This is a genomic window from Pseudoalteromonas sp. NJ631 (assembly GCF_000276645.1).
GTDB lineage: Bacteria > Pseudomonadota > Gammaproteobacteria > Enterobacterales > Alteromonadaceae > Pseudoalteromonas > Pseudoalteromonas piscicida.
Genome location: NZ_AKXJ01000015.1, coordinates 56882 through 114552, shown reverse-complemented (window position 1 = coordinate 114552; position 57671 = coordinate 56882). Strand labels below are relative to the sequence as shown.

At 44.6% G+C, this 57671-nt stretch carries 48 protein-coding genes (2 of these 48 running past the window's edge); 23 read left to right on the top strand and 25 right to left on the bottom strand.

Going from position 1 to position 57671, the window contains the following annotated elements; all coding sequences use genetic code 11:
- The 7 genes from ygjK to A587_RS0119760 form a co-directional block, all read left to right on the top strand.
- On the top strand, window positions 1–392 hold the final stretch of the coding sequence (gene ygjK, locus A587_RS0119790) for an alpha-glucosidase (RefSeq protein WP_017219006.1). 1936 nt of this gene lie to the left of the window's left edge; 392 of the gene's 2328 nt are visible here — the last part of the coding sequence; its start codon lies beyond the left edge, outside the window; the stop codon is at window positions 390–392.
- A gap of 78 nt (window positions 393–470) precedes the next feature.
- On the top strand, window positions 471–1673 hold the full coding sequence (locus A587_RS0119785) for an iron-containing alcohol dehydrogenase (protein ID WP_017219005.1): 1203 nt from the start codon (window positions 471–473) through the stop codon (window positions 1671–1673).
- 208 nt (window positions 1674–1881) lie between these two features.
- Window positions 1882–2352, top strand: coding sequence for a sigma-70 family RNA polymerase sigma factor (locus A587_RS0119780; protein ID WP_010369459.1), 471 nt, complete (start codon window positions 1882–1884; stop codon window positions 2350–2352).
- Window positions 2353–2362: 10 nt separating this feature from the next.
- Complete coding sequence (locus A587_RS0119775) at window positions 2363–3328, top strand: FecR family protein (protein WP_017219004.1); 966 nt, start codon at window positions 2363–2365, stop codon at window positions 3326–3328.
- An 84-nt stretch (window positions 3329–3412) separates the two neighbouring features.
- Window positions 3413–6136 (top strand): TonB-dependent receptor, encoded by a 2724-nt coding sequence (locus A587_RS0119770; protein WP_017219003.1) that lies wholly within the window; start codon window positions 3413–3415, stop codon window positions 6134–6136.
- 67 nt (window positions 6137–6203) lie between these two features.
- Entirely contained in the window at window positions 6204–6794 is a 591-nt protein-coding gene (locus A587_RS0119765) for a biliverdin-producing heme oxygenase (protein ID WP_010369468.1), read from the top strand.
- Window positions 6791–7180: a YbaN family protein gene (locus tag A587_RS0119760; RefSeq protein ID WP_017219002.1), complete on the top strand. Its 390-nt coding sequence runs from the start codon at window positions 6791–6793 to the stop codon at window positions 7178–7180. The genes A587_RS0119765 and A587_RS0119760 overlap by 4 nt, the downstream gene beginning before the upstream one ends.
- A 15-nt stretch (window positions 7181–7195) precedes the next feature.
- Here A587_RS0119760 and A587_RS0119755 read toward each other — a convergent pair whose 3' ends face one another.
- The gene (locus tag A587_RS0119755; RefSeq protein WP_017219001.1) at window positions 7196–9220 is read right to left on the bottom strand and encodes a methyl-accepting chemotaxis protein; all 2025 of its coding nucleotides are present in this window, start codon (window positions 9218–9220) and stop codon (window positions 7196–7198) included.
- 198 nt (window positions 9221–9418) lie between these two features.
- Here A587_RS0119755 and A587_RS0119750 point away from each other — a divergent pair, with 198 nt between their 5' ends.
- Window positions 9419–9871 carry a HugZ family pyridoxamine 5'-phosphate oxidase gene (locus tag A587_RS0119750; protein ID WP_017219000.1) on the top strand — a complete coding sequence of 151 codons (453 nt, stop codon included), beginning with the start codon at window positions 9419–9421 and terminating at the stop codon, window positions 9869–9871.
- Here A587_RS0119750 and A587_RS0119745 read toward each other — a convergent pair.
- The 3 genes from A587_RS0119745 to A587_RS0119735 form a co-directional block, all read right to left on the bottom strand.
- Complete coding sequence (locus A587_RS0119745) at window positions 9868–10284, bottom strand: GNAT family N-acetyltransferase (protein ID WP_223229711.1); 417 nt, start codon at window positions 10282–10284, stop codon at window positions 9868–9870. The genes A587_RS0119750 and A587_RS0119745 overlap by 4 nt on opposite strands.
- Window positions 10285–10387: 103 nt before the next feature.
- Window positions 10388–11353 (bottom strand): AraC family transcriptional regulator, encoded by a 966-nt coding sequence (locus tag A587_RS0119740; RefSeq protein WP_017218998.1) that lies wholly within the window; start codon window positions 11351–11353, stop codon window positions 10388–10390.
- Window positions 11337–12710, bottom strand: a complete 1374-nt coding sequence (locus tag A587_RS0119735) for an MATE family efflux transporter (RefSeq protein ID WP_017218997.1) — start codon at window positions 12708–12710, stop codon at window positions 11337–11339. Before A587_RS0119735 ends, A587_RS0119740 begins: the two co-directional genes overlap by 17 nt.
- 237 nt (window positions 12711–12947) lie before the next feature.
- Here A587_RS0119735 and A587_RS0119730 point away from each other — a divergent pair, with 237 nt between their 5' ends.
- Window positions 12948–14402 carry a hypothetical protein gene (locus A587_RS0119730; RefSeq protein ID WP_017218996.1) on the top strand — a complete coding sequence of 485 codons (1455 nt, stop codon included), beginning with the start codon at window positions 12948–12950 and terminating at the stop codon, window positions 14400–14402.
- Window positions 14403–14445: 43 nt separating this feature from the next.
- Here the strand turns inward: A587_RS0119730 and A587_RS0119725 are convergent, their stop codons facing one another.
- From A587_RS0119725 to A587_RS0119665, 13 genes are all read right to left on the bottom strand, one after another.
- On the bottom strand, window positions 14446–15717 hold the full coding sequence (locus A587_RS0119725) for a sensor histidine kinase (protein WP_017218995.1): 1272 nt from the start codon (window positions 15715–15717) through the stop codon (window positions 14446–14448).
- Window positions 15710–17044: a sigma-54-dependent transcriptional regulator gene (locus A587_RS0119720; protein ID WP_017218994.1), complete on the bottom strand. Its 1335-nt coding sequence runs from the start codon at window positions 17042–17044 to the stop codon at window positions 15710–15712. Before A587_RS0119720 ends, A587_RS0119725 begins: the two co-directional genes overlap by 8 nt.
- A 40-nt stretch (window positions 17045–17084) precedes the next feature.
- On the bottom strand, window positions 17085–19511 hold the full coding sequence (locus A587_RS0119715) for an ABC transporter permease (protein WP_017218993.1): 2427 nt from the start codon (window positions 19509–19511) through the stop codon (window positions 17085–17087).
- Window positions 19511–20233, bottom strand: a complete 723-nt coding sequence (locus A587_RS0119710; protein ID WP_017218992.1) for an ABC transporter ATP-binding protein — start codon at window positions 20231–20233, stop codon at window positions 19511–19513. Before A587_RS0119710 ends, A587_RS0119715 begins: the two co-directional genes overlap by 1 nt.
- An 11-nt stretch (window positions 20234–20244) precedes the next feature.
- On the bottom strand, window positions 20245–21501 hold the full coding sequence (locus A587_RS0119705; protein WP_017218991.1) for an efflux RND transporter periplasmic adaptor subunit: 1257 nt from the start codon (window positions 21499–21501) through the stop codon (window positions 20245–20247).
- A 174-nt stretch (window positions 21502–21675) separates the two neighbouring features.
- Window positions 21676–22785 (bottom strand): hypothetical protein, encoded by a 1110-nt coding sequence (locus A587_RS0119700; RefSeq protein ID WP_017218990.1) that lies wholly within the window; start codon window positions 22783–22785, stop codon window positions 21676–21678.
- Window positions 22786–22809: 24 nt separating this feature from the next.
- Window positions 22810–23610, bottom strand: a complete 801-nt coding sequence (locus A587_RS0119695; protein WP_017218989.1) for an MBL fold metallo-hydrolase — start codon at window positions 23608–23610, stop codon at window positions 22810–22812.
- 77 nt (window positions 23611–23687) lie between these two features.
- On the bottom strand, window positions 23688–26198 hold the full coding sequence (gene hrpB, locus A587_RS0119690; protein ID WP_017218988.1) for an ATP-dependent helicase HrpB: 2511 nt from the start codon (window positions 26196–26198) through the stop codon (window positions 23688–23690).
- Window positions 26199–26274: 76 nt separating this feature from the next.
- A complete protein-coding gene (locus A587_RS0119685; RefSeq protein WP_017218987.1) occupies window positions 26275–28143 on the bottom strand; it encodes a GGDEF domain-containing protein in 1869 nt (622 codons plus the stop codon).
- Window positions 28143–29027 (bottom strand): hypothetical protein, encoded by an 885-nt coding sequence (locus A587_RS0119680; RefSeq protein WP_017218986.1) that lies wholly within the window; start codon window positions 29025–29027, stop codon window positions 28143–28145. The genes A587_RS0119685 and A587_RS0119680 overlap by 1 nt, the downstream gene beginning before the upstream one ends.
- A gap of 210 nt (window positions 29028–29237) precedes the next feature.
- Window positions 29238–31865: a methionine synthase gene (gene metH / locus A587_RS0119675; protein WP_017218985.1), complete on the bottom strand. Its 2628-nt coding sequence runs from the start codon at window positions 31863–31865 to the stop codon at window positions 29238–29240.
- 9 nt (window positions 31866–31874) lie between these two features.
- Window positions 31875–32954, bottom strand: a complete 1080-nt coding sequence (locus tag A587_RS0119670; RefSeq protein WP_017218984.1) for a homocysteine S-methyltransferase family protein — start codon at window positions 32952–32954, stop codon at window positions 31875–31877.
- Window positions 32944–33891 carry a homoserine O-succinyltransferase gene (locus A587_RS0119665; protein ID WP_017218983.1) on the bottom strand — a complete coding sequence of 316 codons (948 nt, stop codon included), beginning with the start codon at window positions 33889–33891 and terminating at the stop codon, window positions 32944–32946. The genes A587_RS0119670 and A587_RS0119665 overlap by 11 nt, the downstream gene beginning before the upstream one ends.
- 177 nt (window positions 33892–34068) lie before the next feature.
- Here A587_RS0119665 and A587_RS0119660 point away from each other — a divergent pair, with 177 nt between their 5' ends.
- On the top strand, window positions 34069–34959 hold the full coding sequence (locus A587_RS0119660) for a DMT family transporter (RefSeq protein ID WP_017218982.1): 891 nt from the start codon (window positions 34069–34071) through the stop codon (window positions 34957–34959).
- 45 nt (window positions 34960–35004) lie between these two features.
- Here the strand turns inward: A587_RS0119660 and A587_RS0119655 are convergent, their stop codons facing one another.
- Entirely contained in the window at window positions 35005–35736 is a 732-nt protein-coding gene (locus A587_RS0119655; protein ID WP_017218981.1) for an Ig-like domain-containing protein, read from the bottom strand.
- A 250-nt stretch (window positions 35737–35986) separates the two neighbouring features.
- On the opposite strand from A587_RS0119655, the gene A587_RS0119650 reads away from it, so the two are divergent.
- On the top strand, window positions 35987–37597 hold the full coding sequence (locus tag A587_RS0119650; RefSeq protein ID WP_017218980.1) for a tetratricopeptide repeat protein: 1611 nt from the start codon (window positions 35987–35989) through the stop codon (window positions 37595–37597).
- A gap of 45 nt (window positions 37598–37642) precedes the next feature.
- Here A587_RS0119650 and A587_RS0119645 read toward each other — a convergent pair whose 3' ends face one another.
- The gene (locus A587_RS0119645; protein WP_017218979.1) at window positions 37643–38113 is read right to left on the bottom strand and encodes a hypothetical protein; all 471 of its coding nucleotides are present in this window, start codon (window positions 38111–38113) and stop codon (window positions 37643–37645) included.
- A gap of 368 nt (window positions 38114–38481) precedes the next feature.
- On the opposite strand from A587_RS0119645, the gene A587_RS0119640 reads away from it, so the two are divergent.
- The 3 genes from A587_RS0119640 (at window position 38482) to A587_RS24240 (ending at window position 43670) form a co-directional block, all read left to right on the top strand.
- Window positions 38482–40083, top strand: coding sequence for a hypothetical protein (locus A587_RS0119640; RefSeq protein WP_017218978.1), 1602 nt, complete (start codon window positions 38482–38484; stop codon window positions 40081–40083).
- A gap of 50 nt (window positions 40084–40133) precedes the next feature.
- Window positions 40134–42122 (top strand): hypothetical protein, encoded by a 1989-nt coding sequence (locus A587_RS0119635; protein ID WP_017218977.1) that lies wholly within the window; start codon window positions 40134–40136, stop codon window positions 42120–42122.
- Between the two features lie 576 nt (window positions 42123–42698).
- On the top strand, window positions 42699–43670 hold the full coding sequence (locus A587_RS24240) for a metallophosphoesterase family protein (RefSeq protein WP_017218975.1): 972 nt from the start codon (window positions 42699–42701) through the stop codon (window positions 43668–43670).
- 252 nt (window positions 43671–43922) lie between these two features.
- Here A587_RS24240 and A587_RS0119625 read toward each other — a convergent pair whose 3' ends face one another.
- The 3 genes from A587_RS0119625 to A587_RS0119615 all read right to left on the bottom strand — a co-directional run bounded on the left by A587_RS0119625 (window position 43923) and on the right by A587_RS0119615 (window position 47300).
- A complete protein-coding gene (locus A587_RS0119625) occupies window positions 43923–44459 on the bottom strand; it encodes a hypothetical protein (protein ID WP_017218974.1) in 537 nt (178 codons plus the stop codon).
- Between the two features lie 14 nt (window positions 44460–44473).
- On the bottom strand, window positions 44474–45055 hold the full coding sequence (locus tag A587_RS0119620; RefSeq protein ID WP_017218973.1) for a hypothetical protein: 582 nt from the start codon (window positions 45053–45055) through the stop codon (window positions 44474–44476).
- 109 nt (window positions 45056–45164) lie between these two features.
- Window positions 45165–47300 (bottom strand): TonB-dependent siderophore receptor, encoded by a 2136-nt coding sequence (locus A587_RS0119615; protein WP_442852600.1) that lies wholly within the window; start codon window positions 47298–47300, stop codon window positions 45165–45167.
- Between the two features lie 318 nt (window positions 47301–47618).
- On the opposite strand from A587_RS0119615, the gene A587_RS0119610 reads away from it, so the two are divergent.
- Window positions 47619–48773 carry a PepSY-associated TM helix domain-containing protein gene (locus A587_RS0119610; protein ID WP_017218971.1) on the top strand — a complete coding sequence of 385 codons (1155 nt, stop codon included), beginning with the start codon at window positions 47619–47621 and terminating at the stop codon, window positions 48771–48773.
- A gap of 6 nt (window positions 48774–48779) precedes the next feature.
- Window positions 48780–49253: a hypothetical protein gene (locus A587_RS0119605; protein ID WP_017218970.1), complete on the top strand. Its 474-nt coding sequence runs from the start codon at window positions 48780–48782 to the stop codon at window positions 49251–49253.
- A 181-nt stretch (window positions 49254–49434) separates the two neighbouring features.
- Here the strand turns inward: A587_RS0119605 and ggt are convergent, their stop codons facing one another.
- A complete protein-coding gene (gene ggt / locus A587_RS0119600) occupies window positions 49435–51177 on the bottom strand; it encodes a gamma-glutamyltransferase (protein ID WP_017218969.1) in 1743 nt (580 codons plus the stop codon).
- A 303-nt stretch (window positions 51178–51480) separates the two neighbouring features.
- On the opposite strand from ggt, the gene A587_RS0119595 reads away from it, so the two are divergent.
- Window positions 51481–51663: a hypothetical protein gene (locus A587_RS0119595; RefSeq protein ID WP_010604114.1), complete on the top strand. Its 183-nt coding sequence runs from the start codon at window positions 51481–51483 to the stop codon at window positions 51661–51663.
- A gap of 32 nt (window positions 51664–51695) precedes the next feature.
- Window positions 51696–51908, top strand: coding sequence for a hypothetical protein (locus tag A587_RS0119590; protein ID WP_017218968.1), 213 nt, complete (start codon window positions 51696–51698; stop codon window positions 51906–51908).
- A 46-nt stretch (window positions 51909–51954) separates the two neighbouring features.
- Here A587_RS0119590 and A587_RS0119585 read toward each other — a convergent pair whose 3' ends face one another.
- Both A587_RS0119585 and A587_RS0119580 read right to left on the bottom strand, forming a co-directional pair.
- Window positions 51955–52572, bottom strand: coding sequence for an HAD family hydrolase (locus A587_RS0119585; RefSeq protein WP_017218967.1), 618 nt, complete (start codon window positions 52570–52572; stop codon window positions 51955–51957).
- Window positions 52573–52668: 96 nt separating this feature from the next.
- Window positions 52669–53595, bottom strand: coding sequence for a LysR family transcriptional regulator (locus tag A587_RS0119580; RefSeq protein ID WP_017218966.1), 927 nt, complete (start codon window positions 53593–53595; stop codon window positions 52669–52671).
- 110 nt (window positions 53596–53705) lie between these two features.
- Here A587_RS0119580 and A587_RS0119575 point away from each other — a divergent pair, with 110 nt between their 5' ends.
- The 5 genes from A587_RS0119575 to A587_RS0119555 all read left to right on the top strand — a co-directional run.
- A complete protein-coding gene (locus tag A587_RS0119575) occupies window positions 53706–54125 on the top strand; it encodes a VOC family protein (protein WP_017218965.1) in 420 nt (139 codons plus the stop codon).
- Between the two features lie 13 nt (window positions 54126–54138).
- A complete protein-coding gene (locus tag A587_RS0119570) occupies window positions 54139–55260 on the top strand; it encodes an alkene reductase (protein ID WP_017218964.1) in 1122 nt (373 codons plus the stop codon).
- A complete protein-coding gene (locus tag A587_RS0119565; RefSeq protein WP_017218963.1) occupies window positions 55257–55808 on the top strand; it encodes a YbhB/YbcL family Raf kinase inhibitor-like protein in 552 nt (183 codons plus the stop codon). The genes A587_RS0119570 and A587_RS0119565 overlap by 4 nt, the downstream gene beginning before the upstream one ends.
- 2 nt (window positions 55809–55810) lie before the next feature.
- The gene (locus A587_RS0119560; protein WP_017218962.1) at window positions 55811–56749 is read left to right on the top strand and encodes a polysaccharide deacetylase family protein; all 939 of its coding nucleotides are present in this window, start codon (window positions 55811–55813) and stop codon (window positions 56747–56749) included.
- A 236-nt stretch (window positions 56750–56985) separates the two neighbouring features.
- Window positions 56986–57671, top strand: the 5' portion of a protein-coding gene (locus A587_RS0119555; protein ID WP_017218961.1) for an efflux RND transporter periplasmic adaptor subunit. 562 nt of this gene lie beyond the right edge of the window; 686 of the gene's 1248 nt are visible here — the first part of the coding sequence; the start codon lies at window positions 56986–56988; the stop codon falls past the right edge of the window.

Below are 57671 nucleotides of genomic sequence, written 5' to 3'. Positions count from 1 at the left end.
CTGAAGTAATGCTCAGCCCCAGTGAATTCAACACCTATATTCCTCTAGGCTCTGCATCCCAGACCAATCCTGCATTTGGCGCAAACATCTATTGGCGTGGTCGTGTCTGGCTTGACCAATTGTATTTTGGCTTGATGGGGCTAAGTTATTATGGTTATGAAACTGAAGCGAACACTTTGTTTCAGCGATTTATGCAAAATGCGGATGGTCTGCTGCAAAACGCGCCTATTCGCGAAAACTACAATCCACTCACCGGCGAGCAGCAAGGTGCACCGAACTTTTCATGGAGCGCGGCCCATATTTTGCTCATGATAGAAGCATTTGAGATGGACAAACCCAAAACACCAATTAAAGAAGAAAAGCTAGTTTCGCAGCAAATCACTACAAATTAGCCGAAAATTTGCTAGCAATTCAGTGATGATCCGTCTACATTTTTTAAATGATACAAAAACAAAATTAGACGGATCGCAATGAGTTGGTTTTACCGTATTTACCACTTTGCCCTAAAGTGCATTGTTATTTTTATCGGGATCCCGAACCCCAAATTACATCAGGGAAAAACGGGGTTGTTAGACGCCATTGAGGCGCTGGGGTTAAAAAGTGGAGATAACGTCTTAGTCGTGACCGATCAAGTGCTGCTCAAACTCAACTTGCATCAGGTTGTGGAAAACACACTACGTGAGTCAGAGTTTGTCACGCATTATTACGCAGATGTTTTACCCAACCCAACCATAGCAAACGTCGAAGACGGTCTAAAGGTCTACCAACAGCATCAATGTAAAGCAATTATCGCGCTTGGCGGCGGCTCGGTACTCGACACGGGCAAACTGATCGGTGCTCGGGCTGTCAAGCCAAACAAACCGGTGACTAAACTCAAAGGGTTATTTAAAGTCTTAAAACGCCTACCGCCGAATATCGCGATCCCAACAACAGCAGGAACCGGCTCGGAAACCACTGTTGCCGCCGTCGTTAACGATCCTAGTAATCACGCCAAATATGCCGCGACTGATTTTTGTTTAGTGCCACACCATGCTGTGTTATTACCGGAATTAACCACTAGTATGCCCGCACATATCACCGCGACTACGGCAATTGATGCACTAACCCACGCCATTGAAGCACTACTGAGCATTAACTGTCTTAAGTTTAGCCGCGGCCGTGCTCTTGAAGCCTGTAGAGCCATCTTTGAATATTTACCCAAAGCACAACAAGACCCACAAAATCTTGAAGCAAGGGCGCAACTACTAATCGCTTCCCATTACGCAGGACAAGCTTTTACCAGAACCTCTGTCGGCTACGTGCATGCAATTTCACACCAATTGAGCGCTCAATATGGTACGCCGCACGGGCTTGCCAATGCGGTGTTACTCATGCCCGTGCTAACCTGGTATGGTGAGCGCATTAATCAGCAACTCGCGCTCATCGCCAGATACTGTGGATTAACCTCGTTAGACTATCCCGTCGAGCGCCAAGCAGATGATCTTTTAGAGCACATTAAGCGCTTACTGCTTGATTTACATATCCAAACCACGCTCACCGAAGTACTCCCTGATGATGCAGCACTACTCGCAGAGCTGGCGCTAAAAGAAGCACATCCGGATTATCCGGTGCCCCATTTTATGGATCCCAGTGCCTGCCAGCGCATTATCAAAGGTATCGCTCCTACGCCTTAATAAGCACTTCGTTTAGTGTTTGGAACCAAAGGAATTTAAAATAAAAATAATTTTTTCATAACCTTACAACCAACTTTTAAGCAAAAGCACTAAAAATATAAAATATATTAACGAACAATTCAAAGCCAACAAACGCAAATAAAAACAATTCTCAATAATCATTTTTAATGCTAGTATGCGCGACTTTTGAAAAGCAAACTGGTGTATTTTGGAACGTTATTACTCAGAAGTATTAAGTTATATCGCTCGTTCAGTGGGGTGCAAAGACAAAGCTCAAAATATAGTCCAAGAGGCGTATACCCGAATACTAAGTTATAAAACCAGCAATCCAAAACGGGATAACACGCAAGAGCGCGCACTGTTTTTTAAAGCCGCGAAAAACATTGTGATTGATCAGTATCGCAAAAATCAAACCGTTGCTGAGCCCGACGACTTCGAATTAGTCGCGCCAAGTTATTATGAGCCCGAAGCTAAGCTCGCAAGTCAACAACAACTGGCATTACTTAATCGAAGTATCGACTCCTTACCTCTAAAAACCAAGCAAGCATTTGTGCTCTATAAATTTAAAAACTTAAGCCAGCCACAAATAGCAGAGCAAATGGGGATATCTGTCAGCATGGTCGAAAAACACTTGGCAACTGCCATGCTTGCTTGCCGTAACGCATTACAAAAACAATAAGAGAATCGCAATGGACCGTCATAATGTATCAATACAACAGCAAGTAAACCACTGGCTGGCACTCGAAAGGCAAGGGCTCGATAAAGCGCAGCAGCAAGCGCTCAGTCGTTGGCTTGATGAAAGCCGTGCGCACCAAACAGCCTATCAAGAAAGTAAACAGGTTGAGCAACTGTTATCGCAATTTTCAGAGCAAGACATTGCACAATTAGAGAACCCAGTTACACACTCTAAGCTTAAATCAAAGACAACTCAGCGGTACTTCGCCATTGCTGCATGCTTTGCACTTTTTGCGTTGAGTTTCTTTGGCTATCAAACTTGGTTCTTTCAAATTGACAACGACAACTTCCACGCCAGCTATCAGTCAACACGAGGCGAATTGCGCACTATCTCACTGCCCGATAACTCTCTATTGACCTTAGATGCCAAAACTTCCCTCGCGATTGATTTTGATGGCAATCGGCGCAGTAATAAGCTACTCAGTGGACGCGTATTGTTTGATGTTGCCAGCGACAAAAGCCGACCATTTGTTATTAGTGCCGGCAGCACAAAAATTACCGTATTAGGTACCCGCTTTTCCGTGGATAAAAAAGCCAATAGCATTCGCATTGTGGTGGACCATGGTCGTGTAAACGTGCAAAGCCAACATCAGCAAATAGAACTGAGAAAAGGTCAAATGGCGGTTGTGGATAGTGACGGCATTACTAAGACTGAGTTTGATCCAAACCTCAATCTCGTCGATGCATTTAAGCAAGGGCGACTCGTGTTCGACAATGCGCCACTCAATGAAGTATTTGAGGAATTTAAACGACATCATGCGATAAGTTACACCTTAACCGCTCAATCAACTGAGCAATTGGTAATTTCGGGTACTTTTTTAGCATCAGAGCTCGAAAGCTTTTTAAACTTATTACCACACGCCCTGCCAGTAGAAGTTAAAAATACTAATAATCATGTGGTTATAGTTAATTCTCGATGACAAGATAAAAATATTCAGATTTTTATTGAGGAGTTCTCATTCTCATTCGTTTTCATCTTAGGTAATTTATTTGGACGCATCATAATGAGAACTCGCACTGCTTTAAACACAAGACTCACTCCCTTAGCATTTGCACTCGGGCTTAGCCTGAGCCTGCCTGCAACCGCGCAGAGTCAAGTTGCTATATATCAATTTAATCTTGCGCAGCAACCTATTAGCCATACCTTAACGCAGGTAGCTGAGGCTGCGAGTATGAATCTAATTGCCGATGCGAAACTATTAAATGGCCTGCAAGCCCCAGCACTCAAAGGGGAGGTAAGTTTAACCGAGGCACTAGAGCGTACATTGAAAGGTAGTCCGCTAACGGCGAGTATTATCGACAATAACATCGTTATTAAAGCGGCGATTAGCGAGTTAACGCCAGCAAAAGGCCAATCCAATAACACTCAGGCTAAGCACAAGCAAACACCAAATCCGCAAGATAATATTGAAGTCATCACTGTCAAAGGCGATAAACTCAATCTTAATCGTGAACAGATTGCTCGAACCAAAGGTTTATCTAACTCGGATATTTTCTCAACGTTTTCAGGTATAGAGGCAAACAATATTCGAAACGAAGCTGGTGCGCTTGATATCGGTATTCGTGGAGTCCAAGGCGAAGGACGAGTACCAATTTTCATCGATGGCAGTTTGCAATCAACGCACACAAACCGCGGCTATATGGGCTCGTCGGATAGAACCTATATCGATTCAAACCTGATAAGCTCGGTCAATGTTGAAAAAGGCGCATCGGCCAAAGCATCACCATTTGGCTCTGGCGCAATCGGCGGAACAGTCAATATCCGCACCTTAGGCACGCAAGATATTCTCCAAGATGGTAAGCGTTATGGCGCTTTGGTTAAGGTTAATACGCATAACAACAATAGAACACCTGAAGTACCTGAAAGCTTTAGCCTGCAAAGTTATTACGAGGTAAGCAACCACAATGACACGCTCGATTTTGCAGGCGGTGGATTTACGCTAGCAACCGCCTACCAACAGGATAACTTACAAGCGGTGCTGGCTTACAGTAAGAAAAAGGTCGGTAACTACTTTGCCGGAAAAAATGGCTTTAACGATTTCGTTGAGTCTAAAGAGTACATTCGCTGGGTGCCTTCAACCGAGCATGGAAAACAGTATGATGAAGTCACAGAAGTCATTCTGATCCCACCACCCGTTAACCAAAATGGCGAAGTCGTCAATACAAGCTTTGAAAGCGACTCATATCTTGCCAAACTAACTTATGCGTTTACGGACGAACAATCATTAGAGGTGAACACACGATACCATAAGCAAGAAGCAGGAGAAATGCTGGCCACCTACTGGTACAAACAAAGAGCCGGCGACACCAAGTTTTGGAAGGTGATCGATGAGCATGGCCAAGAGCAATGGATGTCCGAAGAAATTCCTGAAGGCGTAGAAACTATGCCGCAGTGGGCTCCGGGCTCTGCTCTGGTCAATAGTACTAGCGCGCTATACCGCTTTTTACCAAGTAATAACTCATTAGTCGACCTCAGTGTTAACGTTTGGCGTACCAGCGCGAGGTTACAACAGTACAATGCCCTTGGCAGTAACCTAGGTGAAAATGCAGGGCAATACTTCCACCGTTTTAACAACAAACGCCACGGGGTAAGTGTATTTAATACCTCCGCATTATCGCTTGCAAATACGCCTGTGACATTGACGTACGGGCTATCTTGGCAGGCTGAAGAGTTGTCGCCTCATAGAGACTGGAAAAACAACTTTAAGCGCCCATGGCACTCTGATGATTTCAAATTAAAGTCAACTTCACGACACGGTAAGCAAACAAAACGAGCGTTATTTGCCAATGCCAATATCGATCTTGCACCAGCAGAGCTTGCACTGAACGTAAACCTTCACGACTCGGTGAATGAGGACTATCAAACAGGAGAAAAGCTTACATTTGATGCTAAAGCCGATGTGACCGTACAAGCAAATTATCAACTGCTTGATAATACTGTCATTAAAGCCAAATATAGCAACGCATATCGTATGCCAAACCTGTACGAAACAACGGTTTCTAATGAGGTGTTTTCCTACTCCAGTGATTACCCGATCACCCCCGAAAAAACGAAATCGTATGATATTGGTTTTGAGAGTGATTTTAGCAACTTACTCAATCACGGGGATAAGCTAATTATCTCGGCGGAGTACTTCTACACTAATATTGAAAGTATGTTGGCTACGGGCTTCTTACCTAAACCCGATGCACCTTCATGGGATCAAAAGTTCACTTTTACCAACTATGATAAGTTTGAACTGCCTGGCACGGAATTTGGTCTTCATTACCAAAGCGACTTATTTTACAGCAGGTTATCTTACACAAAGTACACCGACGTCAAAATGTGCTCGCGCTTAATGGCCGAGGCTGAAGGTATCGATACTTGTAATGCCACTGGCTTCGCGGGGAGTTTAACACCGCTTCGTGTGCCGCCTGAAAAAAGCTATATCGCAACGCTTGGTATTACACTCTTTAACGACACAATTGATACGGGTTTTACTTACAAAAAGCACTCTGAGAAACATCATCCAGGTGGCTTTTTGGCAGGGACTGGGGTAACTGCACTTGAGTATATTCCAGCAGGCTATCAGCTCGACTTTTACCTTGATTATATCTTTAGCGACAGCATCAAAGGCAACCTAGCGATCACCAACTTGACCGATCAGTATAAGGTTTCAACCGGCTCAATCGTTGCGATGCCTGAACCTGGCCAAACCATTTCGATTGGCTTAGAACTCAAACTTTAATCAATACTTAGGCGCTGTAATTTTGCTTAAAGACAGCGCTATATTTTTACATCACCTTGGAGCATCAATGACTACCGTTACCTCTGCACCTTCTCGAGCGCAAAACTTAAAACATGCAACTGCAGATACCCACGACAATGTAGACAAATCTATTATGGCGCAAGACCCATTCGCCAATACACAAAGCTATCTCGATTTCTTACGACTACAGTTTTATTTTTTAAAAGATGTGAGCGCCCTATATGAACATCCAGAGTTGTTAGCGCTTATTCCTGATTTGGCCGCGCGTCGCCGCTTAGGTTTGCTTGAACAAGACTTTATCGACCTTGAAACCACCATCCCTGATCCCTATTTAAGGCCAGAAGTAAGCAGCAATACCGATGTCGCTTCGGCACTCGGCTGGCTATATGTAGTCGAGGGCTCAAAGGTAGGTGCAGCCATGCTGGGTAAACAAGTTGGGGCCAAGCTCAATTTTGATGCGCAGCACGGCGCTCGATATCTAGCAGGTCCAGGAGCTGGTCGCGGCAGCGCTTGGCGAGAGCTTGTGCAAATCATAGACTCAATTGAACTAAGCGAACAGCAAGAACAGGCGCTAATTGAAGGTGCTCGCCAGGCGTTCACCCGTTTCCAAGCATTCCAGGCACACGTTTATTCATGATGTTTAAAGCCGCCTTAGCCAACTATAAAAAAATAGCCCTACTGCTATGCGGATACCTATTTGTAGCCCTCGGTGTTATTGGTATTGTTTTGCCCATCATGCCAACCACTGTATTTTTTATTCTGGCTTTGGCGTGCTTTTCAAAAGCTTCTCCTAAGCTGGCCTTGTGGCTGCTAAATCACCCAAGGTTCGGCGCTTCATTAACGCAATGGAAGCAATATAAGGTTATTCCACTTAAGGCCAAAATCATGGCAACAGTGGGCATGGCTGCAAGTTATGCTTTACTTATTTTGCTCTCCCCAGCGGCTTGGCTGGCCTGTGTAGTTGGCAGTATAAAGATCGCAGTGATGTCTTATATTTATTCCAGACCATCAAAGCGTGTGTAATACCAATTTACATTCTTATAATTTAAAACGCTCAACCAGTGTTGCTAGACGATGCGAGAAGCTACTGAGCGACTCGCTGCCTTTCGCCAAGCTTTGCATCGCCTGAGCATTATCGTTTGCGGTACTTTGTGCATCTAGCATCACCTGCTCAATTTGCTGACAATCCGTCGCTTGGTGATCAGCTGCTTGGCTCACTTCTTCACTTAACTGCGTAACCTGTAAAATAGCGTTGGCAATTTCATCCATGGCACTGGCTAGTGCCTCACTTTGTTTAACACATGAGGCAACATCACGCTGGCCGGAATTGATGGCCTCAGAGGCGGTATGTGTATCCTGTCTCAGTGCTGCGATCATTTGGTTAATTTCGTTGGTCGACTCTTGTGTCCTAGACGCAAGCGTTCTAACCTCATCGGCAACTACCGCAAACCCTCTTCCCTGCTCACCAGCTCGAGCCGCCTCTATTGCTGCGTTTAACGCCAACAGATTGGTTTGCTCAGCGATAGATACAATGGTATCCAAGATACTACCAATGTTCTCGCTATGCGTGGTCAGCTTGGTCATGCTCTCTACCGCTTCACTCATGCGTGTGCTGAGCGATAGAATATGTTGTTTGTTGTCTTGCGTGTATTTACTGACCTCGGTTTTATGCTGGTTAGCGGTATGGATGCTCGCGAGACTTTCTGACGAGCGCTCGGAAACCGCCAAAGCGCTAGCTGAAATACTTTGCGCTAAGCGATTGGCATTATCCATGCGGCGCATTTGCTCGGTCGCATTATTGGCTATTTGTTTGCTTTCGCTTAATGATGATTCCGATAGTCCTTCTAACTCATGAACTTGGTTATTGATTGCCTCTAGCAAAGCACGAAGATTGTCTTTAACCTGATTGATATTATCAATTAACTGACCAAATTCATCATCACTGCGCTTACTCATTTGTTTCGAAAAGTCTCCAGCGGCAAGATATTTGAGCATTTTATTCACCGCAGCCAACGGCCCAAGCATCGCCCGGCTGGTTGAAACCGAGATAAACGCACCTAAAGCAATAAAGACAATTACCAATAAAATGGCGGTATTTTGCGCTCGCTCGATAAGGGTTTCAGCATTATTTTGAGAACGAGTAAACGCCGCATTAGCGCTTTGCTGCATTTTCTCAAGCTCAGTTAAAATGGCAAACGCATGCTGCTCTGACTGCTTGTATAACATCGCCGCTTGTTGCTGCTGACGCAGTTTCTCTTGTACCGCAACATAAAGATGACCAGGCTCACCCAGCTTTTCTCTGAGCTTAGTCATACCCTCACTAAACTGATTTAACAAATCATCTGCATCCATGCCATAGGCTTGGCGCTTCAAAAACGTTAAGTTATTTTCAATATTATCTAACAAGAACAGCATGTCTTGCTGATGTTGCTCTACTTGCTCGAGGGTTAATCCGCTGATCCGCTGACTGTTGTTTTCCAAGGTAAACAACATGTCGTCAATACGAACGCCAGTGCCGACCATTTCTTCCAACTGCCGTGTTTTGTCTGTCTCGATTAATTCAAGATCCAGCATGGCATTACTGGCCTGTTCTTTATCCTGTTTCAGTGCTTTATATTGCGATTGGATCCGTTGCTGTGCTTGTACAACATCTGCCTTTGCCTGCAACATTTGTTCTGCGGCACGACTGAGCTGCTCACCCAGCGCCAGAGTTTGCTTTAATGGTGTGACAAATTCAGGCATGGCTTGCGTCAATGACGTTAAGTGTTGCTGACGCTCAACATACAGTTGCTGCTGTGTGGTAAATTGCTGTCGAGCCCGATTAATATCTTGCTCGCTTTCGAGGGTATAAGCTTGGGAAATCAATTTGCTGAGCTTAAGCTGCTCAAGTTGCAAGGCGTCAGCACTGCGCTGAATAGGCAAAGTGACTTGCCCCATATTTTGATTAGCTGACTTTATTTGCGCCAATGCTAAATAGGCAAGCACGCACGCAAGTAACAGCAGCACGCCTAATGCACTAAAGCCTAAAGTAATTTTTTGTTTTATTGTTAGTTTACTTAGCATAATGTCATTGCTCTATTTTGAGTAAACAAACTATGTTACAAACGAGATAAAAAACCAAGTAAATACTCTAAAAATTACCAACATACCTTTTAAAAAGGTAGCCTCAAATTTGCGGTTTTGCTTACTTAGTTTTTGATTTTATTTTTAGTTTTAGCGATCATAACAGTTAGAAGATGTATTATTTAAGAGCATAACAAGATGAGAGAAACCGCAATCAACGAAGCAAAGACCTTATGCCAAAGCCATAAGAGCGCATTTTTATCTACCTTCTCTAACAATCAAAAAGGCTTTCCTTTTTCTTCTATTGCTCAATATGTTTTTCTTGAAGATAATCACTTTTACTTCTTTATTAGTGATATCGCCCAGCACACCAAGAATTTAGCCAAACACCCAGCACTTTCGTTTATGGTGCTTGGTGATGGTGCGGTTGAAGATGTTGAAAATCCGCGAGTTACTATTCTTGGGCATGCACACAAACTACCAAGAGTGGATAGCGAAAACCTGATTGCACAATTCGTAATAAAGAACGAAAAAGCTCAGCAATATGCCATGCTCGGTGATTTTCACCTATGGCGAATTGAAGTGGCTAGGGTTCGATATGTAGGCGGTTTTGGCCGTGCACTTTGGCTAGAAAAGCAGGAGTGGTACTAAACTGCAAAAGCGTGTTCATACTCGCTTTCTCGTCCATGCGGTTGCGATTGATTGGTCATGTCAGCCAAGGTTTTGCGCCAGAAACCGCACGAACTTTCAATCTTATCTTGCATACGCACTTTCCAACGGCCTTTGTATACCGACCAAATGTGTGCCATAAACTCAGTGGCGTAACGCTTTCTGCGCTCGGCAGGAGTAATATAAAGCGCACTGACTTCAAACTCTCGGCGGTTTGAAATACCAATTACGGTAAAGCCAACCAGCTTACCATCTGCATAAAAAAGATAGGCGATATTGGTTGCGCTACACAGTTCAAACGAGCCCACTTGCTTTTGATAATGACTCGCTTCTAGCAAATGTGTAAAAGTCTGCTCACTGTATTTATCAACTCGAATTAACTCTAGTTCAACCACTTTTTTAATCTCCCGCTTGGTGTACGGTTGATCATGCTTAAAGTTTGTGGGCGAATTGTGAAGTTTAAAAAAAACACCAATAAAGTATTTTAACAATTTAATTTTATTTGAATTTTAGCGGCTTGACCTTTAACCAAATTTCCAGCGCAATCACCTTTTCACTTGGCGAGCCTTCATTTTCTTGTGAAATTACTTCCGGATAATGTTCTATTAAGGGCGCATCTTCTGGCTCGTATCCGCTTTGTGGCAGCCACTTGGCGAAAATATCTAATTGGAAACTCAACAAGTCTTTAATTGCTCCACGGTAATCAAAAATTGCGTATATTCCCGCGCTGAGCACATTGAGTTTATATGGCCGAGTCACCGCAGATTTTAACTCATCGTTAATCACAATTGCGCCATCGTAACGCGCTTTATCTAGTGGCGTAAAAACGGGATTATCATGACCAAAACCAAACTTTTGTACTTGGCTATAATCCAGTCCGTGTGCACTAGCCCACGCTGCAAGCTGCTGCCAACAGGCGCTTATTCCTTGCAATTGGTAGCCTTGTGACGCGCGTAAAGTACATAAGGATAGCTGTGAAATAGAGTGTAGTTTAACCGGCTGAATAACACTGTGTCGCTCAGCTCTTAAAGCGTGTATCCGGGTAAGTTGTGTCGCGTTAAGGGCCGGCTCAATGTTATTTTTTGCCACCAGCTTACGTAGTTGTTCTGTTTTTCGCACACTTGAAGGAGTCACACCAAAGTGCTCTTTAAATGCTCGCGAAAAGTTTGCACTGCCAGAAAAACCAAACTGTAGCGCAATATCTGTCACACTGTACTCTTCGGCTAGCAACAGCATATTGGCCGCGCGCTCCAACCTCACGCGATTAGTGTACTGGCTCAAAGATTCACCAATCACAGCTGCAAAAATGCGCTGGAAATGAAACTTAGAAAAATGGCTCAGGCTCGCCGCTTGCTGTAATGAAAGCGGCGACTCTGGATTGCTATGCACCCATTCAATGACAGGTTGTAACCGCCCTAAATATATCTCTTCAGCGCTTAACTTTTGCTCAGTTGATTGATGCAAGCTGTATCTCTCCCGATTGGCTCTTAGCTTGTTGATAGTGCCGCCAACACAGTATAAGTGTTAACCCTGCCGCTATAAAATCGGCCCCTACAAGAGCCATAAATACACCATTTAAGCCAAAGTAGTGCGGTGCAATAACGATTAATGGAACTAGAATAAACATCACCTTCAAGGCGCTGTAAAAACAAGCGCGTTTGGCATCACCTTGTGCTTGATAAAATCCAGACGCTAAAATTACCACGCCAAACAGCGGCATCCCCCAAAGTGCTGAGCGAAAAACGCGCTCTCCTATTTCGAGAAATTCACTCGCTTCGGTAAACAGGCTCAGCCATAACCTCGGCAATCCCATCAACCCTAGCGTCAATAACAGCGCAAATCCTGTCATACCTAAAAAAGCAACACGCGTACACGCTCTTACTCGCCCACTATGTCCTGCCGCTAAGTTATAGCCGACGATAGTTTGAAATGCGATCAACATTGCAATCGCGGGTAGAATTGCGAAATTAATAATACGCCCCAGCATGCCGTGGGCTACTACCCAATTTTCGTTTGCAAAAGACAACAGCTGCCAGTTAACCACCGCAGTTTGCACGCCAAGGCAAAATTGCGTGATTAAGATAGGCATACCGATTGCGAGGATAGGTAGCCAAGCACGAGGTTTCCAACATACCTTAATCGCAAGCAAGTCAGTACGCTTTCTTTTGAGCTGAAGCGCAATAACCAAAGCCCCCAATTGAGCTGTGATTGTCGCATATGCCGCACCTGCAACCCCCAAACCAAATTGCGCGATAAATAGATAATCAAGCAGTATATTGAACACAGCCGAGACTAATAACAACAGCATCATCAACTGCGGTTTACCCTGACCACGAAACATATCAGCCACGATTGGCAATAAAACTCCGCTAATGGCACAAAGATATAACGGCTGTAAGTAGCTAAGCGCATCCTTTACAAAAACCGCTTCCACTTGCAAAAGTGATAAAAGCTCAAGTGGATAAAGCCAACCAAGTATCAAGAATACCACGCTGACTATACCGCCAATTATCAGTCCATGACCGATAACCTCCGCGGCTTTATCCATTTGCTTTGCACCGATTAATCTTGTCATTGTGGCCGCCATACCTGCAGATACCATAGCGGTTAGCGCTATCATTAACACTTGCAGCGGGTAAACCATGGCCACAGCGCCAAATGCCATCTCTGACACATAGCGACTAAGAAACCAGCCGTCGACCAAGGCATATAAACCCACAACAAGTAAACCGATACAAATGGGAATACAGGTTCGAATAAACAGCGCTAATATGGGCATCTCGGCGAGCTGCACAAGCCCTAATTGATTTTTATCTTTCATGTAAATTACTCCTCAGTTGCCATAACATGGCAAGGTAAAACTACTTATCTGGAGAGGTTACAAATTCCAAACAAAGATAAATATTCAAATATTGCGAAGTTGATGAAATTGACGCACAAAAATTGGCATAACAAAAAATCCCGCTACGATAACATTCTTTTACAACTCTATTTTGTTCCTAAGTTAGTATATTTTGTAACCTCTACTTCTTTGATTCTCTTTTGAAAGGATTTTACTATGCGTTTAGGATTAACTATTGCAGTTGCAACTATTACCCTACTAACTGGTTGCGGTGGCTCTTCAACTGACTCACAAGACCAAGCACCACCCCCCAAAACGGTCACGCCACCACCCACTCCCACAGAAAACAAACTCAATATCACAGCACTGGACCAAAACAATCATGTTTACTCGAGCGACTTAGGTTACACCACGACTTTGGAGCGCGTCTTCAACTTAAAAGACAACAAACTATTAGTGCTCGGAGAAACATCAAGTGTTGAAGAACTGGGTAATAAAGAAGGTTTTTATGCGATCACGAACCTAGATGGCCAAACTTATCAATATGAACAAACGCAAGAAGGATTTGTTGATGCCTGTGTTTTTGACTCAGGAGAATACGTCATAGGCCGATTTAAACGTGAAGATACTGATCGGTTCAGTGTACAACTTGAACGCTACGACGGTTCTGGTACTTTGCTACAAAATGCTGAAATGAAGGCGTTATCAATGGACGTTAAATATGATATCCCTGCTGATAAGAGTGCTTGGCTTAAAAAGCCATTCACTATTATTCCGACAGACAATCCATTGAGTGAAATTCCGTACACGCAAACTAGCATTACATGGTGGCGCTTTAACAATGTAAAGTTCTCCTGCCATGACAACAACTTGTACGTCAGTTATAACAACGGAGGTCAAAAGATTGCGAAATACGACGTAAACCTCCAACTTAAGTGGCAAAAGCTGATTGATATTCGTTACTGGGCTAACAGCTCGCGTGCTTCTGAAGCAATTGAAATGGCGCTCTCTGAGAACGGATTTTTATACACAGTGCAAAATATTAGTACTGATGCAATTCCTGCCTACAATCATAAATTTTCGACCAACCATGCGATACCCGATAACACGGATCAAAGTGCGATGCACATGATTGTAAAAACCTTTAATGTAGACGGTGAACAACTCAATGAACAATTTATCAGTGATACTGACTCATCGTTAGTGGAGGATGTTCAAGTACATCAAGACAGTGTATTTGTTGGTGTATCGGCACGTCGCAGCAAAACGGGTAGAACAAGATATTCAAGCGAATGGGATATTGGTTTAGTAAAAGTTTACCATGGTGAAAGGGCTGCCGAGCGTTATTGGTATGACTTAGATAAAGAAGATGTGCTACGTGGAGTAAAGATCAGCAACGACACATTATTTGTGTACGGCCATACTGGTGGTGTACAAGTGGACACAAATAGCTGGGTTGAACATAGCAAGGCGTTTATTGGGGAAATCAACCTTGAAAACCTAGCCGATATTGCTGTTGAAACCACTAGCACCGCACGTTCCGCCAGTTTCCAAGACTTAACCATTCAAAATGGCGTGTTAAGCGCTGTGGGACTTGAGAATGCGCCCATGACACATTCTACTGATATCTCTATGGCGGGTTTGTTGATTAAAAAAACACTCGACGATTAGACCTGCCAAGTGGTGATAACGACCAAGTTATCACCACTTATTATTAACGCTCAAGCAAAGTAACCACAGCTTGAGCCCCTTTATTGTCCGGTAAATTCGCTAAATGCAACTCCCCTTGCTGATTACGAATAAGCTCTCGGCTCAACACCAAGCCGATACCTGAGCCATTTGGTTTAGTGGAATAAAATGGTACGAAAAGGTTATCTGGATTGGCGATACCAGCGCCGTTATCTTCTAGGGTAAAGCGCCAATTTTTTGGTTTATCTAGGGTTAGCGTTATGCCATCATTCCCCGCAGATTGATTTGCTTGCTCAGCATTATTGACAAGGTTGATCATAGCCTGCGTTAGCTGAGCTTCATCACAATAAACCAAACCTATATAAAGCACCTTTATCTCAACACCGGGAAATAAAGCTTGCCAGCGCGATACCAGCAACTCTACCGCAATGCTTTGCATATCAACGGGTGGAAGCTGCGCTACTTGTGCGTAGTTTGCAACAAATTGCTGTAAATGAGCGGCACGGCTTTCTATTACACCGAGCATAGTTTGCTGCATCTCAGGTGAAATGATATTGCCATCTTGTTGTAGAGATTGCGCCATTGAGTAGACCGGAGTTAAGGTGTTTCGCACCTCATGGTTGAGTACCGATAGTAGCTTTTGCCATACCTGCTTTTCATTATCTCGCAGCGCTTGCTCCACCGAGAAAAACACCAGTAATTGATAGACCCGCTGCCCCCGGTATAGCTTATGTGCCGCAATGCTAAATCGAGAGATGTGCTGCGTATGCTGCCACTGTTCATCCACATACTGAAGCGCCAGTGTTTTAGCGTGTGCACCATGTAACACTTGCTCTGGATACACGGTATTCATGGCCTGATTGGCAAAATACACATGATGATGCGCATCAAGTACCACAATTGGCAGGGTGAGTTCGCTAATAAAATTAAATACAAAAGCTTCATTCTGACCATATTCTTGACGCTTTTGCTGTAATCGCTTGGCAGCTTCTTTGAGCTCGGCCTTGAGCAATTCAACGCGGCCCTTGCGGTACTGCGCTAACTGCCAGACACCAAACTCTTCGTTTGTTACACCGTCCAACTGGACAGCCAAATTTTCAAGCACCTGCATTACTGCCCGATAACCGTAACTCAGTGCGAATACAGAGGGGATCATCACACCGAGCAACAAAGTGATTGCACTTAACAGCGTAAGCTCAAAATAGTAGATCATCCCAAGCGCGAGCATAGTAAGTGTGCTTATAGGTATCGCAAAGCCCACCAATAACTTGTGCTCAAGTGATGCCAGCTTAGCCATCAAGCTCTGCCTTTGGGCTAATATCATGCTTTTCTAGGCGCCGATAAATTGCAGATTTACTCAAGCCCAAAAACTCTCCAGCGGCCACTACATTGCCATCAAAATGGCGGATCGCTCTTGCAATCATGCGTTTTTCGGCTTCTTCAAGGCTCAAAAGTGGGATCTCTTGCTCTGGTACACCTTCCTCAAGCTCAATATCATCCGCAGTTATTTCAGGCTGAAGTCCTAAGATCACCGCTCGTTCAATGACATGAGATAGCTCACGAATATTGCCAGGCCAGCTGTAACTTAATAATTTGTCTAGCGCCGCAGTGGTTAGCGTGCGCTCCCGTCCGGTATCATTACCATGGCACCTAGTGTGTTTCGTTAAAAAATGGGCAGCTAAGTTTGGCAGCTCTGCTAATCTCGCTCTGAGTGGCGGTACCTTTAGCACCACCGTATTTAAGCGATAAAGTAAGTCCTGACGAAACTGCCCTGCGTTAATCGCTTCTGACAAATCCGTATTAGTGGCAGAAACAATCCGCGCGTTACTGCGGCGCGTTTCAGAATCTCCCACGACTTCATATTCACCCGTTTCGAGCACGCGTAATAGCTTACCCTGAAGTGGCAGCGGCAAGCTGCCGATTTCATCTAAAAACAAAGTGCCATTTTCAGCCATTTCAAACCGTCCAGTGCGGTTTGCTTTTGCATCGGTGAATGCGCCTTTACGATGGCCAAATAACTCACTTTCAAATAATTCTGTTGGAATAGCGGCCATATTTACGCTCACAAAAGCGTGCTCAGAGCGACTGCTAGTATCATGAATATATTTAGCCAACTGACTTTTTCCGCAGCCATTTTCTCCCAAAATAAGCACATTGGCATTGGTTTTTGCAACGCGCTGAGCTTGCTGAAATAACTGAGTGGTTGCGTTATTGCCTGCGTGTGGTTCATGTGATGACGATAGCGCTTCAGCACTTTTGGTGTAGCGTCTAACAGTGTTCAGCAGTCGCTGGTTTTGCCAAGGTTTTTCAATAAGGTCACATGCGCCCAGCTGCATTGCTTGGACCGCAAGCTCAACTTTGGCCCACGCGGTAATAACCACCACAGGCACACTTATTTGCGCTTGTCTCAGCCAACTAAGAAATTGCAGTCCTTCTTTTCCTGAGGTTGTATCTCTATTGAAGTTCATATCAAGCAAAATAAGCGCAACAGGCTGCTCTGATAACAAAGCTTTGGCTTCATCTGGGTGTGCAGCTTCAAGGCTCATAAAACCATGACTTTGTAGCACTATGGTGGCTGACATTCGCACGTCAGGGTTGTCGTCGATGATTAAAACTGGCGTCATCACTTCCTACTCATATTTTGTATGGGCTTACGCCCAAACTTTAATGTTTTAATGCACGCATTGGTGTCGAGTTTATTAACTGTCTCATTGGGTAAATCGCCGTGGCTAACGCAAAAGCCAACATGGTAACAATCACCACAAGCAACCAGCTAGATTTTGCCAACAACCAATCTGACGAAACACTCATATAAAATCCCGCAACAACCATAATGGCAGCCAACATCGCCACTAGCATGGGTGCGATGGTATCTGACAATAACAACCGAGATAAGCGGTGTCTTTTGGCACCAAGTGCCATTCGCATCCCAAACTCGTAGCGTCTTTGTTGAAAGCTATAGTTAAGCACGCCATATATGCCCACCCCAGATAACAATAAACAAAAACCACAAAGCGCAAAGCTTAGCAATAAAGTCAAACGCTCCAAATAGGTAATGCTTTGATATGTCTTTGTTAAGTTTGAAAAACGCCATATTCCCGCCTGACCATTCACGGTGCTGATGGCATTTTGGATCTGAGCGCGAGTAAGTGATGCTCCCGATTCCATTTCTATCATAAATGGATAACCCAAAGGCAGCGCAGGTAGCCAAACCGCTTTACCTTGGAGCTCATGATGACGTTTAGGATGGTTGAAGTTTTTTGAAATACCTACGATTTCAGCAGGTACATCTGGGTTAAAAATAAAATACGTTTCACCAATCACATCACCGCCCGGTTTTAACGCCTGTGCCGCGGCTGAAGAGACAATAGCCTCTTCCTTTTCGCCTCGAATTGCAGCCTCGCTAAACGTGCGTCCTGCAACGAGTTCAAGCCCAGTTAATGCAAAATAATCCGCCCCAACGTTACCTCTAACCATGCTCGGTGTCCATTCACCCGCCATATCCTGCATAGCAACCACAGGGACATCGCTTTGTAATGGACTTTCTCCATGGGCGACGCCTAACACGCCCTGAATGTTAGCTAACGCGAGTTTGAATCCTTCAATATTGGCGTAACGCGCGGGAAATGGAGTGGGATCTGCGGGAATATGCAGCATCACGCTATACATATTATCCAACTTTGTTCCGAGCGGTCTAAGCAAGGTATCGGCGCTTTTACATAGCACTAAGGTCGCCCCAAGTACCAGCACAGTGGTAAAAAACAGCTGTACCGCAACCAGTGTTTTTGTCGTCGTTGTGCGTACCGCTTTTACGCTACCCTTACCTGACGACTGCATGCTTTGCTTAAGTTGGCTAAAATCAATCATGCGTGAGGTGACAAACGCAAACAATAAAGCTAATAACAGTACGGTTAGGATAGCACTGAGCAGCACCGTGGTATCTAAGCTTAAAGTGTCAATCAGCGGCAAATAACCACTGGTGAGCGATTTAACTAACCTCAGCTCCCACGCGGCGATAAATAACCCCACCAGCACAGCGCTTGACACCAATAACAGCGCTTCTAGTAAGATTCCACGAAACAACAGCTTACGCTTTGCACCGAGCATAGCTTGTAAGGCCAGTTGCTGCTGGATGGTGTGAGCTCGAGAGATAAACAAATTACTTACATTAAAAATTGCGATGAGTACCAAGCATGACACACTCAACAATACGATAATGGCAAGCTTGTCATGTCCCGCCAGTTCTACGTCACGGTAGGAACGTACTATAGGTTCAATATCAAGTAACGCTTCGTCAGCCGATTTCCATTCGCTTTGGTGCAGTTGAACAGTTTGATATAGCTGCTCTGCGAGGATATCCTGATCACTACTGGCTGGTAATATCGCCAGTAACTTCAAGTTATTTAGTCTGCTACTCCACGGATGATACTCGCCGCGCTGATCACCAAAAAATCGCTCGTCTTCTGAAAAACTAAGCCACAGCGCCCCATTTCCTTCACTTAAAAAGTAAGGATCAACATACGTACGTGCAGCAACACCGACAATAGTGTACAGTCTGCCAACAATCCGCAGACTCTCCCCAAGCACCTTGTCATCACCATCGAAGTATTGTTGCCAAAGTTTATAGGAAATAATGACCTCTGGATTTTTCTGGCTAATGCTTTTCGTCGGCGTTAGGTATCGCCCCAGTGCTAGCGGCATTTTCACCATACTAAAATAATCCGAACTTGCAAAAGTCAGCGTAAGCTTTGGTTTGCCAGCTAGATTTTCAACCACATCGGAAAAGCTACTGATCAAAGCTCGTTTTTCATACATGGAGGGACTCTGATACCAGTTCAGCATATTTTGAAAGCTTTGCAGCCCTTCAGACACCCTATCTTGATATACGTTTTTTTGTTCTACCACCACAAATCGTGATTCATTTTCAATCTCAAGCGGCTTAATAAAAAAGCCACTAAACAGACTCAATGCGACAAAAAAACAGCTTAACGCAAGTGCCAACGTCAGTACTAACGTGATACAAAAATTCGGTACTTGAAGCAAACTTTTGATTGCCAGCCCTAGTTGACGCCGAAGTTGCAAAAACCCCATTACACCACCTCCGCAGTACAACTATCACGTTTTACAACGCTTGATGAAACCTGTACCCCATCTAAAAGCTGAATTTGCCGCTTGGCATAACCTGCATAGCGAATATCGTGCGTCACCATGCAAATGGTTGTGCCTTGCCTATTCAACTCCCCCAGCAAGGCCATTACCGCATCACCATTTTTAGAGTCGAGGTTTCCAGTTGGTTCATCAACTAATAAGATACTTGGCTCGCCCGCAAGCGCACGCGCAATAGCCACTCGCTGCTGCTGTCCACCAGATAGTTGGTTTGGTTTATGTTTTGCTCGGTGAGACATTTCAACTTGCTTAAGTGCGCCCATCACACGGCGCTCAATTTCGTCAGTCGCAAGCGCAGGCTCACGATATTGAAGCGGTAAAGCCACATTATCAAATACTGTTAACCCATCGAGTAGATTAAATGACTGAAAGACAAAACCGATATGCAAATTACGCAGCTCTGCTTGCGTGTCTGCGTCTAGCGTACTGGTTTCTATATCTTGGATGCGATAGCTGCCTGAAGTGATGTCATCTAATAGTCCAAGAATGCTCAATAGAGTGGATTTTCCCGATCCTGAAGGACCAGTTATCGCAACGTAATCGCCCGTTTCAATTTCAAGGTTAATGTTGCTAATGGCGTGAGTTTCAACATCCTCGCCAAAGAACACTTTGCTCACTTGATGTAATGCCAAAATTGTCTTGTCCATTTGTTCTTCCTTTACCGATTGAGTGATTTAATTGTTATTTTTTCTAGGTGCTGGTAGTCAGACATTTCTGACACCACCACTTGCTCACCGGATAAACCGCCTTCAAGTACTTCTATGGCATTGCCGGCTAGTTTACCAAACTTAAAACTTTTTTTGATAAGCATGTTGTTTTGTTTATCTAAAACAAATAATTGACTCTGAGATTGTGGAGTTGCACGCGGTGGCTTAATCAGTGAAAGTGCGGTAGTCTTTTTTGCTGTAAAAATTTGCCCTTCAACAGTCAAAAGTGGGCGAGCATTGCTTGGCAGCTCCCCAAGTAATGTGAGCTCTATCGCAATACGCCCGTCTTGTACGATGGGCACAATGCGGCTAACCTTAGCCTCAACCTGACCAACAAAGGTGTCTACTAGCGCTCGTTGACCTAAGATAATCTCGCTTGCTTCTCGCTCTGGCACCATTAAGTCGGCTACCAAAGTTCGCTCACTACCCACCACAGCTAGCGCCTGCCCGCGTGTAATTGCTTGACCTTGACTGACATGTACTTGCTGCAACATGCCGCTGATCCCCGCTGTAACTTGTAATTGCTCCACCGCCTGAAGCGCGACCTGATAGCTCAGCTCATATTCTTTTAATAGCTCTAGCTCAATCTCAATTCTTTGCTTGTGTAAAGCACTGGTTTGGCTAAGTTGCTGCTGAGCAAGTTTTACTCGCTCGCTTAACTGGGCGACCGTTAAGATTGAGCGCTGATGATCTAAGCTTGAAACTATGCCTTGAGTGACTAATTGGCGCTCAGCCTGCTCTCGCAATTTGGCATTTTCAAGCTCACTGCTGAGTAGGGTATTTTGTCCTTTTAATACTAATCGCTCACTTTCTTGGCTTAGCCTTAATGCTTCAACATTGGCTTTTTGCCTAGCGAGTACCAGTCTTTCTCGGTGGAGTTGCTGAGTTAACTCAGGATTGGTTAACTGTAAAATAACGGTGTCTGGCTCTACCCTGCTGCCAGGAAGATGCTGTACGGTTTCAACTTGCGCTGCAAATGCGGTCGTGATCTCTCTACTGATCTTTGAGCGTAATCGGCCATAGCCTTTAACACTAAACTGTATCGGTCCAGATTGAACGGTGGCAAATTTAAGCTTTTCAGCATCTATTTGCTGGTCGTGAGGCACAATCCATACGCCCATTGCAGCGAGCACAATAAGGGTTGTTAACAGCCACCACCGACGAAATGGCTTTTTAGCCGTTTTGGCAAGGCTAGTGTGAATATCCATCGAATTACCATGTTATTATTTTTATACGGTAATACGATATTTAGGCCAAATTTAACCTATTGATTTTTATAGAGTTAAAATAATTCGCCTGTATGAACTTTCCCTAACTTGGGACTGTGTAATATCAGTTATGGGAAACCTGCCGCTCAGCAAAGCACAACTGGTTCAGATAGACTATTTAATTCGCCAAATTGCTTTAAAGGTTTTACTCGCCAAATAGAAAAATAACAGCGGCATCAATACTAACTTCAGTACCAAAAGCGATACCACGTTTAAGAAGTCGATAAAGAGTGACTCAGCAGCGTCGAGCATATCGCTAATACCACTAGAAACCGCTTTAACTGCTCGGCTTAGCGTCCCTTCATTGCTACCGTGAAGCTGCTCATTGAGCTTTTCAATTGCGTGTTGATGTTGATCTTTTTCTCTATTGATAAGCGCTATTTGAGTGTCGAGTTTTGTTTTATCGCTGGCCAATCGCTGTTGCTTTTCAATCAGTGGCTTAGCCTCTTCACTTTTGGTAAATGTTAACCATTCGGATAAACTTCGGTTCGCTTGAGCCGCTTCAATATCACCTTCCAAAGCGGTAATTTCAGCATGTAGCTCGGTCGCTTCACCATGAAGACGGATCTGTTGTTTAGTCAATAACGCTATTTGTTCACTATGGCTTTGCTTTTGACTGGCGATTTGAGCCTTTATTTTTACACTTTGTGTGCTGGTCTTTGTAGCTTGAGATTGAAAGAGGTCAACACTGCTCGACACCACTTCACTTTGTTTATTTATTTCTTGGTCCAGTAACAGTTGACTAGTGAGACCCGTCGATAGAATTACAAACGGAACCACAAAACGGATCAGTAGCATCGTGGCTAATATTTTAGTCCTTACCGTTTGCCAAAGTCCTAGATAGCAACACACGAAATACCCAATTACGGTGACGGTAAAAGCAACACTGAATAAAATATGAGTGGAAATAGTGTAGAGAATTCGCTGTATAAACAAAGAGCCAATGGCTAGTTGCATCACATCAGAAATGTATTCTGCTAAATCATTGATAGGGTCGAGTAGCTGCGCAGGCTGAATGCTTGCAACACCAATCCCAACCTCAGCAGATTGCAGCAAGGAAATAGCGCCATTTACCGTACGTGCTGAAGCATAGACGAGTGAGGACTGCAGTAGCGCATCATCAATAAAGGCCATCATGGCGGTATTAAACTCTGGCAACCAACTTATTACCACAAGGATGGCTAACAGAAAATATAATGCTATTTTTCCACTTTTAGTTTGCATATCAGCCTCAGCCTTTTAGCAGTTTTATTGAGCTTTGTTCGCTTGCCCTAACACGGTAATAGTGCGCTCAATAAAACGGGTAAGCGCCCGCTCTGGAAGAAAAGGTTGTCTTCCTTCAAGATTAAACTGCGCTAATAAGCGCTTGATCTTAGCATCGTTCTTTATTTGCTCAACCGACTTACCCGCCTGATTCAAAATTTTAACCCGCTCAACCCAAGCGAATGTTTGAATTCTATGTTGTTCGAGTTCTCTTTTCGATGTAGGTTTGCCATGACCTGGCACTATCAACGTATTTTGATCGCCAATCGACAAAATCAAATCGACCGCTTTATTAAAACCCGTTAAGCCCCCGGCATAAAATGTTGGATGCCAGTTTGTGGTGTAAATGTCTCCGGTAAACAAAATATTGCTTGTAGGATGATAGAGGATGTTGTCATTGGCGGTATGTGAAACGGCTTGAGTATGCTTTATCACCCCAAGCTCCTTTAACCCTTGCGGGCTGTCAATAAGTGTAAAACCTTGCTGTTGGAAAAAAGCATTACCACCAGTATGATCCGAATGACTATGTGTGTTTAGCAGGTATTTTTTCTCGGTCTGAAAGCTATTCTGTATCAAATCATTGAGCTTTGGCAAATCCGCATCTTCAGTTGTAGGGTCAATGATCACCACTCCCCTTTTCGTTGCAAAGATCCCAATGTTTGTGCCATAACTTTTATCTCTGACGACTTTTGCTGTGTCAGATTGATAAAGCACTTCAAACTCACCGCTATAAGTTGGCTGAGCAACAAATAAGCCCAATAAAATGAACGCCATAATAGACCGCATTTCACACTCCTTTATATTATTAGATTGCTCACGTTATAGCCATTATGACTTCTTTACAAGCCTATTGCTCCACCAGCCTATTTTCCTCTCGGTTTGATGGAGCGGCCAGGCTTTTCCTCAAGCGGTTTATCTGGCCATCGGTGTTTTGGATATCGACCACGCATTTCTTTGGCCACCTCAAAATAAGAAGTTTGCCAAAAGTTGCTTAAATCACTGGTGGTTTGGATTGGCCTTTTCGCTGGAGATAGCAGCTCAAATCGTACCGGGACTTGGCCGTTGGCGAGCGTTGGCGACGTCAATTGACCAAACATTTCTTGTAACACCACAGAAACGGTTGGCCCTTGGTGCTCATCGTAGCGGATCGCGACTCGCTTATCGCTTGGCGTGGTGTAAAACTCAGGTGCTTGCGCTTCGAGTTGCTGTTGCTGCTCCCAAGTGAGTGTCGCTTGAAGCAGGTTAAAAATATCCAGTTGCTTCAATTGTTTGATAGTATTTACGCCCATCAAATAGGGCAATAACCAAGTATCAAGCTGCGCTATCAAACTTGCCTCAGATATCTGTGGGAAGGTATCTAGCTGCTCACTTAACCATTTAGCTCGAGCGAGCCAAGCGTGACTTTTTGCCGACCAATTGAGTATACCAAGCCCTTCCGATGTGAGGATATCCCTTACACATTGGGCAAACGCTTCTTTGGGGATCTGACTCAGATTTTGCTCTTTTAATACCAGAGCATGATATTTAACTTGTTGCCGGCCCTGAACCGCTTCTTTTTTACTATCCAGTTGATACTGAACCGCCTTACTCAAATATGGCGCCAGTTGCTCAAGTAATGTGCCCTTTTCGATTGCGCAGCTTAGAAATACTAAGCCATCCTTATTTTTGCCATCCACATCACAAACAATCAAATAGGCCTGACCTTGCAGCGGATCTCCATCACGTAATGTTACCCCCCGACCATTCGCAAGCAAGTAGCGGTTATCCCCTTGAGGACGTTTTTGCGCAGCTCTGTCAGGAAAGGCATGGAGCAATAAAGTGGGCACTAAGGTTTGAATATCTACAAGGGTGATTGCTTCACTCTTGAGCCTAATTCCCAGTTTGTGTGCAAATGATTTGGCCAATTTTACGGCCTGCTCTGCGGCAGCTCTGTGCAAGCAATATGCTTTGGCGGTACGGGTACGGTCTTGCACAAACTCAATCAACGCCAATACTCGCTCACATATATCGCTTGTGTTGGCTTGTACTACAATATCGCGCTCGCTCAATATTGCCGCCAAAAAACAAGCTAGTTGTTGCGCAATTGGCGTCTCACATCGCAGTAGCATGCTGGCAAGACGAGGCGAAACACCCAGTTGCAGTGCACGCTGCCCAGCAGTTAACACTTTATTATGCGCATCGACCAAGCCAAGCGACTGATTCAACTGACAGGCCACCGAAAAATGTTGCATCGGTGGCGGTGTTAGCCAATTCGCGTCCTTGTATTGTGTCACTCCCCACGCGCTTAGCTCTAACGCTAAGTCAGAAAGGTCAGTGGTGGTTATTTCTTCCGGCTGAAAGTCACTTAAATTATTATGTTCGCTTTCGCGCCAAAGACGTAAACAATGGCCCGCTTGTAGACGACCCGCACGCCCTGCACGTTGTGTTGCTGATGCCTTTGAGATCATCACCGTATCTAGCCGCGAGAGACCGCTTTTAACGTCATAGGTTAAGCGTTTTTCAAGGCCAGAATCTATAACCATAGTGATCCCGGCTATAGTTAAACTGGTCTCAGCAATATTGGTCGCAAAAATAACACGTCTTGATGCACTGGCGCTTTTACTCAGCACCTTTTCTTGTTCAGATAGGGGTAATCCGCCGTACAAAGGCAGAAGCTCAACATTACTTTGTTCAAGCACTTGGCACGCCTGAATGCAGCGCTGAATATCAGCCTGCCCGGGGAGAAATACCAATACATCGCCATCGCTTTGTAGAGTGAAAGCATGGCGCAGCGCACTTAACACATGATCTGCCAAGTAACGACTCGCTTTACCGACATATTCAATTTCAACTGGATAAGTTTTACCAGGGCAAGATAACCTTGGTGCGCCATCCAAATAATTCGATAAAAGCTCGGTGTCTATCGTTGCAGACATCACCAGTAATTTGAGATCGTCGCGATATGCTTGTTGCACTTCAAACGCCAGCATTAAAGCTAAATCCGCATGAATCGAACGCTCATGGAATTCATCGAAGATAATAAGCGCAACATCACTGAGTTCAGGATCCGCTTGAAGACGGCGAGTCAATACGCCTTCGGTGACGATTTCCAAGCGGGTGTTGGATGAAACACGTTGCTCGTTTCGAATTTGATAGCCGACTCGCTCACCGACCGATTCTCCCAGCTGTTTGGCCAAGTAGGTCGCAATAGATTTTGCTGCCACACGACGTGGCTCAAGCATAATGATTTTTTTACCGGAAAAAATATCAGCTTGCAGTAAACGCAGCGGCACTAAGGTCGACTTACCTGCGCCGGGTTCGGCCTGTAATACCAAACGGTTATCATTGGTTAAAGTGGAAATGATCTCGGGGATGAAGGCTTCAATCGGCAGCAAAACTATAACGCTTTATTATTCTATCTTGTTCAAGATGATACACCTAAACTGGATGTCTCCAAACAACCGAATTCGCTTATCGGGTATTACAAGCATAAATAAGATCGGATAAATTTGACCACGTTTTTAATTTGCCCGCTTGTAAATATGAGCGTAGGTTTTGCACCACGTGCTCTGCCGGACTTTGCATTTCCTCGCTTCCGGTATGGACTCCAACCCAAGCGTTACGATGAGATTCTTTCGCAAGATATAAACCACCGTCGGCTAACTCCAACACATGCTCCCAGCTAAGCTTATCTGGTTGTGTTGGATCAAACGGGAATGGAGCAAAACCAATTGAACAAGTACAGTTGATAGTTTGATCGTTCACCACAAATGGATAGCTCTCCACTTGGCGACGGATCCGCTCTGTCACTTCGTGCGCAGCCGCTCTGTCCATATCTGGCATCACCAGCAAAAACTCTTCCCCACCCCAGCGCACTAGAATATCTGACTCTCGAGTGCATTGCTTAAGGATTTCAGCAAAGTCTTGCAACACGATATCTCCTGCGGCATGACCAAATCTGTCATTGATACTTTTAAAGTGATCGATATCGACAATCACAAAAATTAAATCGGCATTCTGTTGTGTTTGCGGAATTTGCCACTTTTGCCTGTACACTTCAATGGTGCCATCAATCACGCTAAAAAAATGATGCCGATTACTCAGTCCAGTCAAGCTATCGGTGAAACTAAGGGTTTGCAACCGCTTGTTTCGCTCCGCTAATTCCTCGGTCCGCTGCGCAACCTGACTCTCTAACAGCTTGGTGTAACGGCGATTTTGCCAGCGCCAATAAAAAACCAGCACTAAAGTAAACACCAGCAAGGCTATCAATAACCAACGTTGCTGGCTTAATCTTGCGTTTTCTATCTGTTGCTGATGCGCCATAATTTGCTTTGCCTGCTGAGCATTGTCTCGCTCAAGCTCATTAAGCGCCTGCTTTTGTTGCGCGAGAGAATACTGCGCTTCTAGCTTAAGAAGCTTGTTATTACGCTTTTGCAAATTCAGTGACTGCTCGGTAACGGCATAGCGTTTTAAATAACGATGCGCTTGCTGATAGTCTCCAAGCTGGGCATAAGCTGAGGCCAGTATCCATTGCAACTGAGATTGAAAAAGTAAAAAACGTGTGCCGAGTGTATCTCTCAGCCCAGCCTGAGCTAAATCAATTGAAGTTGCAAAATCACCACTTTGTAAAGCCACTCTGGCACGCTGCACCGCTGCCATAATCCGCATTCTTTGGTTTTGAACCAAATAATGCGCATTGTCTAACTCATCTAGAATTTGTTTAGCTGGTAAATATTCACCCAGCTGTAAATAAGCCCAAGAGCGTGTGAGCTTTAATTGCGCGAGTGTCTCCTGCCGAATACCTGAAATCTCTGGCACGAAAGAAGACTTAAGCGCTAAACGATAAGCCCCCCTATCCATATTCAAGCGCGACTGCCATAAGCTGATATCGGCTTTTATCTGGGCATTATCATCAATTTGCTCAGCCAGTACTGACGCTTTATCTAAATAGCGCTGCGCTAACTCATAACTCTCTAAGTCAATATCAAGGTGAGCGATGGCAAGATAGGTGTTTGCCTTTAAAAATGTATTGTTATCGGCTTCGGCCAACTGCAACGCTTGTTGGTGCAAGTCGAGACCATCTTCAAAATCACCAAAATGCTGAACTATACTACCTTCTAACAGCAATGCTTTGATTTGCAGCGGCTTATTACCTTGCGTACGCGCTTGCTCTCGCAGCGCTCTAATGTCCGGTAATAAAGACAAGTCGTAATCTTGTTCAGCCGAGATTTGTAGCGCATTTAAATTGCGCTGTATTTGTTCCGATGATTCGTAAGCAAAACCACAAAATGTAATTAGAGAACTCACCAATATGCAAAGCGATACCAAAGCTGGCTGCATTAGTCTCCTCCCACCAGCATTTCAGCGTTAGCTACCTGCCAATTCGCCACTTTTTTATTGATAAAACCGGATTCTGTCAACGCCCGTTTAATCACGCCTCGTCGTTTAAGTATTTTTAACCCACGATTGAGTGCCGCAAATATTTGCACGCCTTCAGGATGGTTTTTACTGACGACAAAATGTCGAGAGTCTGGCAAGACAACCTTAATATTTTCGATTGGGACATATTCTTTACCTTCAAAATTTAAAGTTAAAGAATCACTCACGCTAAAATTAATCAACATAGTGTCGACGACATCGCTTTCTACCATTGCCAACATGGTTTCCCACGGGCCAATAAAGCTCACCATGTGTAAATCTGTATTCATCAGTGCACGCCAATCCACTTCCCATTGTGGGTTAGACACCACGTTCAACTGCCGAAGCTGTGAAAGCGGCGTTTGTTGCAGTGCGACATTACGCTTGGTGACGTAAAGCCCAGCTTCGTAATCTCCAACTTCAACAATCGGATCTGAGATAAATAATGAGCCGCGATAGTCCACGATATTTTCGTGCCAAACACTGCGAGCAAGGATTAAACTTTCCCCAGCGATCAGATCAGAAAACTCTAGAATATTTACCGAAGGTTTTGGATTAAATACGACTTTACGTGTTTCACCGCCGAGAAACAGGGCCTGCTGTAGTAGCACCATTTCGATGATTTCAATATGAGAACCTTTGGTGGTAGGAAAGAAAGAATCAACGTCTAAGACGTCACGACCAGCAAGAAAGTGCTCATAACGCTGACTGAAATTTTCGCTACTGATAATATCAACAACCAGCTGATTGCTCCCCCAACAGAGATTGGAAATAAAAAGGAATGAAAACAGCCATTTCATCTTCATTGTTGAGTAAAGCCTTATTATTAACAGTTATTCAATTCAGTATACTTGAATTTAGCGCGCCCTGTTAACTACTAAACAACATATTCTAATGAATTTGGATTTGAAATTTATCAGCCCGCAAATAAGCGTTAAAACTCAAAAAGTGAAAGCAACAAAAAGTCTAGCTCAACTTCGTCTTAGATTAAGTTAAGCTAGACTTCAATTCAGCTATTACGCGGTTTCATATCCTAAATTAGGACCAAGCCAACGCTCCGCTTCTTCTAGCGGCATAGCTTGACGCGCTGCATAGTCTTCTACTTGATCTCTTTGAATACTCGCAACGGCAAAGTACTTAGAATCTGGATGCGAGAAATACCAACCCGACACCGCTGCTCCCGGCCACATGGCGTATGAGCTAGTCAGCTTCATACCGATACGGTTTTCGACATCTAACAACTGCCAAATTTTTTGTTTCTCGGTGTGTTCAGGGCACGCAGGATACCCTGGCGCTGGACGGATCCCTTGATAATTTTCACGGATAAGTTCTTCGTTACTCAGCACTTCATCCGCTGCAAATCCCCAGTGCACTTTACGCACTTGCTCATGTAAGTATTCAGCAAATGCCTCGGCTAAGCGATCTGCGACCGCTTTAATCATGATCTTGTTGTAGTCATCTTGCTTGGCATCAAATGCATCTGCTAAGTCATCTTCTTCAAGACCACCAGTGACGGCAAATGCACCGAAATAATCAGGTGTGCCTTTAGGTGCAATATAATCCGACAAACAATAGTTAGGAAAGTCGGTTTTTTCGGTTTGCTGACGCAGCTGACATGACGTAACTAGGACTTCACTGCGAGACTCATCGGTATAAATTTCAATATCATCACCCACGCGGTTAGCAGGGAACAACCCAATCACACCCAGTGGCTGCAAAGTACCCTCTTGTTCTAACTGATCTAACATGGCATTGGCATCATGAAACAGTTTTTGCGCCTCTTCACCAACCACTTCGTCTTGTAAAATACGTGGATATTTACCGGCCAATGACCAAGTCATAAAAAATGGTGTCCAGTCGATATAATCGCGTAGTGTTTTAATGCTCACGTCTTTAAACTCGGTGATCCCCAGCTTATTTGGCACCGGTGGCGTGTAGCTTTGCCAATCAAGTTTTACCGCATTATCGCGAGCACGCGCCAAGGTAACCGGTTTTGAACGTGGCTTTTTGCGCGCCTGCTGCTCCCGTACTTTGACGTATTCGTCCGCGGTTTTTGCTAAAAACTCTGGCTTTTGGGTTTTACTTAGCAGGCTAGATACCACACCAACCGCACGACTGGCGTTATTGACGTAAATCACACCTTTGTCGTACTGAGGTTCAATTTTAACCGCCGTATGCGCTTTCGATGTGGTTGCACCACCAATGAGTAGAGGAATATCAAAGCCGCGACGCGTCATTTCTTTCGCAACATGCACCATTTCATCAAGGGAAGGCGTAATAAGACCAGACAGACCAATGACATCAGCGTTTTCGTCAATGGCCGTTTGCAGAATTTTCTCTGCCGGCACCATCACCCCCAAGTCCACGACTTCGTAGTTATTACATTGCAGTACCACGCCCACGATGTTTTTGCCAATGTCGTGTACATCGCCCTTAACCGTGGCCATGATCACTTTACCGTTACTTGAGCCTTCTTCTTTTTCGGCCTCAATGTAAGGGTCAAGATAGGCAACCGCGCGCTTCATCACTCGAGCAGATTTCACCACTTGAGGCAGGAACATTTTGCCCGCGCCAAACAAGTCGCCAACCACATTCATGCCATCCATCAGTGGCCCTTCAATCACTTGAATTGGCTTATCAAACTGTTGCCGACAAGCCTCGGTATCCTCGTCGATAAACTCGGTGATCCCTTTAACTAAGGCGTGCTCCAAGCGTTTTTCAACTGGCCAAGAACGCCACTCTAAATCTTCCTGCTTTTCGGCTTGTGCCATGCCCGAGTATTTAGGTGCGATCTCAACCAATCGCTCGCCAGCACCGGCGTCGGTATTGAGGATCACATCCTCAACGGCATCACGGAGCTCTTTTGGAATATCGTCATACACGGCTAGCTGACCCGCATTGACGATCCCCATATCCATGCCCGCTTTAATCGCATGATAAAGAAACACAGAGTGGATCGCTTCACGCACTGGGTTATTACCACGAAAAGAAAAAGAAACGTTCGATACGCCCCCTGACACTTTACAGTGCGGCAGGTTTTGTTTAATTCTGCGCGTGCCTTCGATAAATTCTACGGCATAGTTATCATGTTCTTCGATACCCGTAGCGACCGCGAAAATATTGGGGTCAAAAATAATGTCTTCTGGCGGAAACCCAAGCTCGTCAACCAAGATTTTGTAAGAACGCTGACAGATCGCAAACTTTCGTTCTGCGGTTTCCGCTTGACCAACTTCATCAAATGCCATCACCACCACAGCAGCACCAAAGCGCTTGATGATTTTGGCTTGGTGGATAAATGGTGCCTCCCCCTCTTTTAAGGAGATTGAGTTTACAATAGCTTTACCTTGAATACATTTCAGGCCCGCTTCAATGACTTCCCATTTAGACGAGTCAACCATGATAGGGACTTTAGAAATATCCGGCTCTGACGCTATCAGATTAAGAAACTTCACCATCGCAGCTTTTGAGTCCAACATAGCTTCATCCATGTTGATATCAATCACTTGCGCACCGCTTTCAACCTGCTCTCTGGCAACATCCAGCGCGGTTTCGTAATCTTCTTCTAAAATTAAGCGCTTAAATTTTGCCGATCCCGTTACATTGGTACGTTCACCGACATTGGTAAATACTGCTGTTTGTGTCATGGTGAATTCCTAATTTAAGTTACAGGCTTCAAGACCTGCCAAACGCATCCGCACTTCGATGTCAGGCAAGCTGCGCGGCTGAGTTCGTGCAAGTCCTCTCGCGAAGGCGCGAATATGTTCAGGCGTGGTGCCACAGCAGCCGCCAACAATATTGATAAACCCTTCGTTACCCCAATCAATAATCTCTTTTGCCATATCGTCGGCTTCTAGGTCGTATTCACCAAACTCGTTAGGAAGCCCTGCGTTTGGATGCACAGAGGTAAAGGTCTCACAAACCCGTGACAGCTCTTCTACATATTGTCTTAATAAGTCTGGGCCTAGCGCGCAGTTGAGGCCGATAGAGATTGGCTTAATATGGCGAATGGAGTTATAAAACGCCTCGGTGGTTTGCCCTGACAGCGTGCGACCGGAAGCGTCGGTGATAGTGCCCGAGATCATAACAGGCAGAGTGACACCCGCTTGCTCGAACGCTTCTTCTACACCGTAAGAGGCGGCTTTGGCATTGAGCGTATCAAAAATAGTTTCAATCAAAATAAGGTGAGCACCGCCCTCGATAAGAGCAAGCGTTGATTCGACATAAGCTGCAACCAACTTGTCAAAAGTGATATTGCGAAAGCCTGGGTCGTTTACATCTGGAGAAATCGAACAAGTTTTTGACGTTGGACCAAGCACACCTGCCACATAGCGAGGCTTGCTAGGATCTTTGGCGGTAAATTCATCACACACTGCACGTGCAAGCTTCGCCGATTCAAGATTAATCTCTCGGCTTAGGCTTGCCATGTCATAATCTTCCATCGAGATGGTGGTAGCATTAAAAGTATTGGTTTCAATGATATCCGCGCCAGCAGCTAGATAATCGCGATGGATCTGTTTGATTATCTCAGGCTGCGTCAAACTTAGCAGATCGTTGTTGCCTTTGATAAGGACATGCCAATCTTTAAAGCGCTCACCGCGATAGTCTTGCTCTTCTAATTTGTGCTTTTGGATCATGGTTCCCATTGCACCATCTAAGATCAGAATACGTTGCTGCATCGCTTGCTTAAGCTGCTCTGCTATTTGCTCACCGTTTACGGCTACATTATTCGGCATAATTGTTAGTCCTTACATCTTGGCTAACTAAGTTAATATCATAAGGTGTGGTTTGGTAAACATAGTAGTTTAACCAATTTGAGAATAACAAGAATGCATGACTTTGCCATGTCTTAGATGGACGTTTGTTGGTGTCATTCTCAGGAAAATAGTTCTCAGGCTGCGGTGCGTTGGCCATTTTTTCACAATCGCGAAGATATTCTTTTTGTAGCGTATCGGCGTCGTATTCAGGATGACCGGTGATATATACTTGGCTACCTGAGTGATTTTTAATTAAGTAAGCGCCCACTTTTTCAGAGCCCGCTAATACTACTAGGTCTTTACACGCGTTAATTTTATCGATGTCGATGTGGCCATAGCGCGAGTGTGGCACCAAAAACTCATCATCAAAACCACGAGTGAGCGCCCCGTGGTCAAAGTAGCAGTGGTGTTTAAATACGCCGCAAAGTTTGTCATTTTTGAGCGCTCGCTTTAACCCATAATGGTGATACAAACCGGCATGTGCGGCCCAACAGGAGAACAGGGTTGAAGTAACATGGTGCTCAGCCCAATCAAAAAACGCCTGTAATTCCTGCCAATACACCACATCGTCATATTCAAGATGTGCCAGCGGCGCACCTGTGACGATCAAAGCATCATAGTTTTGCTCTTTCACATCCGAAAAATAGCGGTAAAACATATCTAGGTGTTGCTCTGAGTTTTCAGAGCTGCGGTGGGTGTCTAGTCGCAACAAATCAACATTCACCTGCAAAGGGGTATTTGCCAGTAATCGGATAAATTGCACCTCAGTCTCCACCTTATTCGGCATCAAGTTTAATATCGCGAGCCGCATTGGGCGGATCTCTTGCGTTGATGCACGACTTTGTGGCATCACGAACACATTTTCATGACGCAATTGGGCAATGGCTGGGAGTTCGTCGGTGACGGTGATTGGCATGCGCTGCTCCAGACTAATCGAATGGCATTATTATGGACAAAAACTGGAAAATTTCAACCTCTAGATGTATGGACGTCTAAACATTTGTGATAATAATTTGATGCCTAACCTCTCACTGACTATTTCAATTTATGTATACTTGCCACCATATTAATAAACACATGAAACTTGATATTTATGATTGGTATTGGCGAAGCGGCAGCGATTGCGGCGGCTGGGGTATGGGCTGGCTCGACCATACTATATAAACGATTTAGCCATCACCTTAGTCCATTTGAGTTGAACGTTAGCAAAGGCGTCATCGCTTCTGCTTTGATGATCTTGTGTTTGATCATCGCAGGTGATGCTATGTACCCGACCTTACTCTCGAGCTGGGGCTGGCTGATAGCCAGTGGGGTACTGGGTATAGCGATTGGTGACAGCGCCTACTTTGCCGCACTTAGAAATATAGGTCCTGCTCGCACTTTGGTTATTGAAAGTCTTGCACCTGCCATCGCGGGGATCTTAAACATTGTACTTCTTGGTGTTTATCTCAGCGCATCCGCTTGGGTCGGCATTGCAGTGACGACTGTTGGCGTGATGCTAGCGATTAAGCCAAGTAGAAGCCAGCCAGTGCTAGACAAAAAACATTACCTTTTGGGAGTCTGCTTTGCACTCACGGCTGCCATTTGCCAAGCTGCGGGTATGGTACTTTCCAAAGGTGCGCTAAATAACGAAAGCATTAGTAGTTTGTGGGCGGCACTTATCCGCTTGGGATCCGGCACCCTATTTGTGGCCTTAATTGTTGTTTGTTTGCGATCACAAAGCCTGTTTAAAGCACTTACACTTAAACAAATTGACGGTAAAAACTGGTTATTCGTTGCAGTGTTTTTTGGCACCTTTATTGGGCTTTGGCTACAGTTGATATCCGTTAATCATACTGATCCCGCTATCGCACAAACCATCTTTGCAACGGCACCGCTCATGGTGATGACGATTGGACTACTGCGCAGAGAAGCGATTACTAAGTCTATGATGTTTGGAGGCCTAATTGCTTTGGCTGGGGTATTTTTATTGCTAAAAGGATAGCCAATATCACACTTAATATGTGTGCATATTGGCCTGGGTTTGGGGTTAATTTGCTACCGAAACAGAAACTGTCGCTGGCGCGCTTGTAATATCATAAAGGTTGTTACCCTTAATGCGATATTGGAACGAATCCTGGCCAATGAACCCTGCTTTTGGTGTGTAGGTAATGGAATAGTCACTGTTAACAGATACTGTACCGTTAGCTGGTGAGCTAAAAATCTCAACACCATAATAATATGGTATGCCACTATCGTTATCTTTAACGTACACATCAACAGATTGACCAGCAAAGGTTTGTGCCGAGTCATCACTCGGATACACATCGTAATTACCACCAAACGCTTGGTCTAAGCTAACTCTGATCTCTCCCCACTCCGATGTTTCTCCAGCAGGATTAACAATGCGAAAAGAAATCGTATCTATCTTTTGGTTACCGTTGTCTTCGCCTGAAAAATAAAGCACCTTACCCTTAAATTTAACCCAACGTCTGTCTAATGTGTTGTATGCAACCGCCTGACCGTATGTAGTGTAAGTTTTGTCATAAAAGCCAATTTGATCGTAGCTTTTGCTACTATCCAATTGAATACGCAAGTCACTATTTGGATAATTAGGATCAGTCACGTTGCCATCGGCAAAGATATTAAATTCCTCTTGAATGTTTAATCCAGCATTGTACTCGAATATGGCTTTATCAAGCTGAGGAGCGGCACTCACTAATGGTGCAAATAACGTGACACCGACGCTAAGTGACTTTAGCCACATTGTATTTAACTTCATTTTTATTTCCTTATGGATTGATTTCCAGCTTCTTCAGCTGGGCCTTAATTAGCAACAAGACCATACCAAAAACACATTAAACTAACAATATTAACAAATCGAGACTTGGTCGTACTGGCAAAATTAAACAACAGCAGCTAGACAGCAACAAAATACAAAAAATAGTCAACCTGAGATTTGTTAAAGGCAGACACGACTTTTTGTTACCACTATATTAATATGTAAAAACAATGTATCTAGACTAATATTTATGCCTTTGCTTTTAGCTTTACTGCTCGTTGTGTTACCGGCGCATGGTTCAGAATGCCCAAGTGCTAATAATGCTAACCTCACAAGCCAAATTTTGTCTTGTAAGCAACATCTTGAAACGCTTGAACCCAACGGTGCCCAAGCTTTTGATGCACACCTTGAGCTTGTTAGCTTGTATCGTCGAGTGGGTGACATAAAGCTCAGCAATCAAATACTGGATGAGTTGATAACATGGAAGTTAACCACACTCCAACGCTTTCAGGTGTTAAGACAAAGTGGTATTAATCGTTATCGCCAGCGCAATTATATTCAAGCGCTTAAGAGCTTCCACGAAGCGCAAACGCTTGCGGCTAAGTTGCAACAAAACGAACTCCTGGGTAAATCAGCAAACGATTTAGCTAATGCTTATCAGGCACTCGGAGATCTAGATACCGCCCTTACTTTATTTTTAGAAAGCTACCAAATAGCGAAAGCAACCAATGACCTGCAGAGGCAAGCGATCACGCTTAACAATTTAGGGAATGTGTCGAGGGATATTAATCAGTTAGATGATGCAATTCTCTCGTTTCGTCAAGCCCATGCGCTCCACCAGCAAGCTGGCGACCAAGTCAAAGCGAATCACACCTTGCTAAGCATCGCGGAGGTATTTTACAAAAAGCGCGACTACAACAAGGCAACTGAAATCATTGAAGATTTACTTCAACCTTTGACACAAAGCGGTGCCTATACTCAATTGTCTCGAGCCTATTTATTATTGGCCGAAATTGCCATTGCTCAAAATCATATCGCTCAGGCACAACAGCAACTTGCTTCATTCAAACGCACTCGGCAACTAATTCAACACGGTAAAGTTGATCAGCGAGCACTGCTTATTGAAGCCAAACTCAAGCAGCTTGAGGGCGATAACCTAACTGCACAAACGTTACTTAAACAGGGGCTTGAAGCACATAATCAACAACATAGTCAGCTTACCGAATTATTTTACATTGCCTTATTGCAGTCCCAACTACAAACACACGCTTATAAAGAAGCGGTAGAGACCGCACAGCGTTATAATGACATGCTTAAAAGTAGTCGTGTTCAAAGTGAAAACCTTTATCAATTTCGCCTTCAAAGCGCTAACGTCTTGGCCGCGCCTAAGTACCAAACAGAGACAAGTATTTTGTCTCATATATTCATTGGGCTTGTCGCTTTTTTAACGGGTGTGCTGGTTACTTACTGCGTTATTCGCTATACCGCCCGCACCGGCACTCATGGATTGCACAGTAAACATACGAGCATTGACGAACAAGCCGCAAGACTATTGATGGTTGAGGTGATGACGCTCACTTTGGCACTTTGGGAGCAAAATAGTGGCAAAACTCGTGTCGAATTAGCGGAAGAAAGCAAAGTATGGAAAGTGAATATCGATGATGGTCGCTTACGAGTGCGTACTCTTGAACGCTATCTTAATATCAAAACGCTGCCCAAAAAGCCGCGTATTCGAAATATTGTTACCACGGCACAATATGTACTCACTCAATGCCAAGAAGACGCTAATCTCGATACCGCGCCTCTTTGTGAAAAAGTTGCACAACTGGAACAAATCTTAGCGTGCTACAACGCTGCTTGATGTCTACAACAAAGGGGCTTTCGCCCCTTCTGGTATTAATAGTCCCTAGTTAACCGTCGCAGTCTCACATAAATAGCATGCTAAGGTCACGCCCATACCGGCCTCATACTCTTGGTGATGGCGGTCTCCTTTGAATTCAAAAGGTCCTTCGAAGCGTGGATACACTGTCATATCAGGCTTTAAGCTATTACTAAAGCCTTTCATATTTTGATGTAGAGATTGACACATTTTATTACCCATATCATAAGCAAGCCGCCAATCATCAAACTGGCCACAATCTAGTTGTGGTGTAATGCGACCAGAAATACTTTGCTTGGGACTTGTGCAAACATTACTTCCTTCACTGTGTAAATATTTAAAGGTCCCAGCGGTTAATGTCATTTTACCTAATAGGATCGTTTGCCTCTTTGGACATTTCGCCCCATCAGCAACTTCGATCTGCGCTATCATTTCTGGGCTATGGGCTTGTACAAAGCTCGCAATCAAAGTTGCTCCCAATACTATTACTCGTCTCATAACTGTCTCCTTATTGGTTATGACACCGTTATTAGATTGCGTATGTACTCACGTTGAGACTCCAATAACGGCGATAGCAAAATCCTGCCTCAAGCGAATATTGATTGCAGCAAAAGTTACGGGGCAATTGGGTAAATTCGGGTAAAAGTATATGCAAAACTTTGATATTTAAGTTTTTATTTATCACCATTTGATATCAAAACTTACCTAGCCTAATGCGTCCGCTTAATACCAAAGGTTTTACCCAAGTTGACCCTAACTGGCCCTACAACCTCCTATTCAATCGCTGAAAAAGTTTCCAACATCACAAGGCAAGTTAACAATGCATGAGGCATGTTGACTCAGCACAACGATGAAGGAATAGAAAAATGAAACAGAGAAATTTCCCCCCCAAATTAGTCAGCCTAGTTACCAGCACTTTGTTGCTGGGTAGTATTTCGCTACAAGCCGCAGAAGAATATGGAGAAATGGCACCCTCTCAAGTAAGCCCAGAAGCGTGGCAAGCCATTTCAAACTGGTCTCAAGACCGTGTTTCCTTGCTTGAATATATCTCCGACAACGACGAAGAATATGAATTAGACCGCTATGTCGATAGCTTGATCCGCGACTATCGAGATGGGGAGATGCTAAGCCAAGCAAAAGCATTAGATCAAAATGTATTATCAGCATGGGAAAATGCTTTTACCGAGCAAGCGCCTGAAGACAACTTTTTCTTTACTCGATATCTTATTCAATTTAAACCGACGGTATTCGAAAAATGGACACAACAGCAAAAAGTGCCAACTCTCAGCCAACATTTAGAGCTAAATGCACCACAGCTTTACAGCACTTGGCATAAGGAATACGCAGCTCCGAAACGTAAAGGGCTCTCGGTACTTGAATACGATAGGACGCTACCGTCAGATATTCTTGCCGAATTAAAAGAATTGCTGACTAAAAAACCCATCTTCGGGCCTAAGTCACAATGCTCATGTCAGATGGTGACCCCTTCAACCAGCACAGGCCAAGTGGTCACTAACTACCCATCAACCCAAACGCCTTGGAGCACATCCACCAGCGATGGTAGTGGTTTTTCAAAGCACCATGCTTATGTCAATACCTCAGCCTACGGCGCCTTCCACTCAGCTAAGGGCAAACGCTGGTCAAAAAATAAAGCGCTCAGTTTCGACAACACCTCAGCCCATAACTCGACAGAGTTCCACGTCAAAATGTTGTGTGCAGACACTGGGGGATTTGCATGTAATCAAAGCAATGCCTGTTCGGGCAATTTAGAAGTCAGAGGCACTTATTCAGCTCGCTACCACGTAACCGGGCAAGCTAAAAAAATCTGGTCAAAAGGGACCAACTCACATGCAACGGACGGCGCAAAATTTTCGGTCGATTTGCCAGGAGCTGCACCTGAAGTCATCTTGTTTAATAAAGCCGGTGGCGCAGCCATGGGATACAACACCACATGGAATTTAAACTCCACCATTGGAGTTGTCAAAGCCGCACTTGGCATTACTTCTGCAATCGTCAATGGCAACCCAGGCAGCTTACTTGATGGTCAATTGGCCGATGCGCTTATCACCAACTTGGCAGGCATGATCACGCGTTCAGGTAATCAAGCCAGTGTTACCACCACAATGCGCGCGCGCTTTGATTCGTCCGACGTCAGCCCTTTCTTGTTGCAACCCAATGAGGTGTATCACTTTACCCTTGATTCGAAAGGTCGGGTGCAAGCCAGAGGCTACGGTGGTTATTCGGACAGTCATTACGAATATGGTAGCTCAGGCGCGGTGATGTATGCGGCAAATCACTTTACCTGCGGCAGCAATGTCAATGCTCCAGCACCAACAGGGTTATGGTTCTATTCGTCACAATCCGGTCCTGATAGCGATGCATCGTTACGTAGCGACGTTGAAAACTGGCTCTCTGTACAGCTCAACAAACCCGTTAATGCAGGCCAACGTCAAGGCATCATTCACTAGGTTTTTGTTAAGGGTGGCTAAGCGCTGCCCTACTCCAATAAGGAAAGATTATGAATAAGTTCATCGCCACCACGCTTACCTGCTGGGCTTTGTCTTTGAGTGTTCATGCCTCAGCAGAGTCAGAGCACTACGATACATCAACCCTACCGCTCTTATTTCACGCAGGACAACAAGGTTATCAAGCCCTTTCACCTTGGTATTCTTTTCAATATCAGGACCAAAGGATCACCTTACAAACATGCGCAGAAGATGCCTGCAAACAAACGCTGCAATTTCCCCAGTTAGAGCAAACCGCACCATTCAATAGCGAGACGTATGAGCCCAGCTATCAAGGTGAAGCTGGAAACATGAAAAGGTTAGAGAGTTACTCTCAACTCCAGCTCGGTTATCTAAAAGAAAACAGACTCTATGCCAGCGGCAATCAACGGCGTTTACTGTTCACGTTACAACTCGCGTCGGGTAAAGCTGAGTTACCCTTTGTATTTAATGATAACTATGACGAATCTCTGACAAAAGATAAGTCATCCCTTACTCGAAGTTCCCCCTCCTGCGCCAAAGCCTGTAATACCACTTGGCAAGCATTTAGCGTGGATAAATCTGGCCAATATAGTCCGGCTATTTTTGTTCGAGATGAAACCGGAAATTGGCTTATTCAAAGTACTCACGACGCTATTCGCATTGAACTCACCACCTTAATCGGACAATATCAGCCACCGGCGCTGCGTCATCACCACAATGACACCACACAGTCTAGTTATCCGTTGAGTGACGATAGCTTAATCGTCACTCGCCAAGCTGATAGCGTATCTCGTCACATACTTAACCAAACTCAGGTTGTTGGCCTAAGTGATAAGCATTGGTTGCTGCTTCAAAATACCGACCTCACCCTCACGGATACCCGCTCAAATATTCAAGCCAAGCGTCCAATCGCACAACTTGAGCTATCACGCTTACTAGCAAGCTATCTTGATAACGATCGCTTATATCTATTGGGATTATCACCAAGAGACGCTGTGATTAAACCATCACAACAAACGATTATGACGCAGTATCCAAAGCTTCATGAAGACGCCCTCGTTGCCACCTCTCTACTAGAATTAGATTTAGAATTACAGGTTATTTCGGCCACAACGGTATTTATTCCTGACACCGAGTTTGCTGATATTCGCATTACTCGCAATGCTTGGGGAATATTGGTTAGCTCCGGCGAAGTTTCGGCACGTTCAACAACACATACATATGAAAGCAATCAATCGGCATCAGCAATGTCTGGCTGCCCGATGATAGCCAATGGCTATGGTTATGGCTTGCTATGCTGGAAGGCGTTAAATAACCCAACACTCACCTATACTCCCAATGCCGCAAGCACAATGATCCCAACGACGGTAGTTGACAACACAACGCCAAATCTAATGAATCAATTAGAAAACAATCAATATGGGATTATTTTTAAAAATGGGGCAACGCCAACCGATCCGGGTGGAGTGTGGACTCATCCAGATAATGTTGCCACCAGTAAGGAAGATTTAGGGTTGGCTGTGGCCATGTACCATTATCGCTGGGGTTCACCTGTCGCGGCGAATATCGTCTACCCATCAGGAAGTCCCGCACAGCCAGTGATGTTTAGAAAGGTGGAATATCAAGCGGCGAATAGCAGTAATTTGCCACATAATGTTTGTAATCATTTTGCTGCCAGCTCAGGTTACCCTGAGTATCAGGCGGCTGATGCTTGTATGACACAGCCAGGTTTTGGCCTATTTAGCCTCGAAGATTTTACCTTCGACCGTTGGCAAGGGGGGAATTATTATCCAAATCAAACAGTCAGTGGGCAGGATAATTCTTGGTTTCCTTGGTATACCAACTTTGTTGGCGATCCACCAGTAACAGAAATCTTTGAACAGGCCTCGAGTGCTGAAATGCTTGCACGATTGCAATTTAACCTAGCGCAGTTTGGTAAAATCAACCAAGACACCTATGTTAACGGCACGCGCTTTAGCCAAGACACAGTCACCGGCTTCTACCGCTGCAAACACCAATAATCAGCTATGAATAAGGATATTCGTATTCAAGACTCGCAAATAGTTAACAATGCATTAAACTTCATTCAACTGTTCAAAAAGGAATGAAGTCATGCGCATCATCATCGCCATTGCGACGCTCAATTTAATTGCTTGTAGCAGCACGTTTGCAGTCCAACAAGCGAATACCAAAGTATTAGGCGCTTACTCAATGTTTGCGCCTTCCACTACTGAAGCCCCAAATATCTACGCGCGCGTCGTTGTTGACGGCGTGCTCAGCGACGCCAATCAATGCCCAAGCTTGCTCTTTGGTAAAAAATCCATGCCGATGCAGTTGCGAGCAATGCGTCCAGACCAAACACACTTTCCGGTTTCAGTATGTGAAGCAAAAATCTCCCCAAACACGGCTTATACCGTCAGTGATAGCCAATTCTCGTTAGCACCCGTGACATTCGATCCGAATAAAATTGCGGTTTTTGGCGACACTGGCTGTAAGTCATCCGTTTGCGAAAACAACACTGCTGCCGAGCCGTTTAAAACCCTCGCAGAGCAAGGGGCAAAGCAGGGGCAAAGCAACAACCACAATTGTTGCTCCATATGGGGGATTTCAACTACCGAGGCACGGGTGGTGCGATTTCCGGTGATACCTATGCTTATGACGCAGGCGATGGTGGATATGGTGGTACTAGCTGCGGTCTTAACGATACCTACTACAGTCAAAACGCGTTAAATAGCCCAAGACCAGATACATGGAGCAACTGGCAAGCCGACTTTTTTGCCGCAACAACGGATCTTTCAGCAACCGCACCATGGATTTTTGCGCGAGGCAATCATGAACTTTGTAGCCGCGCAGGAATTGGCTGGTTTTACTTTTTTGGCCCGGGAGCCAATCTTCCTGATGCCATTGACCAACAGCAATGTCCATCTCAAGGGGATTATAATCAACCGCCACAATCTGCAAGTGCCCATATCATTGTGCAAAACTCCTATACCATCAACTTAAAACCGCTCAGTGTGTGGGTAATGGATAGCGCCAATGCCTGTGATGCCAGTGCTGATAATGGCCTGACAAAAGTCTACCAACAGCAATATCAACGACTTAATGTCAGAAGCGAACTGCTCAAAGCCAAACCCATGTGGATTATGAGCCACAGACCCATTTGGGGCGTTGAAGACCCAACAACCAAAGACACACTAAATGTGATGTTGCAAACCGCGCTGAAGAGCACCAGACAAGGTAAGTTGCCTGCTCACGTAACTTTATCACTCGCAGGACATATGCATATTTATCAGTCTTCAACCTTTGCTGCCAGTACCGCACGCCCTCCACAAATCGTTGTCGGCAATAGCGGCGTCAGCCTCAGTGATACCAATGCCTTTAGTGAATTTGATTATGCACTTGATAGCCAAAACGCAATCGTTAACGAGCAAGGTAAGTTCGGCTTTTTATCCATCAAGCTTGGCAAAGATGGCGCGTGGCAAGGGGAGTTTTTGGATGAAAGTGGTGCCGCTTTTCTAACCTGCAGCAGCGAAACTACAGATAAACAAGCGGTATGTCGCACGAAGTAAGCGCGACTCTTACATCCTTAATCACTGACAACTTGAGTTACTCGCCTTGTATCATCGTGTTTTTGATACCAAGCGAGTAGCAGCAAACGCGAGTCCTGAAATAAACATCACTACTGCTAAACCATAAACGTGGTTAACACTGAGTAATAGCACGCTCGCGATCAATGTGAATATCGCAAAACGTACCGCATACGAATTATTAAACCGTATTATGCCAGCTTAGATTTTACTTAATAAGAACATCACGCCGAATCATTCGAACTGTTCTAGCGTATGCATAAGACTAAACGGATGCTGTAAAAACTCGGCTTGGTAGGTTCTATTGCGAACACTTTCTGGTAGCTGGTTAAACTCCAACTCCGTTTCAACATAATCGAAATAAACGCTGGAGCTTACCGTGTTTAGCGCATTCACGAACCTTAAGACTTCTGACTGCTTTTGCACCGCTAAATTCGCAGCAACAAGTCTGGCGAACTCGCCATATTCTTCGGCTTCACATTCTCTTTTTTGGTGAATATAAAAATAAGATAAAACGATACCTCGCTGCTGCGGGGTAATATTAAGACTGTGTAATTGTTTTGGTGTAATAACACGCGCATTTTCGCAAGCCGCTTTTTTATCACCCAGTTGTGTTACGCTATTTAACAGCTCACGAAGCAGCGCCTTTTGAACTGGTGCTAATTGTTCAACTGGATACTCAATAGTCGGCGTAAGATCTACTGACATTGTTTCAGCGTTAGTTTGCGGCGCGAACGCAAACAATATCAAAACTAATAGCAGGGGTTTCACAAATATTCCTTTTATCACTCGTGTCCGTGAACTTGCTCCAAGCTTTGAAACAAATTAAAGTTATCTCGAAGAAAATCCGCTTTTAGCGCGGCCGTTTTAACGGCCTCAGGTAAAGCGTTAAACTCAGCCTCAAACTCAATAAAATTTGCGTAACGCCCAGACGATAGCACGTTCATTGCTTTCACCAGCTTAAGCTCCCTCGGGCTCTTATGCATCACATAATTTATAGCGACTGTCCTTGTAAAAGCGCCAAACTCCGCAGATTCACACTGATTTTTGTTCAAACCATCAACATAAAAAAGCACAGTGGTGTAGTACTCTACATCCATTTTGAGTGAGTCCAATTGCGACCTTTTCAACACAGTCGCAACGTTGGCACATTCTATCCGTTTGTTGTGTAATCGGTTATAGCCCTTAATTAATTCAGCCATAGCGTGCTGCTCAAGGCCATGTAGTGCTAGGTCATGCAGTAAAGTGGTAAGTTCATTAGGTGGCAGCGGTAGCTGGTTAAGCACATTTTGATAGTCCGGTGTGGCGGACGCTGTACTCATATTTACTATAAAGCCAGCGACCAAAAAAGCAGGGGATAAATTCATTGCAAAATTCCTTTTTGACTGTATTGCCTCCAAGCGTACAGCTCTTGCAATAAATAAACAATGAACAACAGCGTGGCCCACTAGCCACGCTTTGTTAGTTTACAGTCTGCTAAAAATCATAGCTAAAACTTAAGCTGTAATTTCTCGGCGCACCATAGCGGTACTGATCAAAGAAGCCTATTTGGCTGTAGTACTTTTCATCGAAGAGGTTTTCTACGTTGAGTTGTAGCGCCATATTGTCTGCCAGTACGTAGTTTGCCATCAAGCTAACCAGTGCATAGGCATCTTGCTCTAGCCTATCGTTGCCTGTTACTGAATAAGTGTCATCCTGCCAGTTCACGCCACCACCAATCGTCAACTCAGGTAAAGCATTCACAAATTGGTAAGTCGTATACAACTTAAATTGCTTTCTTGGGTTATCCGTATTCACTTCAACGCCGTTGGCATCTTCTGCTTTGTATTGTGAATAACCCAAATGCACATCAAAACCGTCAGTTAACTGACCCACCACTTCAAATTCGAAGCCTTTACTGGTTGTGCCTTCAGCAGCATATTGCGCGACTGTATTTACCGAACCTGGAACTATGTATCCAACATCATCTTGAGCTAAGTTATCTTGTTCGATTTGGAAAATCGCCAATGTTGTTTGCAGCGTATCATCTAAATAGGTGCTTTTTAGCCCCACTTCGTATGATTTTCCTTTGATTGGATCAAGGAAGTCACCGTTACGGTCTTGGGCATTTTGCGGCTGGAATATTTCTGTGTAACTTGCATACACTCGCTGTGTTGTCGACAAGTCGTACAAGGCGCCAGCGTAAGGTATAAATACACCATTGTCGCCAAAATCAGTGATGACGCCATAGCTTTCGCCTTCGCGCTGCCAACTCGACAAACGACTACCCGCTATTACTTTAAGCTCATCGCTAAGATTTAGCCTTGTTGCGGCGTAAAACCCCTTTTGCTCGGTATCCATATCTTGAGCAACTGAGGTTTCTGTGCCCCACGTCGGCTCAGGGAAATTGCCGTCCCACTCGTAAAAATTGCCAACTGGCAAAAAGGCATTATCGAGCGCAGCGAAAATGAGGGTATCGGCACTCTGCTCACTGTAAAGCGCGCCAGTTACGAAATCATGCTCACGACTGGCGAGTTGATAAAAACCTTTAAGCTGGATATCAAAGCTGTCTTGGTTACTTTCACCTGTACTTTTATAAGGCCAAGACGCTAAGCCCTCACCCGTTGTTTTATCCAACGTGCCGAATAAATAGAGCAGCTCTGTATCTTGCTCGTATTTCAACTTGTTGTAATTAGCAACCAGTTCCCAGCCATTTGCAAAGTTGTGACTAAAGTTCACAAAAGCATTGGTGCCAGTAGTTTGCCACTCTGTCCAATTTGCAGCCGTGGTTTTTTCAACTTCCCAGTCTGTTTTACTTCCATCGGTAAAGAAAGTAGGTAATGCCCCCCAAGTTGGACTGGTAGGGTCGTTACGCTGATAGCTAGCACCAACGCGGATCGTCGAATGCGTGCTTAAATCCGCTTCTAGTACCCCATAAAGCACGGTACTTTCGTCAGAAAAGAGATCTAAATACGAGTCACCTTCTTCATACTTCGCCACCACACGTCCACGCACACTGCCATCGTTAGTTAATCCATTGGCAACGTCCACCATCACTTCTTTATTGTTCCAGCTCCCCAAAGAGACACTAGCAAAACCTGTGAGGTCGGTGCTATTTGCATGTTTGCGTACTAGGTTAATAGAAGCTGAAGGATCGCCCGCGCCGGTTAATAACCCCGTTGCACCACGCACAAACTCCACGCGCTCATATATCGCAACATCCGCGATGGTTTCACCTGAATCACCCGCCAAACTCCATGACAAAGGAACGCCGTCAATTTGATAATTGGTAATGTCAAAGCCACGTGACTGCAACGTATTACGAACATTATCAACTTCTTTCGCTGACACCCCAATCGCATTTAATACGGTGTCGGTCAACGTATCGAGCTTTTGCTCTTTGATCCGTGCAGCGGTAATAACGCTAACAGATTGCGGCGTCTCAAGAAGAGATAACCCTAGGCCAGTTGCGGTGTCTATCACTTCATTGACGGTGTATTTTCCCGTCACAACTATTTTTTCAATTTCTTCATTATCTTGCTGTGCTGCTTGCACCTGTAATGCTGACGTGCCGAGCGCTGCCATAACAGCAAATGAGAGCGTTTTGAGAGGCAGAGTGTTCACTGGGTTCATCCTAATATTGTAAAAATTGAAACGATAATAATGCAGATGATAACCATTAGCAATAACATTAAGGTGAATTACAACCAGTTTCGAACCCGATTTAAGGAACGTTCCCATAAACAGTAACCAACTAATTTAAAACAACTTTCCTATAAAGAAAACAAGTAGTATAAACCGCTAAACGAATAAAACATGCCATTTAACGCACATCCAAATGAATATAATTGCTATTTACACTTTTAAAAAGATATACTTTATTTACATTTTTGCGCAAATACTCCCTTAGCTTTAATTTGTCGCCGTCATTCAAAAAACTAGGAACACACAATGGCAAAGAAAATAAGCAACAAGTTTTGGTTTCAGTTGCATGGTTGGTTTTCACTGCCAATATGGCTACTGTTTTGCTTTATTTGTATCACAGGTACCATTTCCGTTTTCAGCCATGAACTTACATGGCTTACCAACCCTGATTCTCGGGCACATAACCCCAGTCAGGTAAGTGAGATGTCAGCGGGCTCAGTGTTACGCGCGTTTAAGGATGAGCACCCAAGTGCAGATGTCATGGGGCTCAATGTGAGAGAGCCCTATTTGACCTATGTGGTGATGTTTACCGACGTCGACAAACCCTATGCGCTTGCATACGTAAACCAGTACACAGGGGCTGTTCAGGAAATAAATGACGGCAATACGTTTATTAACTTTATGCGTTCACTACATGGCTGGCTGCTATTTCCATGGCAAAATGGCTACAGTGTTGGTTACTATTTAGTGGCGTTTATGTCACTGATCCTATTGGGCGCGTTGATCACAGCTCTGGTGGTATACAAAAAGTTTTGGTTAGCGTTTTTTCAGTTTAAGCTGCGTAAGTCACAAGGTGGCCGTACCCTTGCCGCTGACATTCATAAACTCAGTGGAGTATGGTCGCTTTGGTTTATGGCCGTAATGAGCCTCACCGGACTGTGGTATTTAACGCAAGCTGTGCTGTGGCATGCTGGTGTTGAACTCGAACATCATGAAACATTAAATGCAGCGGATATACCCAACTCAACAATAAACGCGAATGCAGTGGAAACCAGTGTTGACCTAGCGCTCGCTGAAATCCAACAACAGTACACTGACTTTCGTCCAAGTTACATTATGCTACCTGAGCATAACCGCGATACGCTCAAAATCAGTGGCGCAAACAACTACGTACTCTATGACGATTACAGCATTAATATTGCCTACAACACTTGGAATGATACAGTCGTTCATCATGCAAACCCTGATTCAATGACAGGCTTACAAACGGTTATGCACATCACAGATCCACTGCACTACGGCACAATTGGAGGGATCTGGACCAAAATCATCTGGTTTATTTTTGGCTGTATTTTATCCGGGATGTCAGTTACCGGATTTATCATGTATCAGCTTCGGACCAAACGCGCGCGTAGCCAAGAACGGAGCAATGCAAGACAACTAAAAGCACAACAAGGGTAAATCGCCATGAATGCAGTCAAACGCTTTATACAACACAATAAATATTGGTTAAATGCCCTATTACTGGTGTTGCCAGCTTGGTTTTATTATCAATCATTACATCCAGAGTTTCCCGCACCATTGGCGGAGCAAACACTTGGAAAGTACAGCATTACACCAATGCCTTTTGACGAAAAGCCGCCATACATCCACGATAACTTATACGTCAAAGACTTCTTATTGCTATTTAATAAAGGCGATGTTGATTCTGTGCGCCAAGGCTATCTCAATATCGGCCCCAACGCGATGCCACTTGCACAGCTTATGGAGCATGAGCTCGGGATCCTTCACGGCACAAAACACGGTCAACACGTACATGCTTTAGCAAAGAAAACATTATCAAAAGACGACAGGGTTTGGCTGACGATTGAAACTTGGCAAGGCGAAGTCGTCATCATGAATTGGCCACTGCCAGAGTATTTAATCAAAGAAAGTACATAGGAAAGGGGCATCTCGCCCCTACTCGATTTAAATTACACTTAAGACTCAATGGAAATCAGGATATTATACCAGTTGTATTAAGTAAATGATCTATCTTGAAGCGGGGAAATAGCTTTAGTAGCAAGGCAAAAATTTTGCTATTTCACCCTTCAAATTGATTAGAGAATTAATTCAATTGGTATTAGTACCCCACCGCAGCGCTATCTGCACGCCTTGGATCTGAGGAGCCAAATAGACCTTTATCGGTAAGCATGATTGACTGGGTTGAGCCCATCGCATTCTGCTCCGAAAGTGTGTGCCCTTTGTTTTCTAGTAGACGTCGAGTATCCACATTTAAGCTACGTTCAATACGAATTTCATCTGGTAACCATTGGTGGTGAATACGCGGAGCCACGGTTGCTTCAGCGATGTTCAAGCCATGATCAATAACATTCATAATGATTTGTAGCGTGGTGGTGATAATACGTGAGCCACCCGGGCTACCCGTTACCAAAAAGGGTTTACCCTCTTTCATTACAATCGTCGGTGTCATCGAGCTCAGCGGGCGCTTCTTGCCTTCAACAGCGTTAGCTTCTCCACCAACCAAACCAAAACCATTTGGTGTGCCGGGCTTTGCCGAGAAATCATCCATTTCGTTGTTAAGTAGAATGCCAGTGCCAGCCGCGACAATACCTGATCCATAGCTAAAGTTAAGCGTGTAAGTGTTACTCACCGCATTGCCCCACTTATCTACCACAGAATAATGCGTGGTCTGGTTACTCTCATAAGGTAATAATTTACCGGGCTTAATCTCGCGGCTTGGCGTCGCTTTGTCTGCATTTATTTGTTTACTGCGCTGCTTTGCATAGTGCTTATCCATCAATGCTTTAACGGGTACGTCGTAGAAATCAGGGTCTCCCAAATATTCACTGCGGTCAGCATACGCACGTTTCATGACCTCAGCCATTAAATGGACGGTAGCAGCGCTATTATGCCCAAGCTCACCAATCGGGTATTGCTCCAGCATATTCAGCATCTCGATGATATGCACACCTCCAGATGAAGGAGGCGGCATAGAAACGATGTCGTAGCCGCGATATGTACCTTTTACCGGCTCACGCTCGACCGCTTTATAGCCTTTTAAGTCATCCAGCGACATAATGCCACCAGCTGCTTCTACCGCAGCAACAATTTTCTTTGCTGTCTCGCCCTGATAAAAGCCCGCGCTGCCTTTTTCGGCAACAAGTTCCAAAGAGTGAGCCAAGTCAGCCTGCACCAGCCATTCATTTGGCTTGTAGCTGCTACCATCTTTTTTATAAAACACAGCCTTAGACGCCGGTACACTAAGCATTCGTTCTTTGATGTAATTATGAGAAAGCGAATTAGCTAAATCAGAGGTCACTTTAATGCCATCACGCGCTAATTTAATTGCAGGCTGAATAACTTGCCTAAGTGTCATGGTGCCGTATTTTTCGAGTGCTAACTCCATCCCCATAACAGTTCCGGGAACACCCACCGCAAGGCCGTGCTGAAGGCTTAGCTTTGGGTTTACCTCGCCGTTTTCATCAATAAAAATATCTTTATGCGCACGGCTCGGCGCCATTTCGCGATAATCAATCGCAATGGTTTTATTTTCTTTTGCCAGATGCACTAGCATAAAGCCGCCGCCGCCAATATTTCCGGCTCTTGGCAAAGTCACAGCAAGGCTAAAACCTACTGCGACAGCTGCATCAACAGCATTGCCACCTTGCTTTAAAATCTCTACACCAACCTGACTGGCAAGTGCCTCTTGGCTAGATACCATGCCGTGTTCAGCCCATATTGGCTGTGCTGTGGCTTTAGAACTAAATATTGGTGACTCGTCAGCTTGCGCCGTGTTACCAAACGCAACACCCACACACAAGGAAACAGAGCAAGACCACACCAAGGCTGTTAATTTACGCATCTTCATCCCGCTTTTTAATTATTCTCATGTTGCAGTGTTGCATGAATAAAAAGACCAAACAATATCGATGCGTTGGGCGACTGGCAGTGCAAATGTACGTTACACCATAGTTGCTGCACTCAAGGCTAAAAAGCAGCTTGTCGTCGAACGTTGAAGTTACACAGGGTTGAAATAAGGCAATTGAGAAAAACATAAATTTAACCTTTAAAAAACATATTTGACAAATAATTTATGTTGGGTACAGTCAACAATGCAGTTTATTTTTTGTACGACAATTCAAGCTTTCACAATAAGGAAAATAAGATGAAATTAACACTAACAAAAAGAAAGATAAAACAACTGAACCATACTGCAGGCTTGGAAAAAGCCCAAACACCAAACATCGCGGGAGGTTATTTAACCGCGGGTTGTGACAGAGAAATAACCGAGTTATGCAACACGAAAGCATTTGGTTCTTGCTATAACTGTGGCTCTCTTCGCTGTTAATACGCTTTCTTACCACCCAAAGGAAATGAAAAATGAAAATTAAACTGAATAAAAAGCCGCTTAAAAACTTAAACAATGCACAAGCTATTACACCACAAGCTACCCCCAAAATTGGTGGTGGTGTAAACCGTTTGACTGATTTGGACTGTGTACCGACTAACCGCCACGATTGCCGTACAGGTGCTATCTCTTGTTACGGTGATCACGACTGCGCTTTCACCAATAGACAGTATATGTGCGATTAATTCTTTTTAGGCCCGCACTTGGGCCTATTTTGGAGTCTCACCCCGATCAAAACACCATTCCCAGCTCACGCAACTCGCGCTCAGCTTGCGCCGCATTAAAGAACTGAATGCCATGTAACCCGACCTGTTTTGCGCCTTCAACGTTCGCTAAGACATCATCAAGAAAAACACAATCATTTGCCGCCAGTTGGTAGCGCTCCAGTAAGTGAGTAAAAATAGCTTTACCGGGCTTCATGCAGCCAAGCTCAGCAGAAATAATTTCTCCGTCAAAGTGTTGCCAGAAAGTATGACGCGCCTTTAGGTAGCTCACTATCTCGTGCACATTGTCGGTGAGGGCATATGCACTATACCCAGCCGCCTTTAGGCGCTGCATCAGTGAAAGCGTGCCATAAAGTGGGATCAGCGATTCTTTGATATAAAAGAACAGTTCGTCAGCTTGCTCAGAGGTTAAGTGACAGGTTTGCATAAAAGCGTGCTTGGTGTCTGCTTCAGTCAGTTCTCCTCGATTAATCGCAAACCAAATCTCACTGTGGAACAACTGCTTAGCTAGATTCTCAACGTCGCATTGGTTGCCAAAGGTAAGCCGAACTATCTCCTCTGGTGACCACCTCACAAATACGTTACCGACGTCAAAAATTACGTGTTTAATATTGCCAATTGCCATCCTTGAACCTCATTAGTTAATTTAAATATGAGCGTTTATTATGCATATCTTTATCACTTACGCACGGCTAATTCGTTAGACTTCATTGAAATACAATCAATCATGCATTTGTTGTAAATACTCGCTAAAAAAGGTGAGAAAAGCTTTGACTTGACGAGGTTGAAACTGCCTAGATGGATAAATAGCTTGCAGCGCGACTTTATCTGAGTCCGTTGGACTAAATCCCAATGTTTGAGTTGGCAACAACTCCACCAATCGCCCCGCTTTAATGTCTTTGTGAACATCCAGCCATGATTTGATGGTGATCCCAAGCCCTTGAATAGCCCAGTTCCGCAATACTTCTCCATCTGAACTCACTAAACAGGTAGGCACGGTTTCAATGATGCTTGCTTGCGTGTCTCTATCGAGAAAATACCAATCGTTTAGCGCCTGTCCTGCTCTTTCCAGTACTAAACAGCGATGTTGCTGTAATGCTTGATAGCAATCTGGTGTACCATACTGTTCGAGATAGTTTGGGGCGGCTACCAGCATTCTGCGGTTGTTTAACAGAGGCCGAGATATCAAGCTGCTATCATTTAAATTACCATAACGAATGGCGATATCAGTGCCAGACTCAACTAATTTGACTAAGCCCTCCCCTAAGCTCAAGTTAACCACCACCTGTGGATGCTGCGTGGCAAACTCCGCAACGGCGGGAACCACGTACTGACGGCCAAAGTCTGAGCTTGCTGCAATTTTGAGAGTGCCTCTCAAATCAGGATCGGCATCTTGCAGTAGCGCCTCCGCCGCCGCGACCTCCTCAATAACTCGCACACAGCCCTGATAAAACCGCTCTCCCGCTTCTGTCAGTTTGATACTTCTGGTGTTTCGAGTGAGTAAACGGGTTTTATAGTGCGCTTCGAGTGCATTGATCCGTGCGGTCATGCTCGCTGGAGAAAGCCCTAATACTCGCCCTGCCGCAGCCAGGCCATCAGAGCGCACCACTTGAACAAAAAGCGCCATATCGTCTGCTTTGCTTTTCATTATTCACCTTTTATGAAAAGTAATTTTATATAAAAGCCAATTATCAAATATTAATAAACAAATAGACTGTTCTCAACGCATAAATCGCTAACACCAATGGAGGTAACACCATGCAGTTAGATCACTTTTTGTTTAGAGCACATGACATGGCAAAAATGGCGACCTTCTTTGAGCAGGTGCTTAGGCTTAAAGAAGGCTTACGTCCACCTTTTCCGTTTCCAGGAAAGTGGTTCTATGGCGACCAACAACAACCTTTCATTCATCTGGTTGAACAATCTCCACATACCCAAGCACAGGCTGAATACCTTGGCTCTGTGCAAACCGCAAGCATGGGTACTAGCAACATAGATCATATTGCATTTCGTGGTGACGATTACCCCGGGTTAATCGCCCGACTAGAGCGTTTTGGCGTTCGCTATGTGGAACGAGATGTCCCCGTTAGCAATGAGCATCAGGTTTTTATCTTTGCACCTGAATCTCTAAAAGTTGAAGTGCTGTTTCCACGCCACATCAACTCACTTGTCCAATAATTAGGAGAATACTATGTCTGATCCATTGTTATTTACGCAGAAAAAAATCGGTAATTTAATCTTACCAAACCGCATTTTGATGGCACCAATGACCCGCTCTCGAACAACACAACCGGGAGATATTCCAAACCAGTTGATGGCAAAGTACTACGCCCAACGCGCTTCAGCAGGGCTTATCATTAGTGAAGCCACACAAATCTCTTGTCAGGGCAAAGGATATTCATTTACTCCCGGAATTTATACCGCTTCGCAGGTTGCTGGATGGAAGGAAATCACCCATGCAGTACATCAAAAAGGTGGTCGTATTTTCTGTCAGCTTTGGCATGTCGGTCGTATGTCTCACTCTACTTTTCATGAAGATGGCCAACCCGTCGCCCCCTCAGCACTCGCGCCTGACGCACAAGTGTGGGTAGTCAATGAAAAAGGAGTGGGTGAAATGATCGATTGCCCGACACCACGCGCGCTGGCAACCCAAGAAATACAGAGCATAGTCGAAGATTATGTTCATGCGGCTGAAAATGCCATGATGGCAGGGTTTAATGGCGTTGAGATCCACGCTGGTAACGGCTACTTAATTGACCAGTTTTTACGCCGCAGCTCTAATCAACGTCATGATCAATATGGTGGCTCGAAGGAAAACCGAATTCGCTTTGCGGTTGAAGTTATCACCGCGATTAGCCAAGCAATTGGGCCTGAAAAAGTAGGGATCCGATTAGCGCCTTTTATTACTCAACGTGGCATGCAAGACGAAGAGGCCATTGATACTATCTTGCTCGCCGCGGAGCACTTTAACCGCCTAGGCATTGCCTATGTGCACTTAGCAGAAGCAGACTGGGATGATGCGCCGGTCGTGACGGAGAGTTTTAGGCAAGCACTAAGAAGAAAATTTCACGGCGCCATTATTGTGGCGGGAAATTACGAACCAGAGCAAGCCGAAGCACTTATTGAACAAGGCCTAGTCGACTTTGTGGCTTTTGGTCGCAAATTTATCTCCAACCCAGATCTCGTATACCGTCTGACTCATCAATTACCTTTGAGTCCAATCAACCCTGATGCGCCTTTATTTGGTGGTAGCGAGGGGGGCTACACCGACTATGCAGATTTTCAACAATTAAGAGCAAAAGGTGCAATATGAAACCATTATTACTGAACTTATCCCTAGCCTCTATGGCATTACTCGGTGCAACCAATGCAATCTCAGCACCTGAGTTTACACTAGAAAGCCCAGATCTTGTCGCCGAAAAATCTATTCGACCATTTCAATACTGGGATCAATTTGGCTGCGAGGGAAACAGCACACGGCCAACCTTAGTTTGGTCAAATGCACCTAAACAAACCAAGAGCTTTGCGGTGACATTTTACGATCAAGACGCGCCAACCGGCAGCGGATTTTGGCACTGGCAAGTGTATAACCTGCCCAAAGACACGACTAGGCTCGCAGAAACTTTACCAAGCCAAGCCATTGAAGGTAATACGGATTTAGGAAAGCCTGGGTACTTTGGCCCGTGCCCACCTATTGGTCGCAAGCATAAATACACCTTTACCGTACATGCGCTAGATGTAGTTACACTCCCCGTGCCAACTGGTGCAACGGCACCTCTTACTGGATTTTTTATCCACCAGCATAGCTTAGCGCAGGCAACACTTTCTGTGTATGCCGGCCCAAGAGCCGCAGGAGAATAACCATGCGTACCACGTTGACCACAAGTATTCGAGCACTACTAACAGCAACCGCCCTGCTTGCAGGTACAGCCCACGGCGCCGAAGTAGAGTCTGGCAATTACTGGCCTGATGATGCTCAATTGGTGATCTCTATCTCCATGCAGTTTGAAGCAACTGCCCAAGATCCAAGCGATCCGGGGCCATTTCCTCAGCAAGAAGCAGGCTACCCCGACACCGTCGCTCCTACTTGGTATCAGTATGGCATGAATGAAGGGATCCCAAGATTGCTTAAGCTTTGGGACAAGCACAACATCAACGTGACATCCCACATGGTAGGAAAAGCTGCAGAGCTCAATCCTGAACTTGCCAAAATGGTGGCTCAAAAGGGGCATGAGATTTCAGGTCATGGACAAAACTGGACACCACAATACTCGATGACACCCGAAGCAGAACGCGCGTCTTATATTCACAGTGCAGACGTGCTTGAAAAGATCACCGGGCAAAGACCACAAGGCTTTAATGCATTTTGGATGCGCCACTCTGAGCAAACATTAACTATTTTGCAGTCCCTTGGCTTTGTCTATCATATTGATGATTTATCTCGGGATGAGCCTTCGTTTACTCCAGTCAATGGCAAACCCTTCGTGGTGGTGCCTTATACCTTTAGAAATAACGATATCGTGCGCTATGGCGGCAGTTCCGCAATGACAGCAAAAGCCTATTTGCAAGAGTTAAAGGACGAGTTTGACGTGCTTTATGAAGAAGGAAAATCCCATCGCCGTATGATGTCTATCAGCGCACACGACAGGCTCGCAGGCAGCCCTGCTCGCGTAAAAGCACTTGACGACTTTATTCGTTACGCAAAATCGCATCCAAAGGTTAAGTTTATGCGCAAGATAGACATCGCGAAATGGACCCTAAAACAGCAAGACGTACCAATCAACGCAGAACGCGTGTTTTAACAAATAATAACGCTGCAATTCATAGGCTCTATTGATGAGCCTATTTTCTTCTGCGCACTTGCAAATACAATCGAGCTTCCCAAAACCACAATTTTTATTTTCGAAACCGCAAAAAAACACTCCCTTCCCTACAAGTGAAAAAATGAAAAATACAATAGTTTCAAACAATTAAATTTTGGCATGCGACTTGTTATCTACTGAGTAATAACAACCTTCATTACACCAGAGATATCAACATGGATATACAAGTCGAACATAAAAAGCGCAACAAGGTTAACTGGTTGTGGGCTGTTGGCGGAACCGTTTTCGCCGTCGTTATTATATGGCTGCTAATACAACCCGCAGCGCAGGCATCTTTGCCTATGGCAAAAACATGGATTGCGGAGGTCCAGCAAGGGGATTTAGAGGTCAGTGTATCTGGATATGGTCAGCTTAAATCGAAAACGCCGCGTTTGATAAGTGCAGCAAGCGATGCCACGGTTGAAGAAATTTTGTTGCGCCCAGGAGCACAAGTTAACCCCAACAGCATCATTATGAGGTTACAAGATGCAAATTTGGCCCAATCTTTAAAAGATGCCAAACGCAGTTTGGCGCAGTCGCAAGACCAATATCTACAGCTCGATATCAATCAACAACGAGAACTGCTGTCTCATCAGGCGGATTTGGAAATTCTGAGATCTGAGTTAGAAAGTGCCGAGCTGGAGGTTACTGCTCAAGGAGAATTGGTTGAAGATGGAGTTGTTTCTAAACTCGACTACCAACGCGCGGTACTTACTCATCGCCAGCTGAAACGTCGCATTAATATTGAACAACAGCGAATATCACAATTGCAGAACTTACACAAAGCCAACCAGCAGCTTGCGCAGTCGAATATTGATGCCAGTAATGAAGCAGTTTTATTGGTGCAAGATAGGGTGAATAA

What these genes read in the sequence shown, in the direction of transcription:
- A587_RS0119785 (WP_017219005.1), top strand. Translation starts at nt 471, where the DNA reads ATGAGTTGGTTTTACCGTATTTACCACTTTGCCCTAAAGTGCATTGTT.
- A587_RS0119775 (WP_017219004.1), top strand. Translation starts at nt 2,363, where the DNA reads ATGGACCGTCATAATGTATCAATACAACAGCAAGTAAACCACTGGCTG.
- A587_RS0119770 (WP_017219003.1), top strand. Translation starts at nt 3,413, where the DNA reads ATGAGAACTCGCACTGCTTTAAACACAAGACTCACTCCCTTAGCATTT.
- A587_RS0119765 (WP_010369468.1), top strand. Translation starts at nt 6,204, where the DNA reads ATGACTACCGTTACCTCTGCACCTTCTCGAGCGCAAAACTTAAAACAT.
- A587_RS0119760 (WP_017219002.1), top strand. Translation starts at nt 6,791, where the DNA reads ATGATGTTTAAAGCCGCCTTAGCCAACTATAAAAAAATAGCCCTACTG.
- A587_RS0119755 (WP_017219001.1), bottom strand. Translation starts at nt 9,220, where the DNA reads ATGCTAAGTAAACTAACAATAAAACAAAAAATTACTTTAGGCTTTAGT.
- A587_RS0119750 (WP_017219000.1), top strand. Translation starts at nt 9,419, where the DNA reads ATGAGAGAAACCGCAATCAACGAAGCAAAGACCTTATGCCAAAGCCAT.
- A587_RS0119735 (WP_017218997.1), bottom strand. Translation starts at nt 12,710, where the DNA reads ATGAAAGATAAAAATCAATTAGGGCTTGTGCAGCTCGCCGAGATGCCC.
- A587_RS0119730 (WP_017218996.1), top strand. Translation starts at nt 12,948, where the DNA reads ATGCGTTTAGGATTAACTATTGCAGTTGCAACTATTACCCTACTAACT.
- A587_RS0119725 (WP_017218995.1), bottom strand. Translation starts at nt 15,717, where the DNA reads ATGGCTAAGCTGGCATCACTTGAGCACAAGTTATTGGTGGGCTTTGCG.
- A587_RS0119720 (WP_017218994.1), bottom strand. Translation starts at nt 17,044, where the DNA reads ATGACGCCAGTTTTAATCATCGACGACAACCCTGACGTGCGAATGTCA.
- A587_RS0119715 (WP_017218993.1), bottom strand. Translation starts at nt 19,511, where the DNA reads ATGGGGTTTTTGCAACTTCGGCGTCAACTAGGGCTGGCAATCAAAAGT.
- A587_RS0119710 (WP_017218992.1), bottom strand. Translation starts at nt 20,233, where the DNA reads ATGGACAAGACAATTTTGGCATTACATCAAGTGAGCAAAGTGTTCTTT.
- A587_RS0119705 (WP_017218991.1), bottom strand. Translation starts at nt 21,501, where the DNA reads ATGGATATTCACACTAGCCTTGCCAAAACGGCTAAAAAGCCATTTCGT.
- A587_RS0119700 (WP_017218990.1), bottom strand. Translation starts at nt 22,785, where the DNA reads ATGCAAACTAAAAGTGGAAAAATAGCATTATATTTTCTGTTAGCCATC.
- A587_RS0119695 (WP_017218989.1), bottom strand. Translation starts at nt 23,610, where the DNA reads ATGCGGTCTATTATGGCGTTCATTTTATTGGGCTTATTTGTTGCTCAG.
- A587_RS0119685 (WP_017218987.1), bottom strand. Translation starts at nt 28,143, where the DNA reads ATGCAGCCAGCTTTGGTATCGCTTTGCATATTGGTGAGTTCTCTAATT.
- A587_RS0119680 (WP_017218986.1), bottom strand. Translation starts at nt 29,027, where the DNA reads ATGAAGATGAAATGGCTGTTTTCATTCCTTTTTATTTCCAATCTCTGT.
- metH (WP_017218985.1), bottom strand. Translation starts at nt 31,865, where the DNA reads ATGACACAAACAGCAGTATTTACCAATGTCGGTGAACGTACCAATGTA.
- A587_RS0119670 (WP_017218984.1), bottom strand. Translation starts at nt 32,954, where the DNA reads ATGCCGAATAATGTAGCCGTAAACGGTGAGCAAATAGCAGAGCAGCTT.
- A587_RS0119665 (WP_017218983.1), bottom strand. Translation starts at nt 33,891, where the DNA reads ATGCCAATCACCGTCACCGACGAACTCCCAGCCATTGCCCAATTGCGT.
- A587_RS0119660 (WP_017218982.1), top strand. Translation starts at nt 34,069, where the DNA reads ATGATTGGTATTGGCGAAGCGGCAGCGATTGCGGCGGCTGGGGTATGG.
- A587_RS0119655 (WP_017218981.1), bottom strand. Translation starts at nt 35,736, where the DNA reads ATGAAGTTAAATACAATGTGGCTAAAGTCACTTAGCGTCGGTGTCACG.
- A587_RS0119650 (WP_017218980.1), top strand. Translation starts at nt 35,987, where the DNA reads ATGCCTTTGCTTTTAGCTTTACTGCTCGTTGTGTTACCGGCGCATGGT.
- A587_RS0119645 (WP_017218979.1), bottom strand. Translation starts at nt 38,113, where the DNA reads ATGAGACGAGTAATAGTATTGGGAGCAACTTTGATTGCGAGCTTTGTA.
- A587_RS0119640 (WP_017218978.1), top strand. Translation starts at nt 38,482, where the DNA reads ATGAAACAGAGAAATTTCCCCCCCAAATTAGTCAGCCTAGTTACCAGC.
- A587_RS0119635 (WP_017218977.1), top strand. Translation starts at nt 40,134, where the DNA reads ATGAATAAGTTCATCGCCACCACGCTTACCTGCTGGGCTTTGTCTTTG.
- A587_RS24240 (WP_017218975.1), top strand. Translation starts at nt 42,699, where the DNA reads ATGGGGGATTTCAACTACCGAGGCACGGGTGGTGCGATTTCCGGTGAT.
- A587_RS0119620 (WP_017218973.1), bottom strand. Translation starts at nt 45,055, where the DNA reads ATGAATTTATCCCCTGCTTTTTTGGTCGCTGGCTTTATAGTAAATATG.
- A587_RS0119615 (WP_442852600.1), bottom strand. Translation starts at nt 47,300, where the DNA reads ATGAACCCAGTGAACACTCTGCCTCTCAAAACGCTCTCATTTGCTGTT.
- A587_RS0119610 (WP_017218971.1), top strand. Translation starts at nt 47,619, where the DNA reads ATGGCAAAGAAAATAAGCAACAAGTTTTGGTTTCAGTTGCATGGTTGG.
- A587_RS0119605 (WP_017218970.1), top strand. Translation starts at nt 48,780, where the DNA reads ATGAATGCAGTCAAACGCTTTATACAACACAATAAATATTGGTTAAAT.
- ggt (WP_017218969.1), bottom strand. Translation starts at nt 51,177, where the DNA reads ATGCGTAAATTAACAGCCTTGGTGTGGTCTTGCTCTGTTTCCTTGTGT.
- A587_RS0119595 (WP_010604114.1), top strand. Translation starts at nt 51,481, where the DNA reads ATGAAATTAACACTAACAAAAAGAAAGATAAAACAACTGAACCATACT.
- A587_RS0119590 (WP_017218968.1), top strand. Translation starts at nt 51,696, where the DNA reads ATGAAAATTAAACTGAATAAAAAGCCGCTTAAAAACTTAAACAATGCA.
- A587_RS0119585 (WP_017218967.1), bottom strand. Translation starts at nt 52,572, where the DNA reads ATGGCAATTGGCAATATTAAACACGTAATTTTTGACGTCGGTAACGTA.
- A587_RS0119580 (WP_017218966.1), bottom strand. Translation starts at nt 53,595, where the DNA reads ATGAAAAGCAAAGCAGACGATATGGCGCTTTTTGTTCAAGTGGTGCGC.
- A587_RS0119575 (WP_017218965.1), top strand. Translation starts at nt 53,706, where the DNA reads ATGCAGTTAGATCACTTTTTGTTTAGAGCACATGACATGGCAAAAATG.
- A587_RS0119570 (WP_017218964.1), top strand. Translation starts at nt 54,139, where the DNA reads ATGTCTGATCCATTGTTATTTACGCAGAAAAAAATCGGTAATTTAATC.
- A587_RS0119565 (WP_017218963.1), top strand. Translation starts at nt 55,257, where the DNA reads ATGAAACCATTATTACTGAACTTATCCCTAGCCTCTATGGCATTACTC.
- A587_RS0119560 (WP_017218962.1), top strand. Translation starts at nt 55,811, where the DNA reads ATGCGTACCACGTTGACCACAAGTATTCGAGCACTACTAACAGCAACC.